This window comes from Glutamicibacter sp. V16R2B1, from assembly GCF_005774635.1.
Classification (GTDB): Bacteria; Actinomycetota; Actinomycetes; order Actinomycetales; family Micrococcaceae; genus Glutamicibacter; species Glutamicibacter creatinolyticus.
Genome location: NZ_VATX01000015.1, coordinates 227,853 through 284,201, shown reverse-complemented (window position 1 = coordinate 284,201; position 56,349 = coordinate 227,853). Strand labels below are relative to the sequence as shown.

Genomic DNA, 56,349 nt, shown 5'->3' with positions numbered 1-56,349 from the left:
GTGGCGGGCGCAGGAAGCCGGTGAACCGGCCGGCCACCTGGCCGGCCTCCGGTGAAACGATGACCTCCTGGGCGGCCGGGTAGCTGCTTTCACCGTCCTGGACCACCAGTTCGGCATCCGGCTGCACATTGCGGCGCAGCGTGGCCAGGGCAATCGGCCCGGCCTCGTAGTGCAATGCCACCGAGGTGACCCGGCCGACAACCCGTTCCCCGTCCTTGACCGGTGAACCGGGCGCAGGCAGGGTGTGCATGGACCCGTCCAGGTGCAGCATCGCCAGGCGACGCGGCGGATGGCCCAGGTTGTGCACCCGGGCAATGGTTTCCTGGCCCTTGTAGCAGCCCTTGTTCAGGTGCACCGCGGTACGCAGCCAGTCCAGTTCGTGCGGGATGCTCTTGTCATCGGTGTCCACGATGAACCGCGGCTCCCAGGCCGCGATGCGAAGCGCCTCCACCGCCATGGTCCCGGCCAGGGACAGGTCCCCGACCAGGGAGGCCAGCTGCTCCAGCGGCACGATGTACTCAAACCAGGGCCGTTCCAGGCCCGGGTGCTCCCCGGTGGAGTACGCATGTCCCCCGCCGATCACATTCGGCCAGGGGTTCTCCCACACCACATCGCCCAGTTCGGGGCGCGGCCTGGTGCTGGCAATGACCCCGTGGGTATTTGAACAATCCACGACTTCAACCCGGGACATGAACCGCATCGAGTTCAGGTACTCGGCCAGCGGGTCACCGCGCCCGGGCTCGGCGATGATCCACAACAGGTCGTCGGCGGCCAGGATTTTCAGCTCATGCTCCACCCGGCCCTGGACGCTCAACAGCAGGCTTTGGGTGCTCTGCCCCGGCTTCAGATCGCTCAAGCGCTGGCTGCTGATGGTGTCCAGCCACGTCAAGCGGTCTTCGCCGCGCAGCTGCAGGATGTCCAGGTGGCTCAGGTCCGCCACCGCGGTCCCGTCGAAGAGGCTGCGGGCCTCACGGGTCGGTGCCCCGTAGTGGGCGGCAACCCCGGCATCCACGCCGGAGGCCTCCACGGCCCCGCCACGCTGCAGCAGAACCGAAGTGTACTTTTTGCTCATTCCTGGTTTCCGTCTTCCCCCGCTTGGCCCGGCTCGGTCTGGCCAACCCGTTTCAGGGCCGCCGACGCGTGGGCCTTCAAATCACTATCGCCCTGTGAGACGTCCCAACGCCAGAACAGGTCCCCGCCCACCAGCCCGTAGATGCGGGTCGAGGAGGCGTAGGGCTTGGAGTTTTCGCTGCGCAGCAGGGCCTCGGTCGCCAGCTGGATGCGCGGGCCGTTGATGACCCCGTAGTACAGTTCGCTGAGACCGCCCGGATGGTTGATGCTGGCCTGGATCTTGAAACCGTCTTCGGTGCGCAGCCTCTCGACATCGTCGGCCGAGCGCAGCACCGGGAACGGGTCGCCGGGAGTCATACCCGGGCCAGGGTCGGCGGCTTCCTGCTTGCGGTCCAGGGACCAGAAGCCGGACTCGACGGCCAGGGGGCGCAGCCGGGTGCCTTCGGCATCGGTGAGCCAGGATTCGCTGCGGTACTCCAGGTAGGGCAGACCGGTGTCCCGGAAGGTCACCTGCTGCCAGAAGTGCTCGTCATCTGCTTCGCCTTCGCCCAGCTTGCCCGAGCCTTCCCAGACACCGATCAGCCAGGACAGCGGAACGAGTTCCGGGGTGAGATCCGTGGGAATTTCAATAGCCATAACGGCGCTCGCTTTCCGTGGATGTAAATGAAAGAGGCGCACACCCTGCGGTGTGCGCCTTTCCTACTTCTGCCCCTTGAAAAGGCGCTTGACAACCAGTCCGGCGAAACCGGCCATGCCCAGACCGGCAACGGTCAGCAGCGCCAGGTAGAAGATCTCTAGTGCAAGGTAATTTTCGTTCATGGCTCCATCCTAGCGCGCCGCGGGCGCAGGTTACTTAATCAACGAGAGGCGAATCACGTGCCCTCCGTCATTTCCGATTCAGACCTGCCCGAGCACCTGCATGGCGTACCAGCTCAGCGACCCGGTCAACAGCAGGATCAGCGTGGATACGGCGAGCATGTCCTCCACCCGCTTCACCGCCCGGCTGGCCAGGGTGATGGCCCGCAGGCAGCCCACCAGCACTCCGGCGAGCGCACCAATCAGCAGGCAGTGGTACCAGGCCAAATCCAGCGGCAGCGCGCTGCTCGCGGCGCCGAGGGCCGCACCGGTGAGCGGGGCCAGGAAGATGACGGCGCGGTCCGGCAGCCGGGTCATGGCGCAGGCCCCGGCACCGAGCAGGGCGATGACGCTGACCAGGATGATGCCAAAGCCGCTGGGTGAGGCCCCCAACGCGGAGAGTCCAGACCCCTGGGACACCACGGCCAGGCCGCTGATTCCGCTGACGGTGTTCGACAGCCGGCCGCTGGCCCCGGTCCCCCTGAACACCTGGGACATGAACACCAGCGGGACTCCGACCGCGATGACCAGCATGCTGGCGCCCATCCCCACCGGGCCGAGCATTCCCACGGCAAAGAAGGTGGCCAGCAGCCCGGCCAACGCCAGGATGATGCGCAGCGGCCAAGGCTGGGTGCTGCGGGTAAGGGTGGGCCAGCTGTAGGCGAAAAGCAGCTGCAGCACGGCGGTGATCGCTCCCACCGAGAGACCCGGAGTGTCCAGGGTCGCCGCCACGAGCAATGCGGCCGCGGCGAGCAGCCCGCTAATCAGTACCTTGACTCTCAAACTGTCCATCCTGGATCGTTGGCAACGCGCACATGGGGCAACTCGCGTTTATGACGTTCGGTGTTCTTTATACTGTGACACGTAAAAGAGATTTTTTCGTCAAACCACCCGGCAGGAGGTTCCAGCACATGGCGCACCTGCTGCTCTTGGGTGAAGAACGCGAAAACGCCTGTGTGCTGCCCGCGTTGGAGCTGCTCAGCCATGATATCCGACAGCTGCCGGCCACCATTGATTCCCTGCGCCACGCCGGGCCCGCACAGGTTGTCATCCTGGATGCCACCGGGGATCTGGCTGCGGCCCGGACCGCCTGTCAGCTCGTGGCCGCGACCCTCAACCTCCCCCTGCTGGTGGTGATCCTTGAAGGCGGGTTGACGGTGATGTCCAGCGAATGGCGCGCCGATGACTTTGTGTTGCCCACCGCCTCACCGGCCGAAATTGAGGCGCGCCTGCGCATGCTGCTCAGCCGCGGGCCGTCCGCCACCGGCCCGGTAGACGCCGAACCGGTGGCGGGGCTGCGCATTGACGAGCTGAGCTACACCGCCAAGATTGATCAGCGGGTCCTGGACCTGACGTACAAGGAATTTGAGCTGCTGAAGTATCTGGCCCAGTTCCCGGGACGGGTGTTCACCCGTGAACAGCTGCTGCATGAGGTGTGGGGTTACGACTACTACGGGGGCACCCGTACGGTGGACGTGCACGTGCGCCGCCTGCGAGCGAAGCTGGGCACCGATCATGAACAGCTGATCGGTACCGTGCGCAACGTCGGCTACCGCTTCCACGCCGAGCAGTAGGACACCGGTTCACCTCCGGCCGGTTCACTGCTGGCACATCCCGGGTGATGTTGCGTTCTGGTGGCGGCACGGGACTAGTGTGGGGTTTATGAGTACCCAGCCCAAGCTCCCCCTCAGCGTTCTGTCCTTGCCCGGCGCCGCCGATGACCGGTTGCGCCGCCAGGTCATGGACTTGGCCCGCACCGCCCAAGGCAGTGACGGCAATCCCCCGTTCAGCGAGCAAACCTTCATTGACCTGGCTGCCCAGCAGGCGGACCGCAGCCTGCTGGGCGTGTACGCGTACGCGGCCGAGGACAGCACCGAGGAACTGCTGCTGGGTGCGGCCATTGCCGTGCGCGGGGCGGAAACCGAGCCGTGGACGGTGGAACTGGTGGTGCATCCCGATTACCGCCAACGCCAGGTGGCCGGCAACCTGCTGCAGCAGCTGGGCGGTTCCCTGGATCTGTCCCAGGCCCAGGGCTGGGCGCACGGCGCACACCCTGCCGCGCAGGTGCTGGCCGAACGCCACGGGCTGCAGCGGCAGCGGGAACTGAACAAGATGCGCCGCACCCAGCAGCAGCCGCTGCCGGTGGCGCAGCTGCCCGAGAACCTGCAGCTTCGCACCTTCGTCCCCGGCCAGGATGAACAGGCCTGGCTGCAGGCCAACGCGGCAGCCTTCGCCGACCACCCGGAGCAGGGCTCGCTGACCCTGGCCGACCTGCAGGCGCGCATGGCCGAGGACTGGTTTGACCCCGAAGGATTCTTCCTGGCCGTGGACCAGGACGAAGCGGTGCTGGGGTTCCATTGGACGAAGCTGCCCCAGCCCGAACCCGGCACCGCCCGGGTGGGTGAGGTGTACGTGGTGGGGGTGACCCCCGGCGCGCAGGGTCTGGGCCTGGGCCGCAGTTTGACCGCCACCGGGGTCAACCATCTGCTGGCCCGCGGGGTGGAGGCGGTCATGCTCTATGTGGATGCGGAGAATACCGCAGCGGTGAAACTCTACGAGTCCTTGGGCTTCACGGTCTGGGATGTCGATGTGATGTACGGGCCTGCGCGGTAGGATTGGCGCTAGGCAATGCGGCGCCTGACAGGGCTTGTCCCCCGGTGGTGTCCGCCATTGCATGACCGGCACCCTGAGCCAGGAAGCGAGATCAGCTGATGACCAAACCCGTGCTCCCACCAACCAGCAAACTCAAGGATGTGCCTTCCTCGGAGGCCACCGTGGACCGGATCGGCTTGCCGGACATTGCCCCGGCCGCCACGCTGCCCATAGGCGGTTTCTCCGCCGAGCGCTTCCTGGACCGGGAGATCAGCTGGTTGGACTTCAACGCCCGGGTGCTGGAACTGGCCGAGGACGAGGATCTGCCGCTGCTGGAGCGGGTGAACTTCCTGTCCATCTTCACCTCGAACCTCGATGAGTTCTTCATGGTGCGGGTGGCCGGGCTCAAGCGCCGCATCGCCACCGGCCTGGCGGTGCCGGCCGCCACCGGGATGAACCCGGTGGACCAGCTGGAACTGATCCTGGCCAACGCGTACAAGCTGCAGCTGCGCCACGCGAAGGTGTTCGCCGATTCGGTGCGTCCAAAGCTGCAGGAAGAGGGCATTGCCCTGGTCGGGTGGAAGGACTTGAGCCCGAAGGAACGCGACGAGCTGTCCCAGTGGTTCATCAAGCAGGTCTTCCCGGTGCTCACCCCGCTGGCGGTGGACCCCGCCCACCCGTTCCCCTACATTTCCGGGCTGTCGCTGAACATGGCCGTGGTGGTGCGCAACCCGCAAACCCAGAAGGACCTGTTCGCCCGCTTGAAGGTGCCGGACACCATCATGCGCCTGATTTCCGTCGACGGGCTGCGCGCGGCCCACTCCTCGCACAGCCAGGCCCGGTTCATTGCCCTGGAAGATGTCATTGCCGAGCACCTGGACCAGCTGTTCCCCGGCATGGACATTGTCGAGCACCACTTCTTCCGCATCACCCGCAATGAGGACCTGGAGGTGGAAGAGGACGACGCGGAGAACCTGCTCCAGGCCCTGGAGAAGGAGCTGCTGCGCCGCCGCTTCGGCCCGCCGGTGCGCCTGGAGGTCGCCGATGACATCAACCCGCAGATCCTGGAACTGCTGGTGCGCGAACTGGGCATCGAGGACGATGAGGTGTTCAAGCTGCCCACGCCGCTGGATTTGCGGGGGCTGGGCGTCATTGCCGGGCTGGACCGCACCGAACTGCACTACCCGAAGCATGTGGGGCACACCTCCAGCCTGCTGAACGTCTCGGAAACCTCCAAGGCGGCCAACGTCTTCGCCGCGGTGCGCCGGCGCGACATCCTGCTGCACCACCCCTATGACTCGTTCTCCACCTCCGTGCAGGCCTTTTTGGAGCAGGCGGCCGCGGACCCGAAGGTCATGGCCATCAAGCAGACGCTGTACCGCACCAGCGGGGACTCGCCGATCGTGGACGCGCTGATCGACGCGGCCGAGGCCGGCAAGCAGGTGCTGGCGCTGGTGGAGATCAAGGCCCGCTTCGATGAGCAGGCCAACATCACCTGGGCGCGGAAGCTGGAGCAGGCCGGGGTGCACGTGGTGTACGGCATCGTGGGGCTCAAGACCCACTCCAAGCTGTCCCTGGTGGTGCGCCGCGAGGGCGACAAGCTGCGGCGCTACTGCCACATCGGCACCGGCAACTACCACCCGCGCACCGCCCGCTACTACGAGGACCTGGGCTTGCTCACCTGCGATGACACCGTGGGCGAGGATGTCTCCAAACTGTTCAACCAGCTCTCGGGCTACGCCCCGCGCTCCACCTACCAGCGTCTGCTGGTCGCCCCGCGCTCGCTGCGCTGGGGGCTGGTGCAGCGCATTGAGCAGGAGATCGCCAACGCGCAGGCCGGCATCGACTCCCGGGTGGTGATCAAGGTCAACTCGATGGTCGACGAGACCATCATCGACGCCCTGTACCGGGCCAGCCAGGCCGGGGTGAAGGTCGATGTGATCGTGCGCGGGATCTGTGCGCTGCGTCCCGGGGTCCCGGGGCTGAGCGAGAACATCCGGGTGCGCTCGATCCTGGGCCGGTTCCTGGAGCACAGCCGCGTGTTCATGTTCGCCAACGACGGGGACCCGGTGGTCTACATCGGTTCGGCGGACATGATGCACCGCAACCTGGACCGCCGGGTGGAGGCGCTGGTGTCACTGGCCGAACCGGAGGACATCGCCAACCTGATCGCCATCCTGGACCGCTACCTGGATGAGCAGACCTCGTCCTGGCACCTGCTGGCGGACGGGGACTGGGAGCGACACCACCGTGACGCGGACGGCCAGCCGTTGCTGGATGTGCAATCATGGCTGATCGAGACCCACTCGCGCCGGCGCAACCCGGGTCGCGGAAACTAGTGGCAGCCAATCAGATCAAAGGATCGACTAACACCGTGCTCATGATTCAACGGTCCTCGGATCCCGAGGAAATCCTGCTGGGAGAATTTGACGTCATCGCCGCCGGGGCCATCCCGTGGCGTGTGCTGAACGACGAACTGCAGGTCCTGATCATTCACCGGCCCCGCTACGACGACTGGTCCTGGCCCAAGGGCAAGCTCGATGACGGGGAATCCATCCCCGAATGCGCGGTGCGCGAGGTCGGGGAGGAAGTGGGCCTGCAGGTGCAGCTGGGCATCCCGCTGGAGGCCACCGCCTACACCGTGAACCAGAAGGCCAAGGTCGTCTACTACTGGGCGGCGGCCCTGGCCAACGGGGATGAGCCCACCGTGGACGGGGACGAGGCGGACGAGGCCCGCTGGGTGGGGGCCAAGCAGGCCAAGTCCATGCTGACCAACCCCAGCGACGCGGCCCCGCTCGATGACCTGATCGAGGCGCACCTGGCCGGACGGCTGGATACCCGGGCCTTCATGCTGGTCCGCCACGCCAAGGCCAAGCCGCGGGCGAACTGGACCCGCGAGGAGGGCCAACGCCCGCTGGCCGCCACCGGACGGCGCCAGGCCCAGGCCCTGGCCCGGCTGCTGAACTGCTGGAAGCCCCAGCACGTGGCCACCAGCCCCTGGGTGCGCTGCGTGCAGTCCATCACCCCCTATGTGACCGAGCACCAGATCAAGCCGAAGCTGGTGAACTCCATGACGGAGCATGCCGCCCAGCGCAAACCGGAAAAGACGGTCAAGTCACTGACCAAGCTGCTGGATAAGGTCCGCTCCCAGGTGCTGTGCACCCACCGCCCGGTCCTGCCGCTGATCCTGCCGCTGCTCTCCGCACGCTCCTCCCAGGCGGTGCGCAAGCTGCTGCCCACGGCCGACCCCTACCTGCAGCCCGGGGGCATGATCGTGCTGCAGCAGCCGGTGGGGGCGCATGAACGCATTGTCTCCATTGAGATCCACGCCCCGTACTCGGATTAGCGGCACACCCTGGCCCGCTTCCCGCCCTGGCCTGCACGCTGGCCCGCTGCGCGGTCTTGGACTGTGTTCGCGGCGCGTACTAGGCTAGGAGAACAGTGGGATAACTCACCATGGGAAAGAGGAGTGCCATGTCATCACAGGATTCCGCGCAACCGCTTGCAAAGATCGTCCACCAGGGATTGCGCCTGGATCACGAGCCGGGCCGGGGACGCTATTCGCTGTGGCACGGTTCGACCTATGTGGGGTTCATCGGCTACCACCGCGACGGGGACGTGGTGACCTTGCAGCACACCATCGTCAATGAGGAATTCGGCCGCCGCGGCTACGCGCGGGCGCTGGTGACCCTGGTGCTGGATCAGCTGCGCCAGGAGGGGGCGAAGATCATCTCCGAGTGCACCTACGTGGATGACTACCTCAAGCGCTACCCGGAATACCAGGACATGCTCATCCGCCAGTAGACCGTTCGTGTGAGGATGTCAGCAAGGTCGCGCCGGCCCGCGCTGTACGTGGCCTTGGCGCTGCGCCTAGACTTGATCGGGTGAGCATCCCAACCCCCTATGAAGATCTGCTGCGCGAAGTGCTGGAAAACGGCACCCACAAGGAAGACCGCACCGGCACCGGCACGCTGTCCGTCTTTGGGCGCCAGATCCGCTTCGACTTGTCCGAATCCTTCCCGCTGATCACCACCAAGCGGGTGCACTTCAAGTCCGTGGCCGCCGAGCTGCTGTGGTTCCTGCGCGGGGACTCGAACATTTCCTGGCTGCAGGAGCAGGGGGTGCGCATCTGGAACGAGTGGGCCGACCAGGACGGTGAACTCGGCCCCGTGTACGGGGTGCAGTGGCGTTCCTGGCCCACCCCGGACGGCGGGCACATCGACCAGATCAGCCAGGTTGTCCAGTCGCTGAGCCAGAACCCGGATTCGCGTCGGCACATCGTCTCGGCCTGGAATGTCGCCGAGATCTCCAACATGGCGCTGCCCCCGTGCCACATGTTCTTCCAGTTCTATGTGGCGGACGGAAAACTGTCCTGCCAGCTCTATCAGCGCAGCGCCGACATGTTCCTGGGGGTGCCGTTCAACATCGCCTCCTACTCGCTGCTGACCCTGATGCTGGCCCAGCAGCTGGGCCTGCAGCCCGGCGAATTCATCTGGACCGGCGGGGATGTGCACATCTACTCAAACCACCTGGACCAGGTGCGTGAGCAGCTGGGCCGGACCCCCTACCCGTACCCGCAGCTGCGCTTCGCACGCACCCCGGACTCGATCTTCGACTACACGCTGGAGGACTTCATCGTGGACAACTACCAGCACCACCCCACCATCAAGGGCAGCGTGGCCGTATGAGCCCGACCCACCGTAGCGGCACCGAACAGCGGATGGTCGGGGCCATCTGGGCGCAAACCACCGACGGGGTCATCGGGGATGCGGGCACCATGCCCTGGCAGGTTCCCGAGGACCTGGCTCACTTCAAGCGCATCACCGAAGGACACCCGGTGATCATGGGCCGGCGGACCTGGGAGTCCTTCCCGGAAAAGTTCCGTCCCCTGCCCGGGCGCACGAACATCGTGCTCACCTCCGATGCGCCAGCCCATGACAGGCTGCGCGCCGCCGGGGCCCAGCCGGCCTCCAGCCTGGAGCAGGCCCTGGAACTGGCCGAGCGCGCGGCAGGCAGTGAGGAAATCTGGATCATCGGCGGCGGCAAGGTGTACGCCGAATCGCTGCACCTGATCGACACCGCCATCATCACCGTGCTGGACCTGAACCTCGACGGGGATACCCGGGCCCCTGAGCTGGGGGCGCAGTTCACGTGCAGCCTCAGCGATCCGGCCGAGGGCTGGCACACCTCCAAGACCAACACCGGGTACCGTTTCGAATCCTGGCAACGAACGAAGGACTTGACCAAGTGAAAGAATCCCTGGCCGCGCTGAAGAAGAGCCCCGAGGGCCTGTTCATCATCGGCTACATGCTTTTCCCGCTGCTGGCCCTGGTGGTGGCCGTGCTCGGCTTCTTCCTGGTGCTGGGCGGGCACCGGATTTTCGGTGTGATCCTGCTGCTGGTGCCCACACAGCTCTTCATTTTCGGGGCCTACTGGGCGATCACCAACCGCAAGCGGCTGATGGCCGAATAACCCGCTGATCCGCCGGCGCACCCCAGGGTGCGCCGGCGTTGTTATATCCGTAACGAATCGCGGCAGGCGAAGACAAAACCCCTACCATGGATTCATGACTTCTTCTGTTGGTTTTGTTGGTTACCGTGGCATGGTCGGCTCCGTGCTGATGCAGCGCATGGTTGAGGAGGGCGACTTCGCCAACCTGGATCCGGTGTTCTTTTCCACCTCGAACCCCGGCGGCAACGCACCGGATTTTGCGTCCGGCGCAGACAAGCTCCAGGACGCCTATGACATCCAGGCCCTGGCCAAGCTGCCGATTATCGTCACCGCCCAGGGCGGGGACTACACCAACATCGTTCATCCGCAACTGCGTGCCGCCGGCTGGGACGGGCTGTGGATCGACGCGGCCAGCGCGCTGCGGATGAACGACGACTCGGTGATCGTGCTGGACCCGGTCAACCGCAATGTCATTGACGCTTCCCTGGCCGCGGGCACCAAGGACTTCGTGGGCGGCAACTGCACCGTCTCCTGCATGCTGATGGGCCTGGGCGGGTTGTTCCGCAACAACCTGGTCGAGTGGGGCACGGCCATGACCTACCAGGCGGCCTCCGGCGGCGGCGCCCGGCACATGCGCGAACTGCTCACCCAGTTCGGGGACATCAACTCCTCGGTTCACGCCGAGCTGGCCGACCCGGCCAGCGCCATCCTGGAAATCGACCGCCAGGTGCTGACCACCCAGCGTGAATCCCTGGATGCGGCACAGTTCGGCGTGCCGCTGGGCGGTTCGCTGATTCCCTGGATTGACGCGGACCTGGGCAACGGTCAGTCGCGCGAGGAGTGGAAGGCCGGGGTGGAGACGAACAAGATCCTGCAGACCTCCGGGGACAGCCACATCATCATGGACGGGTTGTGCGTGCGCATCGGCGCCATGCGCTCGCACTCGCAGGCCTTGACCCTGAAGCTGAAGGAAGACCTGTCCATCAGCGAAATCGAGAACCTGCTTGACGGGGACAACCAGTGGGCCAAGGTGGTTCCCAACCAGAAGGAGGCGACCATGAGCCAGCTGACTCCGGTCGCGGCCTCCGGCACCCTGGATATCCCGGTGGGCCGCATCCGCAAGCTGGAGATGGGCCCGAAGTACATTTCCGCGTTCACCGTGGGCGACCAGCTGCTGTGGGGTGCGGCCGAGCCGCTGCGCCGCATGCTGGCGATCGCGCAGGGCCGGCTGTAGCCACCACCCTGACTAACCGGCGGCGGCCACCGAAGAATAGTCTTCGGCGGCCGCCGCCGCTTTATGCCGCCCGCCCCGATCTCTTGACCCGTGTACCGCTGTACGGATCCGGGCAGGGGCCGCGCGCCGCCGGTCAGCGCAGCCGGCGCTGTTCGCGCAGCTGCTGGACCCAGCGCTCGGTCTGCCGTGGATGCTGCAGGTGCACAACATGCAGCCCCGGGAAACGGGCCTCCAGGGTCGGAATGACCGGTTTGAGCTGGTTGCGGGTGTTCCAGCCCCAGCGGATGATGTGTTCCTTGTCGGTGAAGAAGGTGTGCAGCGCAGGCTCGTAGTTCCCGTTCCACAGCTCCTCACCCCGCCGCCGGCGCCGGACTGTGCGGGCAATCAGCCGGGCCATGGTGATTGGGGTGGGGTAGTCCAGCCAAAGCAGCGTGTCGGCCCGCGCCGCGATCAGCGGGCGAACCTGCCGGTACTGCAGCTCGATGACCCACCGGGGACCGGCGATGAAGTCCTTGACGTCCTGGACGAAGGCGGGCCGTGGGGTCCACTGCGGGCCATGGTGCAGGCTGTCGATTTCCACCCGAGGGTAGTTCAGCAGCCCGGCGAGCTGGTCACACAGCGTGGTTTTCCCGGCACCGCTGACCCCGGCCACGGTGAGGCGCTGCGGGTGCCAGGTAATGGGGTCGTTCACTGTGTGCACGCGACCAGCTCTCCTTAGTCGATGACCGCGTCGGGGCGCGGCCTGTGGTTGCCTGCCGGGAGGCTACAGGGCCACCTGTTCGTCCAGGCTCAGCCCGATCAGCAGCGGCTCGTTGACCAGTGTGATGCCGAACTTCTCCGCGACCCCGCGGCGGATGGTGCGCGCGATGGCCAGCACGTCCTGCGCACTGGCCTCCCCCCGGTTGGTGATGGCCAGCGTGTGCTTGGTGGACAGGGCGGCCCGGCCTCCGGCCACCAGGTAGCCCGAGGTGTGCTCCAGCCCGTAGCCCTTGGAAAAGCCGGCCTGGTCGATCAGCCATGCCGCCGAGAGCTTGACCTTGCCCGGCTCGGCCACCGGGTAGTGCGGGGCGTTCTGCGGCAGGTGCTGCAGCACGTGCTCGTCCACGATGGGGTTGGTGAAGAACGAACCGGTGGAATGGGAATCCAGGTCCGCCGGGTCGTAGACCATTCCCTTGCCGCGGCGCAGTTCCAGCACGGTGCGGCGCACCTCGGCGGCCGAGGCGCGCTCCCCCACCTCCACCTCCAGGCGCCGGGCCAGTTCGGCATAGCGCACCGGGGATGATTCGGCACTGTACGGCAGCAGGAAGCTGACCCGCAGGACCACGTAGCGTGGAGAGCCGTCCACGATGGTGCGCTTGATCAGCGAATCACGGTAGGCGAACTGCAGCTCCGCGTTGCTCAGCGTGATGATCTTGCCCTGTTCACGGTCAAAGACGCGCACGTTTTCCAGCGTCTGGGAGACATCCGCACCGTAGGCGCCCACGTTCTGCACCGGGGTGGCCCCGCTGCTGCCCGGGATCCCGGACAGGGCCTCAAGGCCGCTGAGCCCGGCATGCAGGCTGTGGGCCACCACCGCGTCCCAGTTTTCCCCGGCGGCCACGGTCAGCCGTGCGGTGTCGGTGGAGATTTCCTGGACATTGGTGCCCTTGGTGGCGATCCGGATGACCGTGCCGGCAAAGCCTTCGTCGCTGATCACCAGGTTGGATCCGCCGGCGACCAGCAGCACCGGGATGCCTTGGGCGTCGGCTTCGGCCAGGGCCTGGACCAGGTCGGCTTCGTGGTGGGCCTCCACCAGTTTCCCGGCCGGGCCGCCCACGGCGGTGGTTGTCAGGTGCTTAAGCATTCAGCGTTTCACTTTCCCTGCATCGATTGTTCACTGTCGCCGGTGTCTTTAGGATATCCGGCGGCGTTGGAGGAGAGGACCAGGGCCAGCACAACCAGCAGTGAAATGCTGCTCAAGGCCGGCAATAGCCCGATCTGGTTGGCCAGCAGGCCCAGCAACGGCGGGCCACCGAGGAACGCGCCGTAGCCGATGGTGGAGACCACCGATACCCGGGCCGCGGCATGCAGCGGGTCATCCGAGGCCGCGCTCATGGCCAGCGGGAAGGTCAACGCCACACCGATCCCCCACAATCCCAGGGCGGCGAACGCCACCGGCAGCGACTGGCCGGTGCTGAACAGCAGCAGCCCAATCAGCGCCAGCACCGCGCTGACGCGGATCATCACCACCCGCCCAAAGCGCAGGATCAGGTCCCCGCCCAGCAGCCGCATCGCGGTCATCGCCGTGACGAACACGGCGTAGCCCAGGGCCCCGGTGGATTCGGTGGTGCCGTACCCGTCGGCGAGCGCCAGGGCCACCCAGTCCCCCGCGGCCCCCTCGGCCAGGGCCATGCCCAGCACCAGCACGCCCAGCAGGATGGTCTGCGGTTCGCGCCAGGCCCGGCCCAGCGAACCCTGCCCGCTGCCGTGGGCCGCCCGGCTGTTGTCCGGCCCGAAGTACCGGGAACCGAGAAGCACGATCACTCCGATCAGCACCCCCATCACGGCATAATGCGCCGCAATGGTGATCTGCAGTGCGGCGGCCGCCGCCCCGATGCCGGCGCCGAGCACCGTGCCGATCGAGAAGAAGCCGTGCAGCATGGACATCACCACCCGGCCCAGACTGCGTTCCATGGCCGCGCCCTGCACGTTGGAGGCCACGTTCCAACTGGCAATCCCCAGCCCCTGGGTGAACAGGAAGATCCCGGTCAACCAGGGCAGGTGCCAGAGCACCGCGCTGATGCCCACCAGGGCCAGGGAGGTTCCGGCCAGCACGGCGCACAGTCGCATCACGTTCGCCGCGCCCAGCCGGGAGACCAGATGCCCGGAGAGGCTGACGGACAGGAAGGAGCCGGCGCTCAGGCACAGCAGCAGCAGTCCTACGCTGGCGTGGTCCAGTTGCAGCTCATCACGCAGCGAGGGCAGCCGCGCCACCAGGGTGGCCAGCAGCAGGCCGCTGGCCAGGAACGCGGCCATCAGGGCGTTGCGCCAGGCCACGGCCTGCGGGGCGGGCTGCAAACTCAGAGCTGCACCACGGCCTGGGACTTGACCAGCACCTTGGTGCCGTCCACGCTGACCGTCAGGTCGATGCGGGCGGTGCGGGCCTCGGCGTCCAGCGCCCCGACCTTGCCCTCCACCGTGATGGCGGTGCCGGGGTGCTCGGCCGGGTTCGTGCCGGCCGGGTCCTGCACCACGACCGGCTTGGTGAAGCGGGTTTGGTAGTCAATGACCGCACTGGGGTCCCCCACCCAGGCGCTGACCACGTCCACGGCCGCGCCCATGGTGAACATGCCGTGGGCAATCACGTTGGGAAGCTCCACCTCGGTGGCGAAGCGCTCATTCCAGTGAATCGGGTTGAAGTCGCCCGAGGCGCCGGCGTAGCGCACCAGGTCGGCCCGGTTCACGTGCAGCGTCGTTGCCCCGATCAGCTGTCCCTTTTCCAGGGTGTCAAAATCAATCATGGTCTACTCCTCGCCCCGCACCAGCAGGGATGAAACGGTGGTGGCCACCTTCTGCCCGTCCACGGTGGAGATCTCGGCACGGGAGGTGATCATCGCACCGGCCCCCATGCTGCGCACCTGGTCCACGTGCAGCTCGGCCACCAGCTCATCCCCGGCAATGATCGGCCGGTGGTGGGTGAAACGCTGGTCGGCGTGCACGACACGGGAGAAATCAATACCGGATTCCGGGTCGGTGATCAGGCGCGCGTCGGCCCGCTGCGCGATGATGATGGCGAAGGTCGGTGGGGCCACCAGGTCCCGGTGGCCCAGTTCCTTGGCCGCCTGCAGGTCGTAGTGGGCGCGGTGGCTGGCCTTGGTGGCCGCGGCGAACTCACGGATCTTTTCGCGGCCCACCTGATAGGGCTCATCCGGCGGGTAGACGCGTCCGACCAGGTCGGGGTTGATGCTCATCAAAGCTCCTTGATTGGCGTGGGAGATTTTGGGGTCCGGTTTTCAGAACGGTGCGGACTATTTTTTCTTCTTCGGGCTTTGCAGGCCGTTGGCGATGCGCCAGGCCCGCACGTCGCGTGAGCGGACGACCAGTGAACCGATGTGCAGGCACATGCCCACGGCCATCATCCCGATGGCAAAGAACAGCAGGGGCCGTGAGGGCAGGTTGATGCCGACAATGGCCAGGATGATGCCGCCGCCCATGAGCGCCAACGCGGAGAACACGAATTTCTTGTAGCGCGTTGAGGCCGATTCCCAGGGAGTGTTGGTCATGACTTCCAGTCTAGTTCAGAGCCCTTGGCGGGCCGGGATTGATGTGTGAGTATCGGGCCACGAACTCAGCAAGCCGTTGCCGGTTCAGAACAGGCTGGCTTGTCCCCCGTGGTCAACGAAGTGCGCCTGGCGCAGCACCAGCGCGCGGGTTTTCAGCTCTGCCAGATCCAGCAGCACCAGTTCGGTATGCTCCCCGGTGTCGATCATCAGGGTTTGGCCCAGCACCCCGTGGATGCGCAGCGAGATCCCCTCACCACCCGGGATGGCGGGGTCCTTGCGGTGAATGCTGCGGGCATCCCAGGCGTTTAGAACCTGCTGGGCGTACGTCGGCTGGTGCAAGAGTTCATCGAGCAGCGTGATCCCATAGCGGTCAAGGCCGCGCTGTGATTCCAGCATCCGGTGAACTGCCCGGGCCGCAGCACGGTTCAGTTCCTCGAGACTGGCCAGATTGTGGTCCCAGCTCTCCAGCCCACGGATCTTGGCCTTCTGCCGCACCTGTTGGCGGATTCCGCATTGCTCGGTGACCAGGTCTTCCAGGACCCGCACGGCGGCACCGTCCGGAGCGTGGGCGACATAGCGGGCAGTGACCGCTCCCTGGGTGGCCAGCCGGGACCATTTGCTTTGCTCCGAGGCGGTACCCACCTTGGTGGTTCCGTCCGCGAAGGAGGCGATGTAGAGCAAGTGCGGTTGCTCCAGGTAACGACGCAGACCTTCGGGGGCCTGTCCGGTCTTGTGAAAATGGTGCATGAACTTGGTCTGGTCCAGCCTGCGGCAGGTCGCGCACTGGGTCCCGGAGGCAATGACCCTGCTATGGGTACAGACATTGTGCCGGCGGGTTCCATCCGAGTCCATCAGCACGTGACCCAGGCACCAGCGTTGCACGCCAACCTCCAGGGCCATGGTGCGACCGAGCTCCAGCGGTTCATTGATCCATTCGGTGCCCTTGCGTAGGCGCAGCACGGGCGCCGGATCATGCCGGGAAAAGCTGATCCCGTGGCACAGTCGGAGACTGTCGCGTTCCAGTGCCATTGCTTCCTTCCACACGTTTGGACCCACTCCACGGTAGGCGATGCGCCCGGCCTCCTGCCAGCGGACAACCACCGAGCTGAGCGGAATCAGTGCAACCAGACCATACGGTCCCGGCCCGGTTGGGGGCCGGGAAGCACATTGGATCCCGCCGAGTTTCTAATAGGATTCCAAGACGCGGACTATAGTCTGCCAGACAGGACGTATGCTTCCTACGGGTCCACGAATACCGTGACACCAGCGACCCGCCCTTCTCACTCGTGAGGTGACTACCGATTAAGCCAGGAAAAGATATCGCCACGACGGAAACCTCCCAGGTTCCGTCCGGTTTGAACCCCACCCCGGGCCTGATGCTGGACTTCGCGCAGTCGCTGCGCCAGAAGCTGCCCCGGTTCATGATGGAGTACCGTTTCGGCGTCGATGAGATGTTGACCAAGGTGTCGATTCTGCGTGAGGAATTCATCCACCTGCACCAGTACAACCCGATTGAGCACGTGACGTCCCGGGTCAAAAGCCCTGAGGGGATCTTGGAGAAGGTGGTCCGCCGCGGTTGCGCGCCGACCCTGGAGGAGATTCGCCGCAACATCACCGATATTGCGGGCATCAGGATCACCTGCAGTTTCCTGAAGGACACCTATCACGTGCTGGATATGATCACCTCGCAGCACGATGTGCGGGTCTTGGCGATCAAGGACTACATCAAGAACCCGAAGCCGAATGGCTACAAGAGCCTGCACGCGATTGTTGAGCTGCCGGTCTACCTCTCCGAGGGGCCGGTTCCGGTCATCGTTGAGGTGCAGATCCGCACCATTGCCCAGGATTTCTGGGCCAGCCTTGAACACAAGATCTTCTACAAGTACGAGGGAGAGGTTCCCGAGCACCTGCTCGATAACCTGACCGCCGCCGCCAACGCGGCCGAACACCTCGACCGCCACATGGAACACCTCTATGACGAGGTGCACGGAGAGGCAGCCGGTCCGGCGGCCGGCACCCCCGACCCCTCGGCAGACCAGCGGTTGTGGGAGCAACTGTGGCAGCTCGCCCAGCAAAATGACCTGATCCAGGGAACCACCCGGGATCTGCGCACGGATGCTGGAGACGCCGCGGGCTAACCGGCGAACACCTTGATGACGGGCCGGGCAAAGAATATTGGCGCGGCCCGTCACCGATGTAGATCCAAAAGCCCCGGATACGCAAAATGCCCCGGCAATCCGGGGCATTTTCCTTGGGGTAGCGGTGGCGGGACTCGATCCCGCGACCTCACGATTATGAGTCGTGCGCTCTAACCAGCTGAGCTACACCGCCACAAGTGAGAAGTCATCCAGTAGAAGCCAAGAAGACTTCCCACTCAGAGCCCCCTGCCGGAATCGATCCGGCGACCTCGTTCTTACCAAGAACGCGCTCTACCACTGAGCTAAGGGGGCAACGAGTAAATACTCTACACGGATTCGGCCGCAAATAAAAATTCACGGCCGGCACCCAGACAAGTCCGGATCCATCCACAAAAGGCCAAGTCAAAGCCGGGTCAGGAAGCAGCTATTCAAGGCCGGAAAGTGCAGATGACACAACAACCAGTACAGTGACGCTACTCACGACGCGGCTGAGGTCGGCGGTGGAAACGCCGCAGCCCCCACTCGTGGCCTAGCGAAACTCTCCGCGCATTCACCCTGCCCCTTTTGGGAAGAAAAAGCCCCACCGGATCTCACCAGCGCGGCTCGCGTCGCGAAAGGGCTCTACTCCGGGACGGGCCCGCACCTTGTCATCTACGGCCCTGAATCGGCCGCGACCACAGACCCTGCTTCCATCACCGAGGGGCCGCTGGAAGCGCCCCTAAATCCCGACAATGAGTAGGGGAATCGTGATCCATCGCACTTCGGGCGACGAATTTTGAAATGTATCGCAGAATGTGTAAAGTATTTACCTGTTGCCCCCTTAGCTCAGTGGTAGAGCGCGTTCTTGGTAAGAACGAGGTCGCCGGATCGATTCCGGCAGGGGGCTCCAGTCAAGAGGATGGTTCGTATTCACGAACCATCCTCTTTTGCATTTCCCCACGGACCTGCAGTCCCGCAATTTCCCAACCGTGTTCGCCCCACCGATGCCGCGGACGGCACTGCCCCGCTTCCAGGTCGCCGCACCGGGCCCCTGCATGCCCTGCAGCATCCCGACCAATCATCCGCATTGCCGTTGCTCCGGCACCCCGTCAAAAGCCCTGCAAAGACCCGTGGAAGGCCTTTCAGGAGTGGGCAGCTGGCAGGATCCACGCCTTCCGCGGCTGGCGGTTCACGCGCGTGGCAGGACACAGCCCGCCGGTGCTCGGTTCGCTGGGATCCGGCGGCTCCGGTTAAAAGCGAAGGCCGGTTCCGCACCCCCGACAGAGGTGTGGAACCGGCCTACTTGCAGCCTCAGTGAGTATTAGTACTCGCGGCGACCACCACGGGCGGCACTGTCATTGAAACGGCCCTTGCTGCGTCCGCCGAAGCGCTTCTCGCCACCGCGACGCTCGTCGCGGCCGCCGTCACGGAAACCACCATTGCGCTTGCGGTCCTTGAAGCTGCCGCGGTCCGAACGGAAACCACCACGACGGTCGTCATCGCGGTCGCGACGGCCACGCGGGCCCCGATCCAGTTCCAGGTTGATCGGCTCGCCGCCGATGCGGGTCTTGGACAGGGCACGCCACTGGTCCTTGGACAGTTCGGCCGGCAGCTCAACCAGGGTGTGGTCCGCGCGGATGTCAATGCCACCAATCTGCGAGGAGTTGAATCCACCCTCGTTGGCCAGGGCACCGACAATGGACCCGGGCTGCACGCGGTTGCGGCGTCCCACTGCCAGGCGGTACATGGCGTTGCCCTCGGCAGCACCCTTGCGCTGCGGACGCTGCCCCGACTCACGGCCTTCCCGGTTCATGCGGGCCTGCTTGGACGGCGGGATCACCGGTTCCTCCATCAGCAGCGGGCGTCCACCCTGGGCCATCAGCGCCAGCGCGGCGGCGATTTCCAGGTGATCCAGCTCTTCATGCTCGGTGGCGAACTTCTCCACGATCTCGCGGAAGGCGCTCAGGTCCTGACCAACGATGGTCTGGTCGATCCGGTCGGTGAACTTCTGGATGCGGCGGTTGTTCACCGATTCCACGGTGGGCAGCTGCATCATGGACACCGGCTGGCGGGTGGCCTTCTCGATGGCGCGCAGCAGGTACTTCTCGCGTGGGGTCATGAACAGGATCGCGTCCCCCGAGCGGCCGGCACGGCCGGTGCGGCCAATGCGGTGCACGTAGGACTCGGTGTCATGCGGGATGTCGTAGTTGATCACGTGGCTGATGCGCTCCACGTCCAGGCCGCGGGCGGCCACGTCGGTGGCCACCAGGATGTCAATCTTGCCCGCGCGCAGGTTCTCCACGGTGCGCTCACGCTGCTGCTGCGGGATGTCACCGTTGATGGCGGCGGCGGTGAAGCCGCGGGCCTTGAGCTTGTCGGCCAGGTCCTCGGTGGCCATCTTGGTGCGCACGAAGGTGATAACTCCGTCGAAGTCCTCGGATTCCAGGATCCGGGTCATCGCGTCCAGCTTGTGCGCCCCCATCACCTGCAGGTAGCGCTGGGTGATGTTGGTGCCGGTGCTCTGCTTGGACTTGACCGACACTTCCTCGGGGTTGCGCAGGTACTCGGAGGCGATCCGGCGGATGGCACGCGGCATGGTGGCGGAGAACAGGGCCACCTGCTTGTCTTCCGGGGTGGCTTCCAGGATCTTGTCGACCTCTTCTGCGAAGCCCATGCGCAGCATTTCGTCGGCCTCGTCCAGCACCATGTACTGCAGGTTCGACAGGTCCAGCGAACCCTTGTTGATGTGGTCGATGACGCGGCCCGGGGTGCCGACCACGACCTGGGCGCCACGGCGCAGGCCAGCCAGCTGCGGGCCGTAGGGGGCACCGCCGTACACGGGCAGCACGGTGAAGTCATCCAGGTGCTTGGCGTAGGAGGTGAAGGCCTCGGCAACCTGCAGGGCCAGTTCACGGGTCGGTGCCAGCACCAGGATCTGCGGGGTGCGGGACGGCCCGTTCAGGTCAGCGACCTCGGCCATGCGCGAAAGCGCGGGCAGCGCGAACGCGGCGGTCTTGCCGGTGCCGGTCTGGGCCAGGCCCACGACATCGCGGCCCTCAAGCAGCAGCGGGATGGTGGCGGCCTGAATCGGAGAGGGCTTTTCGTAGCCCAGGTCGACCACGGAAGCCAGCACGCGGGCGTCCAGGCCCAGCTCGCTGAACAGCACGGTCGGCTCGTCGCTGCCGTTTTCGTTGGTGGAGTTCTCGGTGGAATTGACGGACATGTCAGTAGACACGAACAGATACCTCATTCGTTAGGGGAAGGCCTACGCGTCCCCAAAAAACGACGAATAGGCTACACAGTCAAAAACAACTCACGCTCATCAAGCGTTCCCCTATGACATAAATATCCGCACACACTTTGCGGATTCACAACACGAGAAAGGCTCCGGCCTCAAAAATTGGGCAAGATGCGAGGGATGCCCGATGTTCGCGAACAATCCATTCTATCGGCATCGGCCGCGCAAAGACAGGGTCGAGGTGGTGTGAGATCAGGCACCGCGCCCCCTGCACTAAGCTGGCTGGTGTGAAAAGCAACGGTTCCAAGCCTGCGTCCGCCGCGGCGCAGATGCCTTCCGCCCTGCGCATTGCCCGGCTGTGCTGGGTGTTGGCCGCCGCGCTGTTCCTGGGTTTTGCCGCGAGCCTGTTCGTCACCGCCGCGCGCTCGACCGAACCGTCCACCGGTCCTTGGCTGCTGGCCAGCATCCTGGGCGCCGCCGGGGTGCTGGTGCTGTGGTTGGCCCTGCGGCTGTGGCGTTCGGACCGGGTGGCCCGCACCCAGCTGACCTGGCTGGGGCTGATTGCCGCGCTGCCGATGCTGCTGCGCTTTGGACGCTATTCCCTGCTCGCGGCAATGGTGCTGCTGGCGGTGGCCCTAATGTGGACCCCGGCCGGGATCAGGTACTTCCGCGCCCTCTCCCGCCGAACATGACGGCGCTAAGCATCCGCCCGTCATTCCCCGCTTAAACCGCCCGTCCCCGCACAGCCTGACGCTGCGCGGGGACGGGTGTGTCATTCGGGCGCTGCCCGCCGTGGCCGGTTACAGCTTGGCGAAGGCCTGCTCCAGGTCGTTGATCAAGTCCTCGGCGTCCTCGATGCCCACCGACAGGCGGACCAGATTCTCCGGGACCTCCAGCTCGGTGCCCTTCACCGAGGCGTGGGTCATCTCCGAGGGGTAGTTCATCAGCGACTCGATCCCGCCCAGGGATTCGGCCAGCTGGAACAGCCGGGTGCTCTCGGCCACCGTGCGGGCGGCCTGAGCGCCCCCGGCGAACTGCACCGAGACCATGCCACCGAAGTCGCGCATCTGCTTCTTGGCAATGTCATGTCCCGGATGGTCCTCGAAGCCCGGGTAGAGCACGCGCTCGACTTCCCTGCGTCCGCGCAGCCAGGCCGCAACCTGGGCGGCGTTCTCCGAGTGCGCGCGCATGCGCACGCCCAGGGTCTTCAACCCGCGGGTGGTCAGGTAGGCGTCCAGCGGTCCGGAGACCGCGCCCACGGCGAACTGGATGAACCCGATCTTCTCGGCCAGTTCATCGTCGTTGACGATCACCGCACCGCCAACCACATCCGAGTGCCCACCGATGTACTTGGTGGTCGAGTGCACCACGATGTCCGCGCCCAGCGCCAACGGCTGCTGCAGGAATGGGCTGGCGAAGGTGTTGTCCACCACCAGCAGTGCGCCGTGGGCGTGGGTGACCTCGGCGACCGCCTGAATGTCCACGATCTTCATCATCGGGTTCGATGGGGTTTCCAGCCACACCATCTTGGCCTGGTGCTGGTCGATGGCGGCCGCCAGGGCCTGGGGGTCGCTCATGTCCAGGGCGGTGTTGGACACGCCCCAGGGGCCCAGCACCCGGTCGATCAGCCGGTAGGAGCCGCCGTACGCGTCGTTGCCCAGCACAATGTGGTCCCCCGGGCGCAGCAGCGCACGAATCAGAGAATCCTCGCCGGCCAGCCCGGAGCTGAACGAAAACGCGTGCCGGCCTCCCTCGGCGGCGGCCAGCTGCTCCTGCAGGGCGTCGCGGGTGGGGTTGGTGCCGCGCCCGTAGTCGTAGCCGCCGCGCAGCTTGCCGATGGCTTCGGGGGCGTAGGTGGTGGAGAAGTGGATCGGCGGGACCACTGCACCGGTGCGCGGCTCAAACTCTTGGCCGGCGTGGACAAAGCGGGTGTTGAAACCCTGGGCATTCTGGCTCATCGATACCATCCTTTGCGTCGGGAAGTTTAGTTGATCAGGTGGTCAAGCAGTTCGTCATGGGTCAGCGGACACAACACCTCGCCGTCGCGGGTGACCAGCACCGCGCGATGCTGCTGCAGCAGCGCCTGGGCATGCTCCAGGCTCTGCCCGGCGCCCAGCAGGGGCAGAGCTTCGGTCTGCAGGTCGCCTACCGGGGTGCGTGCCGGGGTTCCGGCCAACAGGGCTTCGGCCACCAGTTCGGCACTCAGCACCCCGCGCACCTCGCCAATGCGGGCCGGCAGGGTGCCTGTGGCGACCACCAGGGCCGAGGCGGGGCTGGCCTTCAGCGCGGCCGCGGCCTGGGCCAGCGTGGTCTGCGGGGACAACACCTGCAGACCGGTGGGGTCAATGTCCTTGATTACCTGCTCCACCAGGGCGGGTTCGCCCGATTCGGAGCTGAATCCCTGGGCCTGCATCCAGGTGTCGTTGAAAATCTTGGCCAGGTAGCCGCGTCCGCCATCCGGGGCGATCACCACGACCACGTCGTCCTCGCCCAAGTCCTGGGCCACGCGCAGCGCCGCGGCCACGGCCATCCCGGAGGAGCCGCCCAGCAGCAGGCCTTCCTCACGGGCCAGGCGCCGGGTCATCTCGAAGGCCTGGGCGTCGGTGACCGCCTCGACGCGGTCGGGCACCTGCGGGTCGTAGTTGCCCGGCCACATGTCCTCCCCCACGCCTTCCACGAAGTAGGGCCGTCCGGTGCCGCCGGAGTAGACCGATCCGTCGGGGTCCGCGGCGATGACCTGTACCGGCCCGCTGGCCCGGTCGGCGGAAACCTGTTTCAGGTAGCGTCCGGTGCCGGTGATGGTTCCACCGGTGCCGGCACCGATCACCACGTGGGTGAGCTTGCCGTCGGTGTCATTCCAGATTTCCGGTCCAGTGGTCTCAAAGTGGCTCTCCGGGGCGCCGGGGTTGCAAAACTGGTCGGGCTTGTAGGCGCCGTCAATTTCGCGCACCAGCCGGTCCGAGACCCCGTAATAGGAATCGGGCGAATCGGGGGCGACCGCGGTGGCGGTCACCACGACCTCGGCACCGTAGGCACGCAACACGTCCCGTTTTTCCTCGCCCACCTTGTCCGGTGTGACGAAAATGGTGTCATAGCCCTTCAGCTGCCCCACCATCGCCAGCCCCACACCGGTGTTGCCGCTGGTCGGCTCCACAATGGTGCCTCCGGGATGCAGGGCCCCGCTCTGCTCGGCACGCTCCACCATCTTCAGGGCGATGCGGTCCTTGATGGACCCGCCGGGGTTAAGATATTCGAGCTTGACCAATACAGTGGCCTTGATGCCGTCAGTCACCCGGTTGAGTTTGACCAGGGGCGTGTTTCCGATCAGATCCAAGACTGTGGACGCATACTTCATGTCAAGCACTTTACCGCCGCAGGTCATCTAAGTCGCCGCGCTGCGTAGCTTTGCGTCATTGAATTGACAGGCATCCTCCACCCGGGGGACGCAAGGGGTGAGCATTGCAGAATTCAGGGAGGGAACCGAAAGCTTGTCGCAGCAACCATTACCGAAAGTGGCGCAGCAGCACTGGCTGAGCCCCGAGCCGGTTGACCTGCGCTCCACCCTGTCCATCCTGCGCCGGGGCATTGGGGATCCAACGATCCGCTTGGAGCAATCCCAGGCCTGGCTGGTGTTCGCCACCATCGACGGGGATGCGACGCTGCGCATTGAGCTGGAGGCCGACCGGCGTTCGGCGAGCTTCAGCGCCTGGGGCCCGGGCGCGCAATGGGCGCTCGCCCAAGGGCCGGCGCTGCTGGGGGCCGAGGATGATTGGAGCGGGTTTGACGGGACGGCGTTCGCCGTATCGCTACCCGACGTGGTGCGCCGCAGCCGCAGCGAACACCCGGCGGTGCGCCTGCCGCGCACCGGAAGGATTTTTGATCATGCCGCCGGCGCAATCCTGGAACAGCGGGTAACCGGGATCGAGGCGAACTACGCCTGGCGGTGGCTGATCAGGCACTATGGGCGCCCGGCCCCCGGGCCCGCACCGTCGGGGATGCGGCTGTTTCCGCTGCCCGAGGCCGTGGCCGGGATCCCGCGCTGGCATTGGCAGCAGGCACGGGTGGAACACAGCCGTGCCGCCACGATGATCCGCCTGGCCCACGTGGCCCGGCGCCTGGAGCGCTGGGCGGCACTGGGACTGAATGACTCGATGCCGGGCACCACCGGGTCCGGCACGCTGGAGGCGGCGCTGCTCTCCATCAGCGGGATCGGGCCCTGGACGGTGGCCGAGACCCTGCAGCGCTCGCACGGCTCACCGGACCACATTTCGGTTGGCGACTACCACCTGGCGGATTTCGTGGGCCAGGTGCTGGTCGGCCACAGGGTGGATGACCAGCGGATGCTGCAGCTGCTCGAACCGTACACCGGACACCGGCAACGAGTTGTCCGGTTACTGCAGCTCTCCGGGCAGCGCAAACAGGGCTTTGGGCCACGCTACGCGCCGTTGGATCACCGCAACCGCTAGCAGCAGCTAGTTGGTTTCTTCCTGCTGGGCGGCTTCCTCGGCGATCTGGGCGTGCACCTCGGACATGTCGATGCCCTTCACCGCGGTCACCAGGTCCTCAAGCTGGGCACCGTTCAGGGCGCCGGGCTGGGAGAAGACCAGAACCTTTTCGCGGAAGGCCATCAAGGTCGGAATCGAGGAAATGTTTGCGGCCCGGGCCAGTCCCTGCTCGGCTTCGGTGTCCACCTTGGCGAACACCACTTCCGGGAACTTCTCGGAAATCTGTTCATACACCGGGCCGAACTGCTTACACGGTCCGCACCACTCTGCCCAGAAATCCACCAGGACGATGTCATTGCCTTCGATCAGCTGCGCGAACTCTGTTTCAGTTACATCTACTGTTGCCATGGTTCAACGGTAACCGACTTCGGGCGTTGGCGCTTAGTTTGGCGGGGAAAACAGCCCGCCTCCCCTGCCCGGAAACCAAAAAATCCTCCAGATCTTGTGGATCTGGAGGATCATTTGTGGCAGATACTGGATTCGAACCAGTGAAGGCATAGCCAGCTGATTTACAGTCAGCCCCCTTTGGCCGCTCGGGTAATCTGCCCGGCTGTTCTGGTGGGAACGAGAAATAACTCTACCGGAACTTTTTGCAGATGAAAAATCGAAAGCCGCCCATTTGCTGTAATGCTCATCACCTCCGGTAAACGCCTGAGCAAACCGGTAGGCTATGAGTCAGATTTGAGCCAAACACTCACCAGTCCAACAAACCACAAGGAGAAGATTCGTGGCCAGCGATTCATCATTTGATGTTGTCAGCAAGGTGGACAGCCAGGAAGTGTCCAACGCACTGAACCAGGCAAGCAAGGAAATCTCCCAGCGCTACGACTTCAAGGGCGTCGGCGCGGAAATCGACTTCAGCGGCGAAAAGATCCTGATGAAGGCGAACTCCGAGGAGCGGGTCAAGGCAGTGCTGGACGTGTTCCAGTCCAAGCTGGTCAAGCGCAACATCTCGCTGAAGTCCCTGGATGCCGGGGAGCCTTTCGCCTCGGGCAAGGAATACCGGATCGAGGCCAGCATCAAGGAGGGCATCGCCCAGGATGTGGCGAAGAAGATCAACAAGCTGATCCGTGACGAAGCACCCAAGGGCGTGAAGTCCATCATCCAGGGCGATGAGCTGCGCGTGTCCTCCAAGTCCCGCGATGACCTGCAGGCCACCATGGCACTGCTGCGCGACTTCGAGGATGTTGACCTGCAGTTCGTCAACCTGCGCTAGCCCCGCGTGCCGGCGGCAGCATGAAAGCCGGTGTCCCATGACGTTTAACGCGCCATGGGACACCGGCTTTTGCGTGTGCTGCCTAAAAATTAGTTGCCGCGGGCCATGGCCTCCAGGCGTGCCACGCGCTCATCCATTGACGGGTGGGTGGAGAACATGCGCTTGAGCCGGGAGCCGAACGGGTTGGCGATCATCAGGTGGGAGCTGTTGACGACCTTCTGGTCTTCCTGCGCCAGCGGGGCCTGGTCGATGCCCTGCTCCAGCCGGCGCAGCGCACTGGCCAGCGCCAGTGGGTCGTTGGTCAGTCGGGCGCCATCTTCGTCAGCATCGAATTCTCGGGTGCGCGAGACGGCCATCTGGATCACCGAGGCGGCCAGCGGCGCCAGCAGCGACAGGGCCAGGATGGCCAAGGGGTTCACGTTGCGGTTCTCGTTGTTCCCGCCCCCGGCGCCGAAGAACATCAGGAACTGGGCGATCGAGGTGATCACCCCGGCGATTGCCGCCGCCACCGAGGAGGTGAGGATGTCCCGGTTGTACACGTGCATCAGCTCGTGCCCCAGCACACCGCGCAGCTCGCGTTCGTTCAGGATGCGCAGGATCCCCTCGGTGCAGCACACCGCCGCGTTTTCCGGGTTGCGTCCGGTGGCGAAAGCGTTGGGTGACTGGGTGGGTGAGACGTACAGCCGCGGCATGGGCTGCTGGGCCGCCATGGACAGCTCGCGCACAATCCGGTACATCTCCGGCTGCTCCTGTTCACTGACCGGGTAGGCGTGCATGGAACGCAGCGCGATCTTGTCACTGTTCCAGTAGCCGTAGGCGGTGGTGCCCAGGCCAATGAGCGCGAAAATCCAGATGAAGGAGCTGTTCCGGGTTCCTGAGGCGATCAGGGAGCCCAGGGCCAGCAGCAGGGCAAACATACCGCCGAGCAGCAGGGCGGTTTTCAGGCCATTGTTATGTTGATGCACGGTGGGTTATCGCTCCCGTATCGTACTGAGCCGAACTTCTTGGCAGTGTGCGTGGTCAAAAGGTGTGGGCAAAATGTGTGGGCCAGGACCTCCGCCTTGGAGGACCGTGCCCCTGATCTTGCTCATCATCCTTTAGTTTATGCAACGATTGCCCCGCCCCATAGGTTCCATCTCGAGCCTATCGTCCAGCTCACAGCGTGCTGCGCGAGTCACGGCCGGTCTCGGCCGCCCACCGAGCTAGGGTTCGGGGTGGCGGGAATCGTAGCGCAGGAAGCCGCGGCGCCAGCGCACCAGCAGCACGGCCACCAGCACACAGCACAACCCCCCAAGCACCAGGGTCAGCCCCTCACCCAGGAAGCCCGCGGCGCCTCCGGAGAGCATCTCCCCGACCCGCGGCCCACCGGCGACCACCACGATGAACACTCCCTGCAGCCGGCCCCGCATCTGATCCGGGGCCGCGACCTGCAAGATGGTGGTGCGGAAGACCGAGGAAATGGAATCCGCGATCCCGGCCAGCAGCATGAAGAACATCGCCGGAAGCAGCCACCCGCTGGCCGCCTCGGGCCCGGAGGGCTGCCCGGCGGCCAGCACCACGATCACGCCCAGCCCGCTGATCGCCACACCCCAGATGCACACGCTGATGAACACGGCCACACCCTGGCGGTTGATCCGGCTGTAGGTGCCGGAGAACAGCCCGGCCAGCAGGGCACCACAGGCCGCGGAGGCCAGGAGGATGCCCACCGTGGTCTCTCCCCCGCCGATCATCACCGCGCCGATGGCCGGCAGCAGCGCCCTGGGCGCCGCCAGGATCATGGCCGCCATGTCGATCAGGAAGGTCATGCTGATGTTCGGCTGGGTCTTCAGGTAGCGCAGCCCGTCGATGACCGAGGAAAGACCCCGTCTGACGACCTGCTCGGCCGCCGGCAGGGCCGGCAGGCGGAAGACCGACCACACGGCCGCGGTGAACGTGATGGCGTCAAGGGAATACGTCCACTGGTACCCGAACTGGGCCACCAGCAGCCCGCCCAGCAGCGGGCCGACCATCTGCGCCACCCCGAAGGTGACCATGTTCAGCGAATTCGCCGCTGGCAGCAGGTCGCGGCGGACAATGGAGGGAATGATGGCCCCACGGGTGGGCTGGTTGATGCCCGCGGCCGCCGAATGCAGGGCCATCAACCCGTAGAGGACCCACACGTTGCCCACCTGCAGCCACGCCTGCAGCGCCAGCGCGCCGGTGATGACCCACAACGCCAGGGCCGAGTACAGCGCCACCTTGCGCCGGTCGTGCGTGTCGGCGATGGCCCCGCCGTAGAGCCCGGTGATGATCAGCGGCACCAGGGTGAACGCGCCCAGCAAGCCAACATGGAAGCTGGACTGGGTCAGCGCATAGACTTCCAGGCTGACCGCGATCAGGGTCATTTGGGTTCCCACGGCGGAGAGCGAGTTGCCGATCCACAACCGGCGGTAGGCCGGGCTTTGCCGCAGCGGGGCGACATCCATCAAGAAACTGGGCACCCCAAGATCCTACGCATCCTTGCCCCCTCACCGGCTCCCGGGATGGTGGCCCGCCGTCATGTGACGAGATCACCGGTTGACAGATCCCAAGCACCTGCGTGCAATGGTGGGTATGGATTACGCCAAGCTGCTGCACGATAACGACCTGAAGGCCACCGGTGCACGTTTGGCGTTGCTTAGGCAGCTGGCCACCGAACCGCACCAGAGCGCCGAGGCCCTGGCCCGCGCCCTGTCCGAGGGTCAGGTCGCACTCAGCTCGCAGGCGGTCTACAACGCGGTCAACGACCTGACCGATCACGGGATCCTGCGCCGGTTCACGGTGCCCGGCACGGCGGCCCGTTATGAGATTGACCCGCACGACAACCACCACCATGCCGTGTGCGTTACGTGCGGGCGGGTGGAGAATGTTCCCTGCGCCCACGGCTCCGCCCCCTGCTTCCACCCCGGTGGGGCCACCAGCTTCAGCATCGACATCGCCGACGTGCTGTTCTACGGGCAGTGCAAGGAAGGCTGTGCGCTGGGCGATCAAGTGGTGGCAGGTTAGGCGCCATCCGGTCCACGGGCGGATGAACCACGGTTTGTGTATGGCGCATGACCGAACCGATGACGAAACCGGGGCGGTGGAGCAGTAACCTTTAATGGCGCCCGTTGCCCCTTGGCAGCTTCCAATGTGGCGTCGCACCCCTTTTCCGGTCCACCACAGATTGGCAACCACAGACTATGACTGACACCGCTGGTGCCTCCCCGCGCTCCCCACGCAGCATTGGCATTTTGCAAGGCACCAGCGCATACCTGGTCTGGGGACTGCTGCCGCTGTACTTCCTGTTGCTGCCCGAGATCTCCGCGTTTGAATTCGTGGCGCTGCGGGTGGTGTTTTCCCTGGTCTTCTGTTTCCTGCTGCTGGCGGTGACCCGGCAGCTGCGGGACCTGGGGACCTTGCTGCGCGACCGGAAGACCACGGCCCGCCTGGTCCTTGCCAGCGTGCTCATCGCGGTGAACTGGACGCTTTACGCCTTCGCGGTGCTTTCCGGGCACGTGCTGGAGGCCTCGCTGGGCTACTTCATCAACCCCTTGGTCGCCATCGCGCTGGGCGTCTTTGTCCTGAAGGAACGCCTCTCGACCCTGCAGTGGGTGGCCATCGGGTTCGCCGTGGCGGCAGTGGTGGTGCTCACCGCCGGCCTGGGCCGGGTCCCGTGGATCTCCCTGGGCCTGGCCTTCTCCTTCGGACTTTACGGGCTGGTCAAGAACCAGGTGGGCAAGAAGGGCACGGCCCTGGCCACGCTCAGTGTGGAAACCATCGCCCTGACCCCGGTGGCGCTGGTCTTCATTGGGGTGCTGACCTATCAAGGCACCTCCGCGCTGTTCGCCGACGGCGTCCCCGGGTTCTGGCTGCTGGCCACCAGCGGGATCATTACCGCGGTGCCGCTGATCCTGTTCGGCGGTGCGGCCCGCCGGCTGCCGCTGAGCACCCTGGGTTCCCTGCAGTTCCTGGCTCCCATCGGCCAGTTCATCCTGGGCCTGCTGGTGTTCCATGAGGTCATGCCCGTGGAGCGCTGGGTGGGCTTCATCCTGGTGTGGATTGCGGTGATCCTGATCGTGGTTGACATGTTCCGTGCCCCGCGCACCGGTTCCCTGCCCGAGCCCAAGACCGTGAGCTGAGCGCGCCGGCCCGTGCTGCGTTCCCCGCCTCTGGCCGGGCAGGGGGCTTGCCCTGCCCGTGGTGTTCGCTAGGGTGATTTCATGTCCACCCTTCAACAACTGAGCCTGTGCCCGCCCCAACGGCAGGATGTGCCGGAACTGCACCGCATCTTTGCCGACCCCCGGGTGTGGAGCCATGCGCCGGCCAAACGCCATGCCAACGTGGAGAAGACCGTGGCCATGGTGGAGGCCTGGCGGTGTTGCTGGCGGCGTGAGGGGTTGGGCCCCTGGGTGATTCGGGCCGCCGGTTCCCGGCAGATCATTGGCTATGGCGGCTGTTCGCTTACCCGCAAGTCCTTCTGGAACCTGGGGTACCGGTTCGCGGTGTCCGCCCAGGGGCAGGGCTTCGCCACGCAGGTGGCGCGCCAGGCCGTGGGCCAGGCGAACCGGCACCGCCCCGAGGCCCCGGTGGTCGCCTCCCTGCTGGAACACAATGCGGCCTCGGCACGGGTTGCCCAGAAACTGGGATTCACCCTGGCCTACCGCGGTCCCGACCGGGGCAACCCGGATGCACAGGCCATCCGGCTCATTTATGCGGACCGGGCACTGGAGGGCCACCAGCTCGAGCTGATGGTGGGCTGAGCTCCCGCCCCGCCCCAGCCGGCTGGCTGCAGGGGGGCAAAAACGACGCCGGGGTGCCAGAACCAATGGTCCTGGCACTCCGGCGTCGTGCTCACCGGAGCCCCGAGCTTGAAAACAGGGTCCCGGTGAAGAACTAGGCGTGCTGGCGGATGGCCGCTTCCAGCACGTCGAAGCCGTCGGTGAGCAGTTCGTCGCTGATCACCAGCGGCGGCAGCAGGCGGATGACGTTGCCGTAGGTGCCGCAGGTCAGGATCAGCACACCGTCCTCCAGGCACTGGGCGGCGACCTTCTTGGTCAGCTCCGCGTCCGGCTCCTTGCCGCCGGGCTTGACGAATTCGATGGCCACCATGGCCCCGCGGCCGCGCACGTCACCCACGGCCGGGACATCCTTCTGCAGCGCGGTGAAGCGCTCGAAGAACTGGGATTCGATTTCGCGGGCACGGCCGGGCAGGTCCTGCTCGTCCATGAACTTGATGCTCTCCAGGGCCGCGGCCACGGCGACCGGGTTGCCGCCGTAGGTGCCGCCCAGTCCACCGCCGTGCACGGAGTCCAGCAGTTCGGCGCGGCCCACCACACCGGACAGCGGCATGCCCCCGGCGATGCCCTTGGCCACGGTCACCAGGTCTGGTTCGATGCCCTCGATGTCGGAGGCGAACCAGGCGCCGGAGCGGGCGAAGCCGGCCTGGACTTCGTCGGCGATGAACACGATGCCGTTTTCCTTGGCCCATTCGGCGACCCGCGGCAGGAAGCCGGTGGCCGGAACGATGAAGCCGCCCTCACCCTGGATCGGTTCAATGATGATCGCGGCGATCTGGTCCCCGCCGATCTGCTTTTCCATGGCCAGGATGGCGCGCTCGGCCGCTTCCTTGCCGGAGATGTTCGGGTTTTCCTCACGGTACGGGTAGCTCATCGGCATCCGGTAGATTTCCGGGGCCAGCGGGCCGAAGCCGCGCTTGTAGGGGGCGGCCTTGGCGGTGAGGCCCATGGTGAGGTTGGTGCGTCCATGGTAGGCGTGGTCGAAGGCCACCACGGCCTGGCGCCCGGTGGCCACACGGGCCACCTTGATGGCGTTCTCCACGGCCTCGGCGCCGGAGTTGAAGAACACGGCCCGCTTTTCGAACTCCCCCGGGGTGATGGCCACCAGCTTTTCGGCCAGTTCAATGTAGTTCTCGTACGGGGCCACCATGAAGCAGGTGTGGGTGAAGCGCGCGGCCTGCTCGGCCACCGCCTTGGCCACCGCCTGGTTGGAGGCACCCACGGTGGTCACTGCGATGCCCGACCCGAGGTCGATGAGCTGGTTGCCATCAACGTCAACGATGATGCCGCCGTCAACATCGGCGGCGTAGACCGGAAGAGTGGAGGCAACACCGGCGGCCACGGACTTCTGGCGGCGGGCGGTCAGCTCCTGGGACTTCGGACCTGGGAATGCACCGTTTACCTTGCGCTTCTGTTCGATACGGTATGAGACGTCCACAGCAAGCTCCTTTCCTCAAATGGGGGCCGGGCCTGGATCCTGCCGGCCCTAAGTCTGTCGTACTCATAGCAGGATATGACGCGGTTTCGGCGCGGCCAACCGCCGTGGCACAGGCGCGCGAACCAGTATTTGTGCAGCTGCACAGACAAGGGCGCGGCAGTGGAGAATCGCTTCCCCACCGCCGCGCCCCGAGGTGTTCTGGCAGCCCCGGCTACAGCTGGGTCGGTGCCTCGATCAGGTCATCTTCCGGATCATCGGGTACATCCGGGTGACGTGACAGGTTGATCAGTGCCAGCACCAGCCCTCCCCAGATGGTGAGCATGGCGATGATCATGAAGACAATGGCAATTCCAGTCATGGCTAGTACCTCTTCACAGTGGTGTCGGGCAGTTCCTCATCGAGGACCTTGGCCTTGTGCTGTTCGAATTCCGGGTCGTTGAGCTTCGAGCCACGACTCCAGGGAATCAGCGAGAGCAGCACCGCGAAGACGATCAGCGCTCCGGCCATGCCCCAGCCAAAGATCCCGTTGAACCACGCCGGGTAGCCGGAGTACTGTTCGCCGATCTTGCTCTGCAGCTCGTTGAGCAGCATGTAACCCAGCGCTGCCGGGCCAACGCCGCCGACCAGGACCATCCACCCGGTGCCCAGCTTGATGGAGCTGTGGCGGTTCAGGTGCTTGGCCAGCTTCGGCAGGGCCCCCAGTCCGGCGCCGACCACGATCACGGTGACCAGGGCGCAGGCCAGGATGCCGAACTGGTTGACGAAGGCATCGAGCGTATCCAGCAGGTACAGCGAGGTGGTGGTGGAGAACAGGGCCAGGGAGATCAGCCCGATCGGCACGGTGACGATCAGGGTCGCCGCCTTGCGGTTCCATCCCAGCTTGTCCTGGAACGCCGCGACAATTACCTCAAGGATTGAGATCAATGAGGTCAGGCCAGCGAAGACCAGCGAGCCGAAGAACAGCACGCCCAGCAGGGCCCCGAGCGGAGCCTGCGAGACGATGGTCGGGAACGCGATGAACGCCAGCCCGATGCCGCCGCTGACCACGTCGCCGACTGCGGCCCCGGTGTTGTGGGCCATGAAGCCCAGGGCGGCGAACACGCCGATGCCGGCCAGGATCTCAAAGCCCGAGTTGGCGAAGGCCACCACGTAGCCCGAGCCGGTCAGGTCGGTCTTGCGGCGCAGGTAGGAGGAGTAGGTGACCATGATGCCAAAGGCCACCGACAGGGAGAAGAAGATGTGGCCGAACGCCGCCGCCCACACCGCCGGGTTCATCAAGGCCTCCCAGTTCGGGGTGAAGAACGCGTTCAGGCCGTCCATGGCGCCGGGCAGGAAGACCGACTGAACCACCAGCAGCACGAACATCACGATCAGCAGCGGCATGAAGACCACGTTCGCACGGGCAATGCCCTTGTTCACACCGGCCACCATGATGATGATGGTCACCGCCCATACGGCCAGGATCGGGAAGAAGACGCGGGAAACAATGTCGAAGGATACCCCGACGTTATCGGCCACGTTCAGGAACTCGCCCATGAAGAAGCCTTCGGCGTCATCGCCCCACGCCTTGCTCAGCGAGAACCAGGCGTACATGGCCGCCCAGCCGATGATCGCGGCGTAGTAGATGGCAATGATGAAGCAGATCAGCACCTGCCACCAGCCCAGCACTTCGGCCTTGCGGTTCAGGCGGCGGTAGGCCAGCGGGGCGGAGCCGCGGAAGCGGTGACCGACCGAGTAGTCAAGGAACAGCAACGGGATGCCGGCACACAGGATCGCCACCAGGTAGGGGATCAAGAATGCGCCGCCACCGTTTTCGTAGGCAACGTAGGGGAAACGCCAGATGTTTCCCAGACCGACAGCGGAGCCGATGGCGGACAGGATGAACAACTTGCGCGAGGAGAAGACCTCGCGTTGTCCTGTCGCCTTGCGGGCGCCTCGTACTGAAGATGGAGTGTTCATGTGATTAACCTAACCTAGAACAACTAGCATATGTGTGAAATGGCTGTTTTAGTTCCTTGTCAAGGGGTTTTCCCCATCGCGGCTGCGCATAATTCAGAGCCTAAACTTTAAGCATGGCAATCACCCTTGGAGCCCTGCTTGAGCATGACGAGCTTGATTTGCGCCCGCTCAATGACTTTTCGAAAACCCGCGAGACATCCATCACGTGGGCCGCGATCACCGAGCTGCTGGACCCTTCGGAGTTCCTCACCGGCGAGGAGATCGTGCTGACCACCGGGGTGCGCCAGAAGACCACCGCAAGCCAGCGCGAGTTCGTGCGCCTGCTGGCCGAGAACGGGGTGATTGCCCTGGGGTACGGGACGGGGCTGGGGCACAAGAACGTGCCGCACAGCATCCTGAAGGCGGCCGCCGAGGTCAACCTGCCGGTCTTCGAGGTCCCGTACCAGACCCCCTTCGCGGCAATCACCAAGCTGATTGCCGAGGAACTGAACCGCTTCCACCTGCAGCAGCTGCAGCAGCTGCTGAACTCCCACCAGCGGCTGACCCGCACGCTGCTCTCCTCCAGCCTGGACAGCATGCTCGGCGAGCTGGCGAACATGCTGGGCACCGACGTGGCGGTCTCCCTGTACGGCACCCAAATCTACGGTCCGGACTTCCGCACGGGCACCTGGCACCAGCTGCCGATCGCCACCGGAATGCGCGACCAGGGGGCGTTGTACCTGGCCGAACCCTATGAGCACGATGCGCTGGTGGAGTACGCCCAGTCCCTGATTGGCCTGGAGCTGGCCAACAAGGCGCGGCTGCTTGAATCCCACCGGTTGGGCAACGGGCAGATCCTGGCCGATCTGGTGGCCGGCACGCTGGATGGCAGCGAGGCCGCCGACCGGCTGCGGGCGCTGGGCCTGGACCGGCAGCGCAACCACGTGGCCATCCTCATCCAGGCCGTCTCCGCGGCGTCGGTGCTGCCGAGCCTGCCGTTGCCCCCGCTGCTAGAGCAACAGGTCACCTCGATGATCGATGACCGTTTGGCGATGCTGCTCCCCCAGGAGCTGGCCGCGCAGGCGGTAACGCTGATCAGCGAGTACCTGGAGAAGGCCGGGATTCAGGCGTCCATTGGCTACGGCGGCAGCTATCCGGGGGCGCGCGGGGTGCGGTGGAGCTACTTTGAGGCACTGGAGGCGTTGCGCCACGGGGAACGGGTTAATGCCCCGGCCAAGCTGTCGCTGACCTCCCTGCTGCTCACCGCCAAGGACGTGCCCATCCACGATCTGGCTGCCGAGGCGCTGGGGCCGCTGCAGAAATTCGACCGGACCAACCGCGGCGAACTGGTGACCACGCTGCGCGAGTACTTCAAGCTGGACGGTTCGGTCGGCGCCGTGGCCGAGTCGCTGGGATTGCACCGCAACACGGTGCGCTACCGGCTGCAGCAGATCACCGAGCTCTCCGGCTACGACCCGACGGTCACCGGCGACCGGGTGCAGCTGTGGATCGCATTAATCGCCCTGGAACTGGCCTGAGCGAGCGCCGCCCCGGTTCCCTGCCGGGGGCCGTGAGTCGATAGGATATTGACATGGCTGACATGTTCATTGAGAAGTTCCGTTCCCTGGTTCCCAAGTATCTGGATGACGCCTGGAGCCAGAGTGACGGGTTGAGCGCTGCGGAACTGGGTGGGGCACTGGAGGAGTCACGGGTGCAGATCCCCCAGGTGCTGGAGGAGTTCTACCGTTCGCTGGGTAACTGCGAGGACTTCATGGAGGCCTACCACTACTTCTTCGACCCTGAGGAGCTGGAGGTGGAGGACGGCTACCTCTTGTTCCTGGAGGACGAGGAGGAAAAATTCGTCTGGGGCTTCAAGGTCAACCAGCTCGACGTGCCCGATCCGATTGTTTACCGCCGCAACAACGCGCGCGGCAACTGGACCAGTGAGGAAGGAACGTTCAGCGAGTTCACGCTGGACATGTTCACCTGGGTGTTCGAGGAGCTCAGCGCGGAATTGGAGAATTAGTGCTGCACCATTCCCACGCCCCGGCCGGGTACCAGTGCCCGTTTTGCGAGCTGCTCAATGACCTGCCGTTCAGCGAGGGGAACCTATGCGCTCCCACCGACATGATCTACCAGACGCGTCACGCGGCGGCGATCATGGCCTGTGACGGGTTCGGCAAATACGGCGGACACGTGATGATCATCCCCACCGCCCACCTTGAATCCCTCTATGACCTTGATGATGAGGTCGGCGCGGCGATTATGCGTGAGACCCGGCGGATTGCCCTGGCCATGAAACTGGCCTGGGCTCCGGAGGGAACCAGCACCCGGCAGCACAATGAGCCCGCTGGCAACCAGCACGTGTGGCACTATCACCAGCACGTCTTTGCCCGTTATTCAGATGACATGCTCTATCGCCAGCTGCGCCACCGGGTGCCGGTGGCGGACCGGGCCGAAAAGGCCGAGCAGCTGCGTGCCGCGGTGTTCTCCGAGCGCCACCCCTTCGCCCTGACCGAGGCGGAGTTGCGGCGGGTTCCCTAGTCCTGGTCTGCACGTAGGACGAGCACCTGACGACCTTTCGGGCACCTTTTTGGCTCGCGCAGCACACGAGCGGCAGCGAATGGCTGCGTCGCCGGCGTTCGAAGGTGCAATGATCGAGCTGTCGCTCTTGCAGCCTAAACCTTAGTCTCACCCGAACCTTCAGCAGACTCGGAGTTCTTCTGCGAGTGTCAGTTGAAGTAAAGAATCGACTGATACTGCGGCCTGTAACCGATGTACTGCTCCCCCTTGCAATACCGCTGAATACTGACCGTGTAGCCCTTATTTCGCAGGTGCTTCGCCCGAGCATTGGTTTCCGCTTGGCAAACCTGCAAGTTGTTGTACCACCGAGTTTGGGTGTCCGCTTGGGCGGCAGGAGCCAGGGCCACCATCCCGGCGGTCAGGCAGAGCGCCGTCGCGCCAGTGGTTAACATCTTCTTGATTTTCAACACCGCTCGATCTCCTTACGCACATCATTTCGCTTTTAGTACACACTAATTACTTTCTGCACTTCGTCAACCCTTTGCAAGCTTTTAACACACTAGGTATTTAACTGCCTAGGTAGGTTCTGTAACCTGCTTGTATTTAGCCAAGCGTCAAGACCCGCAGAGAACAGCAACAGCAATCCGGGGAAGGGTAGCTGAGGGAAGGGATATATAATCCGAAGGCATCGCGAATCTTTTTGTCCTACTTTGGTCTTCGCGTCATCCGTTGAACGCATTGCACCGATCACGATCCCTGGGTGAGTGAACCAGGGACCGCAACTTGTTTTTCTGCAGCCCCTCGATATCGGTTCTGCAAAGGAACCGAGCTCACAGCAGCTGCATCAGGAAAACCGACATAGACGGCGTTATCACTTACCTATGGCACAACACTGCGGCATGACAAAGGATCGGCCGGCCCCCGCATGGGAGCTGGCCGATCCTTTTTGAAGTCTGTTGGTCTGCACCCTCAAGGGCGCTTCAACGCTCAGGCCTCGCGGGTGACCACGGCGTCAGCGAAGGCGATCAACGCGTGCTTCACGGTGCCTTCGGGCAGCGGCTCCAGAACCTTGATGGCATCATCAGCCCACTGGCGGGCCACTTCCCAGGCCTGGCGGGTTGCCGGGTGTGCTCCGACGGCCGCAACGGCCTGGGCCAGCGCCTCGTCACTGCTCAAATCACCGTCAACAAGCTCCAGGGCCGCGATTGCATCCTGGTCCCCGTGTGCCGCGGCTTCACGCAGCTTCAGCACCGGCAGGGTGGGAACTTCTTCGCGCAGGTCGGTCCCCGGAGTCTTACCCGAGTTGCCGCTGGTGGCGACCAGGTCGATCACGTCGTCGGCCACCTGGAAGGCCACGCCTACCTTTTCGCCGTATTCGCGCAGGATCGCCACATATTCCGGGCGCTGGCCGAAACGGGCACCAAAGGCGCCGGAGGTTGCCAGCAGGGAGGCGGTCTTGTCGCTGATGACCTGCAGGTGGTGGGCGATCGGGTCGTCCCCCTCGCGCGGGCCAATCCATTCGTGCAGCTGTCCCAGGCAGAGGCGCTCAAAGGTGCGTGACTGCCAGGTGACCGCTTCCGGGCCCAGCTCGGCACCGAGCACCGACGCACGGGCAAAGATCAGGTCACCGGCCAGAATGGCAACTGAGTTGCCCCACACCTCGTGGGCGGTCGGGGCGCCGCGGCGCATCGGGGCCGAATCCATGACGTCATCGTGGTAAAGCGTGGCCAGGTGGGTCAGTTCCACCACGGCGGCCGCCTTAATGACATCGTCGTCGATTCCCTCGCCCAGCAGCGCGGTCAGCAGCACCAGCAGCGGGCGCACCCGCTTGCCGCCGGCTTCCACGAGGTGTCGGGAGGAGGCGTCGATCAGCGGATCGGAGTTGGCGATTGCGTCGCGCAGCAGCTTCTCGACCTTGGCCAGCCCGGTGGAGACGGCCGGGCCGAACTCCGGGTCCTCGGCAATCGGGGCGAAACCTGCTGGAAGATTGATGGTCGCGGCCAGTGCCGCGGTTTCCGGATTCAGCTCTATCGAGTTCGGAACCTCATGCCCGGCTGCGGTCCAGTTGCTTTTCGAATCAGTCACTGTTTTACGGCTTACTTATCTTTCAACGGGTTTGGTTATCGTCCCAGGAGGACTCCTCGGCAGCGCACCGCTTCCGAAACTTCTATCACTCTAGCCGATGTGGCCCTCCTCTTTCTCTTTGCGGTGCTGTTATCTTCGCCGTGGGCCAGAGGCCACAAGGCACAGCGGTACACGGCACACCCTTACCGCCCCCACCTAGTGGGCAGGACAACTCCGGCGCACGGGCGCACTGGGCCGGAGCGTGACTGCGGCCACCAGCACAGCCTCACCGCGCGCTTTCGGCGGTAGGCTTAGCCGTATCATGTCTGCCGATTTGCCTGTCGCCTCCCCTGCCTTCGTGCAGCAGGAGCTGCCTGTTCTTGCCAGTGTGACCTTTAGTTTCGACCACACCGATCCGTCCTTTGTGCTCGACGCATTGCGTCACCGAGCCCTGGTGTGGACCCGGCAGGGTGACGGCCTGGTGGGCCTGGGGGCGGTGGCCCGTCTGCATACCCAGGGGGCTGAACGCTTCGCCGACGCACGGCAGTGGTTTACCGACCTCGTGCAGCGCGCCACCGTCATCGATCCAATCAACCAGCCCGGCAGCGGGCCGGTGGCCTTCGGCGCGTTCGCATTCTCGTATACCAGCAACTACCGTTCCCGGCTGGTGATCCCGGAGGTGGTCCTGGGCAAGGACGGAGCGCTTTCGTGGATCACCATCACCAGCGACACCCTGGACACCGAGCAGCTCACCTACGATTACGCCCTGGCCCGGTGCCAGGAGCTGCTGGACGAGGCGGCCTACACCGGCGCCCCGCACGGCACGATCAGCCTGCAGCCCGGAGACCTGACCGCAGGCTCCTACCTGAAGGCGGTCACCCAGGCGCTGAAGGTGTTGGAGGGTGACGAGATTTCCAAGCTCGTGCTTTCCCGGGACGTGATTGCCCACAGCAGCGGCGGCATCGATTTGGCGCAGGTTGTCCGGGAGCTGGTTGGCGGCTATGACAACTGCTGGACCTACTCGGTGGACGGGCTGGTGGGTGCCACCCCGGAAATGCTGGTGCGCGTCACCAACGGCACCGCCGAAGCGCGGGTCCTGGCCGGCACCCTGGACCGGGCCACGGCTCCGGTCGGGGAAGCAGGCTACCCACAGCGAGTCCTGCTGAGTGACCCGAAGCAGCGTGTGGAGCACCAGTTGGCCATCGACTCGCTGACCCTGGCGCTGGATCCGATTTCCCACGGCATGCAGGCCCCCGAGGAACCGTTCATCCTGGAATTGCCCAATGTCTGGCACCTGGCAAGTGATGTCAGCGCCGAGCTGCGCCCCGGCTCTGATGGCCGGTTCCCCACCGCACTTGATATCGCCGAGATTTTCCATCCCACCGCTGCGGTGTGCGGCACCCCCACAAGGCTTGCCGGGAAGGTGCTGCGCGAACTGGAGGGGCTGGACCGCGGCCCCTATGCGGGACCGGTGGGCTGGATCGATTCGCGCGGCGACGGCGAATTTGGCATTGCCCTGCGCGGAGGCGTGCTGGAAGACGAAAGCAATATGCGCTTGTACGCCGGTTGCGGGATCGTCACCGGCTCGGATCCGGAGTCAGAACTGGCCGAATCGTGGGCCAAGATGCGGCCCATGCTGCAGGCCCTGCACGCCGAGCGCCAGTAAAATCCATGCCCCGGCTATCAAGCGGCCGGAGATGGGGCCCGACTGTGGTGGCTGCGCACCACACCCACCTCAGAGGTCGGGGCCGCACTAAAACAGCATTCACAGTCAAACTTTGAATCTTAACCTTTTGGCAGTTTCCCGCTGACAAGTCCTCGTGCCCAACGCTTCACCACGGCTGGGGAGGGATTAGGTGGGCAATGAGCAAGTAATGCTTATTCCCACGTGACACGGTGTGATGCGAATCTCAGGTGGGCCGCGTCATGGTTATGATTATCAGGACGCCTGTAACTCGCATCACCTGAAAGTAGGTCCCGTTCCATGCGCACCTTCAAGAAGAACGTACTATCCACTCTCGCCATCGGATCAGCAGCGCTCATCGCCCTGACCGGCTGTGGCGGCTCCGACAACGGCAGCTCGGACACCGAGGGCAGTGGATTCACTCCCCGCACCGCTGGACAGTTGACGGTCTGCTCCGATGTTCCCTACGAACCGTTCGAATTCAAAAAGGACGGCGAGATCGTTGGCCTGGACATTGATATCGCCAACGAGATTGCTTCGGACATGGATTTGAAACTGAGCGTCATCACCGCAGGTTTCGACTCGATCGAGTCCGGCCTCTTCAAGACTCAGTGCGATATCGCGATGTCGTCGATTTCGATCACCGATGCGCGCAAGGCCAACATGGACTTCTCGGAACCTTACCTGGATGACGACCTGATGCTGGTCGCCCGTAAGGAGTCCGGGATCACCGATGTTGAATCCGCCAAGGGCAAGCGTGTCGCCGTTCAGCAGGCTACCACCGGTGAGAAATACGGCAAGGAACAAGGACTGGAAACCATCGGCTATGAAGACTCCGGTCTTCAGCTCCAGGCCTTGACCTCGAACAAGGCGGATGCGGCGCTGGGAAACCAGTCCGTATTGCGCTATGCGATCGCGGACAAGCCGGACTTTGAAGTCGTTCAAGAGATTCAGACCGGTGAAAAGCTTGGTGTTGCGGTGCCGAAGGACAGCGCCGAGCTGCTGGACAAGGTGAATTCCACTCTGGACCGGCTGAAGAGCTCGGGTGACCTGGACAAGATGACCGACAAGTGGTTGGGGCAGAAGTAGGAATCTTCTAAAGCGGTCTTCGCGAGGAGACCGCTTCCCACACTTCAATGATTTCGCGCGGCGCTTCAATCACAAGTTGGAGCGCCGCGCCCGACAACCATGAGGTTCTTCCATGGCTATGACCACAAGTCAACGGGCTCGTATCAGCAAGATCATTCAAATAGCGGTCTTCGTCGTTGTTCTCGCAGTACTTATCCTTGCTGCCGACTGGCCACAAATCCGAAGCTCGTTCTTCGCTTTCGAGAAGATTGGATCGATGTTCCCCGATCTCATCCTTGTCGGGCTGAAAAACACAATCTTCTACACCATTATTTCTTTTGCTTTCGGTCTAGTGCTGGGTTTGCTGTTGGCGCTCATGAAAATGGCGTCTTTTGCTCCCTACCGCTGGTTCGCCACCGGTTTCATCGAGTTCTTCCGCGGCGTTCCGGCAATCCTCGTGCTTCTCGCATTCGGCTTCGGCGTTCCTGTCGCCTTTCCGGAATCAAACTGGCCGCAACCGGTAAACATCATGGTCGCGTTGGGTTTGGTGTCGGCCGCATACATTGCCGAAACGTTGCGTGCAGGCCTGCAAGCCGTTCCCAAGGGACAAACTGAAGCAGCAAGGTCGTTGGGGATGCCAGCTTGGCGAGCCATGGTGACCATCGTCATTCCCCAGGCTTTTCGAATCGTGCTGCCGCCGCTGACCAATGAAGTCATTCTTCTGACCAAGGACTCCTCTTTGGCGTTTATTTTGGGCATGAGCTTGACTCAATACGAGATTACAAAATTTGGTCGCGAGGGAATTACCGCCTTGGGAGCGGGCATTACTCCGCTAATCGTGGCAGGTGCCTTCTATCTGGTCATCACCATTCCATTGAGCCTGATCGCGCGTCGTTTTGAGGGTTCCTCCGCCCGGCAAAAGCGCTAGGAGAAAGCATCATGAGTACATCTACGACAGAACAAAAGTTTGAAGCAGCGGGCGCGAACATCACCGGTTTGCGCAAGTCTTATGGCAACAATGAAGTGCTCAAAGGGATCGACTTGAACCTCGAACCGGGAGAGGTGGTCTGCCTGATCGGCCCCTCCGGTTCGGGTAAGTCGACTCTCCTGCGCTGCGTCAACCTACTGGAAAAGCCGAACGGCGGCACCATTCATGTCGGCGGTTTCGAGGCTACGGATCCTGATGTGGATCTGGACAGGATGCGCCGACATGTCGGCATGGTTTTCCAGCAGTTCAATCTCTTCCCCCACCTGACCGTGTTGGAGAACTGCACCGTTGCCCAGATCAAGGTCGCAAAACGGCCCAAGAGCGAGGCAAAGAGGATTGCTCAATCCAATCTCGACCGGGTGGGACTAGGTGATTTTGGCAGCCGCTATCCGGATCAGTTGTCAGGCGGGCAACAGCAACGCGTCGCCATTGCCCGCGCGTTGTCCATGGAACCGCGGCTGATGCTCTTCGATGAGCCCACAAGCGCACTGGACCCCGAAACGGTGGGCGAGGTCTTGGCGATTATGAAGTCACTGGCCAAGGGTGGCATGACCATGCTGGTGGTCACCCACGAAATGACGTTTGCCAAGGAAGTGGCCGACCGCGTGGTGTTCATGGACGACGGGGTGGTGGTTGAGGAGGGCAAGGCAGCCGACGTGATCGGCAACCCGCAACAGCCGCGCACCCAGGACTTCCTGCGCCGGGTCCTGGATCCCACCCACGTTGATATCTAGGCCGGAACCCAGCAGCCCAAGCAGAAATAAGACACCGCGCACCCTTGGGTGCGCGGTGTCTTTGTGCCATGGCCTGAGCAGGCTGGGCTACCGTTCGGGCCAGGGCAGCGCACCGACGGCTTCAGCCCACTGCACGGACTGGGCGCGGACCTGCTCGCGCGGGGCGCGTACTTCGATCAGCCGCACCCCGGCCCGTTGGGGTGCCGCCAACAGTTCCTCCAGCTCGCCGGAATTTTGCGGGCAGTAGTACTTCCATCCGTAGGCCTGGGCGAGGGCGTCGAGTCGGGCCGTGTGCGGGGTGGCGAACAGGCGTTCCACCGCTTGCCCGTACCGCCCCGATTCGTGGACCGCCCCGTGTTCCAGCGTGGAGAAGATCGCCCCGCCGGCATCGTTGTACACCACCACGTCCAGGGTGGGTCGCGGTTCATCGGGGGCCAGCAGCAGGGCCGAGGCCTCGTGCAGGAAGGTGATGTCCCCCAGCACGGCACGGGTCGGCTGGCCGCTGGCGATGGCCAGGCCCAAGGCGGTGGAGATGCTCCCGTCAATGCCGGCCAGACCCCGGTTGGCGTACACCCGGGCTCCGGGCCGGTCGTCCCCGGCAGCGGCCAGGTCAAAGTCGCGCACGATGTTGGAGGAGCCGATGAACAACGGCCCCTGCCGGTGGCGCCACAACAGCTGGGCCAGCTGGTAGCCGTTGACATGCTTCGACGGCTGCAGGTCCCTTACTATGCGCTGTGCCTGCGCGTCCAGGTTCCGCCAGGCGTCCAGCCACCCCTTCGGGGCGGTGCCGGCGAACTCGATGAGCTGGGCGGGGTCTGCGACGAGCCGTTCGCGGCGCCGGCCCGGGGCGTACCAGGACACCGCCCGGGGCTGGTACAGGGCGCTGAGAATGTTGTGATTCGCCAGCAGGCGGGCCACCGGGCGGCTGAGCGTGGGGCGGCCAAAGAGCACCACCCGCTCGATCCGTTCCCCGGCCACGGCCAGCAGCAGCCGGTAATGGGTGATCAGCTGGGCCGAGAACCGTGCGTTCGAGGACGGTTCGGCCAACAGCGGCAGCCCCAGGGCCTGGGCGAAGGCCTGGGCTTCGGGGCCGGCGTCATGCCCGGCCAACACCACGGTGCGTCGTGCCGGCAGGGCGCCGGGCACCACCCAGCGCGGCAGGTCGGGCTGCTCCCCTGCCCAGCGCCCGGGCTGAATCTGCTGGGCCCACTGCTGTGCGCCTAAATCACTGTCCCGGGGCGGGGTGAGCGGGTCGCGGAACTGCAGGTTCAGCTGGACCGGGCCCGGCGCGCTCTTGCTTGTCCCGGCGAGCGCCCGCAGGGCTTGGTCTACCGCTGGTGTGGGCGAGGTTCCGGCCGGGACGTTCAGGTTCGCACGCACGTGCACGCCGAACAGTCCACGCTGGTCAGTGGTTTGGCTGGCGCCGGTGCCCTGCAGCTCCTCGGGACGGTCGGCGGAGAGGACCAGCAGCGCGGTGCCGGTGTGGTTGGCTTCCATGATGGCCGGCAGCAGTTGGCCCACGGCCGTGCCGGAGGTCATGGCAATCGCCACCGGGGCCCCGGAGGCCTGGGCCATGCCGAGTGCCAGGAAACCGGCGGAGCGTTCGTCGATGCGTACGTGGATGCGCAGTTTGCCGCTGGTCTCGGCCTCCGCTGCGGCGTAGGCCAGCGGGGCGCTGCGGGAACCCGGTGAGAGCACCAGGTCACGGATTCCCGCGCCGATCAGTGTGCGGAACACGTCCCGGGCGGTATCGATGGCGGTATTCGGCAGGGATTCACGGTGGTGCAGGTCCCTGTGTGACTCGTTGGCGGTGTGCGCCGTGCTTCGTTCAGCTCCCACCTGCCCCAGTCTAGTGGTTGCCCCGCCGGTCCCTGCCGCCTACCGCCTCCCGTTGCCCACTACTTGCCCGGTCCCCGGCCCTGGCCCTTGATGTCCTTGGTGCGCCGGTACACCTGCACGACGGTGGGTCGCGGGCCACGCATCTGGCCCTTCTTGGCCTTGCGACCGTCACTAACGTAGTCCGGGAACAGGGACTGGGGTTCGTTGTAGCTGCCGCCCTCCCCCGGGTGCTGGACCGAAACGAACACCGATTGATCGCTGTCGCGGATCAGCGGGCCGCAGGTCTCGGCGCCGGTCGGTACGGCCAGGAACTGTTCAACCCGCCCGCGTTGTTCACCATCCAGGGTGACCTTGTGCAGGGCATCGGAGTAGCCGATGGTGCTTGGCGCCCCGTCGGTGGAGATCCACAGGTTGCCCTGGGAGTCGAAGGCCAGGTTGTCCGGGCAGGAGATTGGGGAGACCTTGTCGGCCGGGTACCCGGAGAAGTAGGTGGAGGAATTGAACTTGGGATCCCCGGCCACCAGCAGGATGTTCCAGTTGAACTCGTTGGCGGTCGCGTCGGTGGGGTTCTCGGTGATCTCCAGTACGTGCCCGTCCCGGTTGCGCAGGCGCGGGCTGACCTCGGTGGCCCCCTCGGTGCCATGGTTGCCGCGTTCGGAGTTGTTGGTCAGGGCCACGTAGACCTTGCCGGTGACCGGGCTGGGTTCCACGTCCTCCGGGCGGTCCAGCTTGGTGGCGCCGAGCTTGTCAGCGGCCAGCCGGGTGTAGACCAGGACCTCGTCCAGGGCCATGCCCGGTACCTGGGAGGCCCCGTTGAGCACCAGCGGGACCCACGTCCCAGTGCCGTCAAAGGCTCCGTCGGTGGGCAGCGTTCCGGTGCCGTCGATTTCACGGGCCGGGGAATTGCCGTTGAAGGTGGCCACGTACAGATCCCCGTGGGACAGCAGCGTCATGTTGTGGGCGCGGTCCCCCTTGCGGTAGGTGTCGCGCGAGACGAACTTGTACAGGTATTCAAAGCGCGAGTCATCACCCGAGTAGGCGATGACCTTGCCGTTCTGTGCGATCCGCACGTTGGCGCCCTCGTGCTTGAACCGGCCCAGGCTGGTGTGCTTCACCGGGACCGAGTCCGGGTTTTGCGGATCAATTTCCACCACCCACCCGAAGCGGTTGGCCTCGTTCTCATAGCCGGGGTGGTGCAGCCCGAAGCGCGGTTCGCTCTCTTCCCAGCCGCGGCCGGTGGCCTTGGCCTTGATCCCGTACCGGGCTTCCTGCGCGGTGCCCCGGCCCCGGAAGTACTGGTCGAAGTTTTCCTCCCCGCTCAACACGGTTCCCCACGGGGTGGTGCCCCCGGCGCAGTTGTTCAGCGTTCCCAGCACCCGGGTTCCGGTATCGTCCTCACGGGTGCGCAGCAGCGGGCTGCCGGCGGCCGGGCCGGTCATGCGGAACTCGGTGTGCATGGTGATGCGCCGGTTGCGTTCGCCGCCCACGATGTAGTTCCAACGCCGGTCGTTCTTCTTGCGCTGCACTTCCACCACTGACATGCCGTGCGCGGCCAGCGCGACCCGACGGGCCTCGTCCTTGTTCGCCTCAAACCAAGCGGGCGGGAACATCATTTCCTCGTTCGTGTATTCGTGGTTGGCCACCAGCACCCCGCGATGTGATGAGTACTTGTCCACGATGATGTCCAGGTAGTCGCAGTTGTAGCCGAACTGTGCGGCCTGCGCCTTCGCCGAGGGTTTGGCCGGGTCCAGGGCCTGCTTGCGGGAGAACAACGGGTCACCCCAGCGGATGATCGGGTGCCAGTCATAGCCCTCAGGCACGCTCATGCCGTCCACCGAGCGGGACACCGGGGCGATGGCGGTGAAGGGCAGCGACCCGCGGGTTCCCTGGGCCGTCTGGGCGGCGCTGGCGGCCGGGGCGGAGAGCAGGGAGGGGCCCAGCACCACGGCCGCCGCGCCCACGGCGCCGAGCCCGAGCATGCTGCGCCGCGAGAGGGCAGCATCGGCGATGTCCTTGAAGTACTCGTTGTCCGAGGTGTTGGCCTGCGGCGCGGCGCACGCGTCACCGCACTTGTAATGGCAGGTGGCCGCCGAACGGTTGCCGCGGGTGTGACCTTGCATGGGAAGCAGCCGGCGCGAGGTTTGCATCAGGGATCACTTTCTGTGGTGGTGCTGCACGCCGCGAGCCCGGTGCCTGGGCTGGGGTGTGAAGCGGTGGCTCATCGTGCGCTGGGAAGGGCGCAAGAAGAGCGTGCCACCCGTGGGTGATCGCCGGGGAACCGGAAGGTTAACCTCAGGCCAACGGACGCTGTGCCAGGTCCTGCCCGGCCAGGATGGCGTAGCAGCTTTCCAGGCGCTGCATCCAGCGCTGCCGGCCTTCGGGTTCCACGCTGTAGTGCCGCAGCTTCTGCCGGCTGACGCCGGGGCGGCGCACCTGCAGGTAGCCGGCTTCGGCCAGCAGCGGCTGCTCGGTGACGTCATCCTTGTACAGGGTGCCGGTGGACAGCCCGCAGGCGTACTTCAGCTCCGGCAGGCTGGCGGCCAGTGCGGCGCCCTGGCCCAGCCCCACCGAGGTGTCCAGGGCGCTGGAGACGACCGCGTCCAGCCCGGCCTCGGCCACGATCTGCAGGGCCTGGCGGATGCCGCCCAGTGGCTGGGCCTTGATGACCATCAAGTCCGCCGCGCCCTTGCGGGAAACCTCCAACGGGTCGGTGTGCTTGCGCACCGATTCGTCGGCGGCGATCTTCAGGTCAATGTGCCGTGCGGCCAGGTCCTCGCGCAGCCGGGCCAGGTCATCGATGCCCGGTACCGGCTGTTCGGCGTATTCCAGGTCGTATTCGCTTAGCCGGGCCAGGGCGGCGACGGCCTGCTGGGCGGTCCATCCGGCGTTGGCGTCCACGCGCAGCGCCGCCTGCGGGTAGAGGCGCCGGGTTTCGGCGACCCGGGCAATGTCGTCCTGCAGGATTTGACCGCGTTCGGCGACCTTGATCTTGATGGTGTGCGGCGCATCGTACTGTTCCAGCACCCGGCCGACCTGTTCGGTGCTCACCGCCGGAAGGGTGGCGTTGACCGGGATGCGCTGCACCGTGGTCTCCGGGTAGGGCTGGTAGGCGGACTCGATGGCGGCGGCCAGCCAGCGGCTGGCTTCGGCCGGTTCGTACTCCAAGAAGGGGGAGAACTCTCCCCAGCCGGCCGGTCCCTGCAGTAGCAGGGCCTCACGTTCGACCACTGCCCGGAACTTCACGCGCAGCGGCAGGCGCACCACAAACGAGTTGGCTTTGAGTTCATCGAGGCTGGGCAGTTGGTTCTCCATGCCTACCAGCCTAGGACAATGTGTTCGGTATCGCGTATCGGGCGGGCTGTGGGGCGACTTGATGTGTGACAATCTGGAAACATGCGAGATTCCAGGCGAGTGAAAGGGCCGCGCCATCTGAAGTGGTGGTGGGCGCTGCTGCTGCTGGGCGTGGTGGGCTGCGTGGAGTACCTGTTCTTCGTTCGGCTGCGTCCGGGCCAGTGGGCCGATGAGGCCGCGTTCCTGGCCTGGGTGAACTGGTGGCCGCGCACCGGACTGGATTCGCCGGTGCGGGCGTTCTTGGATCTGCTGCCGGCCATGTGCGCGGTGATTGCGGTGCTGTTCCTGATCTATCGGGTGATCCGGGACCGAAGTTTCGTGCGGGCGGCGGTGGCCAGCCTGGCGGCGGTGGCGGCCGTGGGCAGCACCCAGCTGCTCAAGCATTTTGTCCTGGAGCGCCCGGACTTCAATTTCGGCACCGCCATGAACTCCTTCCCGTCCGGGCACACCACCACCGCCGCGGCGGCCATGGGGCTGATGTATGTGATCTCCCCTCCCCGGCTGCGCCCGGTCGTGGGGCCCTTCGCCTGGGGCTTTGCCACGATCACCGGGCTGGCGACCCTGATTTCCGGCTGGCACCGGCCCTCGGACATCGCCGCCGGGTTCGTGATGGCCGGGTGGTGGATGGTCATTGGCTGCGCCATCCTGCAGGCCCGCCAACCGCTGGCGGCAAAGGTGAAGAGCACCGCCTGGTCACGGAGGGCCGGTCTGCTCGCCCTGCTGGCCTGGGCGGCGGTCATCGCCCTGTCCTGGCTGCTGCCCCACCCGCACATCAAGCAGATCCCGGACCCGCTGCTGGTGCTCTATGCGGGGCTGGGGATCGCGCACATCGTGGCCAGTGCCCTGCTGAGCGGGCTGTGCCTGCGTTCGGTGGTGCTCGGCCCGGCCCGCCGGCGCTGAGGGCCTAGCCGGCGCGGCGGGTGCGGGGAATGAAGTAGCCAAAGATTCCGGCCCCCAGCACCGAGATCCCGCCCAGCGCCCACACCCCGGCGCTCAGGGTGCCCACCGCGACCAGGCCCGAGAGCAGCACCGGGCCGGCCATGGCCCCGGCATCGGACATCAGGCGCCACAGGCCCAGGAACTTTGCCCGGCCCACCGGCGGTGAATAATCCGCCCCGAGGGTCATCACGATCCCCGAGCCGATCCCGTTGCCGAACCCCAGCAGCATGGATACCGCCAACATGGCGCTCACGGTGTGGGTCAGCGGCAGCAGGAACAGCGCCAACGCCATGGTGGCCATGCACGGCACCGCCACCCAGGCCCGGCCCCGCTTGTCCATGACCTTGCCCGCCGGGTAGAAGATGAGCATGTCAATCGCCCCGGACAGGCCGTAAATCAGGGAAATGGTGGCCGCGTCCAGGCCAATGTTCTCGCCCCACAACGGCAGCACCACCTGCCGGGTGGCGCGGACCGCGGAAATGCACACCACCCCCAGCCCCAATCCCAGCAGGATCCGCCACTGGGCCTTGGCAATGGACAGCATCGAGGTGCCGTTCGGGGTGTTGCCGGCGGCCGGCTCGGCACGGGTGGCCAGTTCGGGGATCCACAGGCACACGACCATGGCGGTGAGCATGGCCAGCAGGCCCACCCAGTACGCCCCGGTCAGCCCCAGCCACTTCATGGCCAGGGTGGCGGCGAAGGGCCCGATGAACACGCCGATGCGCATCACCCCACCGAGCATGGACATGGCCCGGGCCCTGAATTCCATGGGCACGGCCTCGGCCAGGTAGCTTTGCCGGGCCAGGTTGAACACGGCCCCGGCCATTCCCAGCATGCCCACCCCCAGGGCAAAAAGCCCCAGGTTGCTGGGGACAATGCCCAGCACCATGCCCAGGCTCGCCCAGGCTGCGGCCAGCACCATGGAAATGCGCTCCCCGTAGCGGGTGGTCAACACGGCGGCGGGCACGTTGGCCAGCAGGGAGCCAACCCCAACCAGCGTGACAATCAGTGCGGCGGTGGCGGTATCCGCCCCGCGACCGAGCGCAGCCAGTGAAATGATCGGGGCCACGGCCCCCACCCCCACACCGTAGAGCAGGGAGGGTGAGTAGACCTTCAGCGCAAGGGGACGCAGGCTGAAGGGTTGTTCGCTCATGCTCCAATCCTACGCACCAGCCCCGCCACCACCGGCGGGGGTGGGCGCCTTGACAGGCTAATCGCGCGGTTCGGCCTGGTGCATGCGGGCCAGCAACTGGTCGCGAACGGCCTCGGAGTCCTCCATGGTCACGGCAAAGCGCTTGTCCCCGGTGGTGTGCACCACCAGCCCGTCCATGGCGCGGAACACGATGGCCGAGCCGCCGGGGAAGAACCGCCAGCCCCAGCCGCCCCACTGCCCCGGGGTGATCCATTCACTGTCCACGCTCTGGATCTGCCCCAGCGGGATCCGGCGCATCGTGAAGCCCAGAATCCCGGAGGTCACCAGCAGCCCCTTCTCATCCACCTGCACGGTTATGCGGCACACCCCCAACAGCAGCGCCAGGGCGAACAACAGCAGCACGGGTCCGGTCAGCAGGCCGAGCACCCCACCGTTCTCCGCCGACCCGTCGAGCACAAAGAACATGACTACGGTGAACACCAGCAGACCCGCGCTCAGGACCCACAGCCACACCGGCGCGTTCACGCTGCGCTGCAGGGGCTGCTGCGCCACGGGCAGCGCCTGGGGAAGTTCCCGTCCCTGCCCCTGGGCGATCCGTTCATCGCGTTCCTGCTTCATCCCCCGGTTCGCCTGCTGGTACACGCCGCTGATCCAGGCCGGCACCAGGCCGAGCAGCGAACCGGCGATCAGCACCAGGATCCAGGCGCCCAACTGCGCCTGCGCCGGGTCCCCTGCCAGCACGGTCGGCAGCACGCAGCCGATGAACATGGTTCCGCTCGTCCAGGCCGCCAGGCCGCCCAGGAACAGCATCAGCAGCTGGGCCGTGGGACGCTTGGCCCCCATCCCGGCCAGGCCCAGCAGCGCCCCGGCCGCGGCAATCCCCAGGCACACTCCATAGAACGGGCCAAAGCTGCTGAAGCCATCCGGGTAGTCCAGCCCCGACCAGTGGGTGGCCACCACCTCCGGGGCCTGCGCGCCCAGCAGCATCCGGGTGACCAGCACCGCCACCGCCGGCACGAGCAGCAGCAGTGAACTCACCGCCCGGTGCTTGACGGTAACCGGTCCTGTGGGCTGCTTCATGGCTCTTCCTCGGGCTCGTGGGGTCAGCGCCGCGGCATCCGCTGCCGCCGCTGTTTGCATGGACCAGCACCAAAATAGTTGCAGGTCACATCGTTCTTTGCTTTTGATCCTCTCCCGCGCGGCCCCGGTGGGGCAAATCCCGAGCCGAAAGAGTCCTCCGGGGTTAAAAGCACGGCGCCCGGCTCGAAAGCCGGGCGCCGTGCTCCACGCCGGGTGGCGGTGGCCGCTACAGTGAAATGACCGCGTGCTGCGGGTTGGTCATCGCATCGGCGACGAAGCGCAGGAAGCCTGCCGCGGTGCCGCCATCACACACGCGGTGGTCGAAGCTGAGCGTCAGCTCGCAGATCGAACGTACCTTGACCTTGCCCTTGACCACCCAGGGACGTTCCACGACCCGGCCGATGCCCAGGATCGCGGCCTCCGGGTAGTTGATGATCGCCGCGGAGCCATCCACGTTGAACACCCCGTAGTTGTTGATGGTGAAGGTGCTGCCGGACAGGTCCGACACCCCGGCCTTGCCTTCGCGGGCCAGCGAAGCCAGGCGGGCGAACTCGGCCGAGAGCTGCTGTGCGTTCAGCTGGTGCGCGCCGCGCACGTTGGGGACCACCAGGCCCCGGTCGGTTTGCGCGGCGAAGCCCAGGTTCACCCCGTCGAAGCGGGTCTGGGTCAGCTGCCCGTCGGCCCCCACCTCGATGCGGCTGTTCAGTTCCGGGAACTGCTTCAGGCCCAGCACCGCGAAGCGGGAGATGATGGCCAGCATGCTCGGGGCGCTGCCGGCACTTTCCTTGACCTTGGCGCGCAGCTTCAGCAGCTTGGTGACATCCACATCCACCCAGACGGTGGCCTCGGGAATCTCCCGGCGCGAGGTGCTCATCGCGTTGGCGATGGTGCGCCGCACGCCGGAGAGCACGGTGGATTCGGCCACCGGCAGGCCGGTGCGTGAATCGGTCTGCCCGGCGCCGGCCGGGGCACTGGCCGCCGCAGCCGGGGCCGGGGTGGCTGCCGGGGCCGGGGTGCTGGCCGCCGCCGGGGCGCCGGAGTCGATGCGGGACTGGATGTCGCTGCGCAGCACCATCCCGTTCTGGCCGGTGCCCTGCACGGTGGCGATGTCGATCCCGTGATCGCGCGCCAGCTTGCGCACGATCGGGTTGATCACCAGCGGGGCCTGCTCATTGGCCGGTCCGGGGGTGGTGACCACGCTGCCGGCGCGCGGGCGGCGCCGGCGGCTGCCGGTGGACTTGGCCGCGCCGGTGCCGTAGCCGATCAGCACGTTGCCGCTGCCCTCGTCCTCGGCCTGCGGGACCGTGGTTCCGGCACGCTCCTCCTCACGGTAGGACAGCGCCCCCTCGGCCGGCTCGGAGTCCGCGGGCGAACCGGAGTCCTGGCCGCCGGCTTCCCCGGCCTCGGTGGCCACGGAGATGAACGGCTCGTCAACCAGCATCATCTGCCCGGCTTCCCCGTGCAGCTGGTGCACCACGCCCTCGAACGGGCAGGGGATCTCCACCAGCGACTTGGCGGTCTCCACCTCGGCGATGGGCTGGTCCACGGCCACGGTGTCCCCCGCGGCGACCATCCAGCGCACCAGTTCGGCCTCGGTCAGGCCCTCCCCCAGGTCGGGGAGCAGGAATGTCTTGATCACGTTAGGCCTCCCATTGCAGTTGGTCGACGGCGTCGAGGATGCGCTCGGCGCTGGGCAGGTGGTGCTTTTCCAGGGTCGGGGCCGGGTACGGGATGTCGAACCCGGTCACCCGCAGCACCGGGGCCGCCAGCGAGTGGAAGCAGCGCTCCTGGATCCTGGCGGTGATTTCACTGGCCACGGACACGAAGCCCTGGGCTTCGCCGATCACCACGGCCCGTCCGGTCTTGCGTACCGAGGCGGCCACGGCCTCATCATCGAACGGCACAATGGTGCGCACGTCGATGACTTCCAGGTTCCGGCCCTCCTCGGCGGCGATCTTGGCCGCCTCCAGGGCGGTGGACACGCTCGGGCCGTAGGCCACCAGGGTGGCGTCGGTGCCCGGGCGGGCGATGCGGGCGGTGCCCTCGGTCTTCGCCGCGCGCTGCGCCTCGTACTGCCGGGCCAGGTCCTCCAGGTCCACCTGGTCCTTGGTCCAGTACAGCTTCTTCGGCTCAAAGAACACCACCGGGTCCGGGGAGTCGATGGCCTCGCGCAGCATCAGGTAGGCGTCCTGCACGGTGGAGGGGGTGAAGACCTTCAGCCCCGGGGTGTGGGCGTAGTAGGCCTCGGAGGAGTCGCAGTGGTGCTCCACCCCGCCCACGCCGCCGGCGTAGGGGATGCGGATGACCATCGGCAGCGGCAGGCGGCCCTGGGTGCGGTTGCGCATCTTGGCCACGTGCGAGGCGATCTGTTCGAAGGCCGGGTAGGCGAATGCGTCGAACTGCATCTCAATCACCGGGCGCATCTCATTCATGGCCATGCCCACGGCCATGCCCACGATGCCCGATTCGGCCAGCGGGGTGTCAAAGCAGCGGTGGGAACCGAACCGGGCGGTCAGCCCGTCGGTGATGCGGAAGACCCCGCCAAGCACTCCGACGTCCTCGCCGAAGATGACCACCGACTCATCCGCGCTCAGCGCGTCGGCCAGGGCGGTGTTCAGGGCCTTGCCGAAGGTCACCGGCTGGTTGGCCGCGGCCTTGGCTGCGGCGGCGTGTGCGGTTTCGGCGCTGACGTTGCCGTTCTCGGCTGATGCGGTTGCAGTCACCTTATGCCTCCTCGCGGGCTAGTTCGTCGGCCAGCAGTGCGGACTGTTCCTTCAGCTGGGCGGTGGGGGTCGAATACACGTGGTTGAACAGCTCCAGCGGGTCGGTGTCCGCGTCCTGGTTCATCCCGTCGCGCAGGGTCTTGGCCACGGTTTCGGCGTGGTCGGTGATCCGCTGCGTGGCCTCGGACTCCAGCAGCCCGGAGTCGGCCAGGTAGGCTTCCATGCGCTTGACCGGATCCTTGGCCACCCATTCGGCCACCTCCGCGTCCTCGCGGTAGCGCTTGTCGTCATCGGCGTTGGTGTGCGCCTGCATGCGGTAGGTGTGGGCCTCGATCATCAGCGGGCCGGAGCCCTCGCGGGCCAGGCGCACGGCGCGGCCCATGACGGCCATCAGCGCGATCAGGTCGTTGCCGTCCACGCGTTCGCCGGCCATGCCGTAGCCCACGGCCTTGTGGGCCAGCGACGGGGCAACCGACTGCTGGGAAAGCGGCACGGAGATGGCGTACTTGTTGTTCTGCACGAAGAAGATCACCGGCAGGTTGAACACGGCGGCGAAGTTCAGGGCCTCGTGGAAGTCGCCTTCACTGGTCGCGCCGTCGCCGCACATGGCCACCACCACGGTGTTCTCCCCGCGCAGCTTTGCGGCGTGGGCAACACCCACCGCGTGCAGCAGCTGGGTGGTCAGCGGGGTGGACATCGGGGCCACCTGGTACTGCTTCGGGTCATAGCCGCAGTGCCATTCGCCGCGGAAGCTGGTCATGACCTCCATCGGGGCCACGCCCTTGGTCATCACCGCCACCGAGTCCCGATAGGTCGGGAAAAGCCAGTCGCCATCCTGCAGGCACAGCGCGGCAGCGACCTGGCAGGCCTCCTGCCCGTGGCTGGAGGGGTAGACGGCCATGCGGCCCTGGCGGACCAGGGCCGAGTTCTGGTCGTTGACCCGTCGCCCGACCACCAGCGCCTCGTAGGCGCGCAGCAGTTCGGCGGGGCTGGGCAGCGGGTACTCGTGCCCCGGTTCCGCGCCCTGCTCCTCGGTGGAGCGCAGCGAGCCGTCCGGGTTCAGCAGATTGATCATGTGCCGTGCCGGCAGCATGTAGTCCTCGGGGGAAATGCCGAATTTGCGGCTGACTTCAGTGATGAGGTCTTCGCGGGGTTCGGTGCTCATGGCAACCCACCTTTCCTGACCGGGTGCGTGACCCACGACAGAGGGTCGTGTGAAATCACTCACCAATACATTCTTTGTTCACAATTATGGGTAACGATGACTATTCGTCGCCAGTCCGGCGGCTGATCCCAGAAAGTTGCGGGAATATTCCCTATACTCGTAGACGAATAGTTCATTCATCAGGGCTTTGACGAGAACTCGTCCGCCCGCAGTTTCAGGAGCTTTGGTGAGCAAGGAAACCGAGATCAAACTCGATGACGTGGATCATGCGATCCTGGCCGAATTGACCCGGGACGGACGTCAGTCGGTGACCACCGTGGCACAG

The 56,349-nt window shown here is 65.4% G+C and carries 54 protein-coding genes and 4 tRNA genes (2 of these 58 running past the window's edge); 26 read left to right on the top strand and 32 right to left on the bottom strand.

Translation table 11 applies throughout. The features are described 5' to 3' along the window. From FDN03_RS11385 to FDN03_RS11375, 3 genes are all read right to left on the bottom strand, one after another. On the bottom strand, positions 1 to 1,072 hold the 5' portion of the coding sequence (locus FDN03_RS11385) for a folate-binding protein YgfZ (protein WP_171021227.1). It extends 8 nt beyond the left edge of the window; only the first 1,072 of its 1,080 coding nucleotides appear in the window; the start codon lies at positions 1,070 to 1,072; its stop codon lies beyond the left edge, outside the window. Beyond that, positions 1,069 to 1,707 (bottom strand): FABP family protein, encoded by a 639-nt coding sequence (locus tag FDN03_RS11380; RefSeq protein ID WP_138177125.1) that lies wholly within the window; start codon positions 1,705 to 1,707, stop codon positions 1,069 to 1,071. Before FDN03_RS11380 ends, FDN03_RS11385 begins: the two co-directional genes overlap by 4 nt. Positions 1,708 to 1,968: 261 nt before the next feature. Beyond that, on the bottom strand, positions 1,969 to 2,709 hold the full coding sequence (locus tag FDN03_RS11375) for a hypothetical protein (RefSeq protein ID WP_138177123.1): 741 nt from the start codon (positions 2,707 to 2,709) through the stop codon (positions 1,969 to 1,971). A gap of 128 nt (positions 2,710 to 2,837) precedes the next feature. On the opposite strand from FDN03_RS11375, the gene FDN03_RS11370 reads away from it, so the two are divergent. The 9 genes from FDN03_RS11370 to asd all read left to right on the top strand — a co-directional run bounded on the left by FDN03_RS11370 (position 2,838) and on the right by asd (position 11,203). Then, the gene (locus FDN03_RS11370) at positions 2,838 to 3,500 is read left to right on the top strand and encodes a response regulator transcription factor (protein ID WP_138177120.1); all 663 of its coding nucleotides are present in this window, start codon (positions 2,838 to 2,840) and stop codon (positions 3,498 to 3,500) included. Positions 3,501 to 3,588: 88 nt separating this feature from the next. Beyond that, positions 3,589 to 4,539 (top strand): mycothiol synthase, encoded by a 951-nt coding sequence (gene mshD, locus FDN03_RS11365; RefSeq protein ID WP_138177117.1) that lies wholly within the window; start codon positions 3,589 to 3,591, stop codon positions 4,537 to 4,539. Between the two features lie 98 nt (positions 4,540 to 4,637). Continuing rightward, positions 4,638 to 6,857, top strand: a complete 2,220-nt coding sequence (locus tag FDN03_RS11360; RefSeq protein ID WP_138177114.1) for an RNA degradosome polyphosphate kinase — start codon at positions 4,638 to 4,640, stop codon at positions 6,855 to 6,857. A gap of 41 nt (positions 6,858 to 6,898) precedes the next feature. Then, positions 6,899 to 7,864, top strand: a complete 966-nt coding sequence (locus tag FDN03_RS11355) for an NUDIX domain-containing protein (protein WP_138177111.1) — start codon at positions 6,899 to 6,901, stop codon at positions 7,862 to 7,864. A gap of 128 nt (positions 7,865 to 7,992) precedes the next feature. Beyond that, positions 7,993 to 8,322, top strand: a complete 330-nt coding sequence (locus FDN03_RS11350; RefSeq protein WP_054821456.1) for a GNAT family N-acetyltransferase — start codon at positions 7,993 to 7,995, stop codon at positions 8,320 to 8,322. Between the two features lie 80 nt (positions 8,323 to 8,402). Next, positions 8,403 to 9,206, top strand: coding sequence for a thymidylate synthase (locus FDN03_RS11345; RefSeq protein WP_138177108.1), 804 nt, complete (start codon positions 8,403 to 8,405; stop codon positions 9,204 to 9,206). Further along, entirely contained in the window at positions 9,203 to 9,769 is a 567-nt protein-coding gene (locus FDN03_RS11340; protein WP_138177105.1) for a dihydrofolate reductase, read from the top strand. Before FDN03_RS11345 ends, FDN03_RS11340 begins: the two co-directional genes overlap by 4 nt. Further along, positions 9,766 to 9,990: an NF038396 family protein gene (locus tag FDN03_RS11335; RefSeq protein ID WP_054821454.1), complete on the top strand. Its 225-nt coding sequence runs from the start codon at positions 9,766 to 9,768 to the stop codon at positions 9,988 to 9,990. Before FDN03_RS11340 ends, FDN03_RS11335 begins: the two co-directional genes overlap by 4 nt. A gap of 94 nt (positions 9,991 to 10,084) precedes the next feature. Continuing rightward, positions 10,085 to 11,203 (top strand): aspartate-semialdehyde dehydrogenase, encoded by a 1,119-nt coding sequence (asd, locus tag FDN03_RS11330; protein WP_138177101.1) that lies wholly within the window; start codon positions 10,085 to 10,087, stop codon positions 11,201 to 11,203. A gap of 133 nt (positions 11,204 to 11,336) precedes the next feature. Here the strand turns inward: asd and FDN03_RS11325 are convergent, their stop codons facing one another. The 7 genes from FDN03_RS11325 to FDN03_RS11295 all read right to left on the bottom strand — a co-directional run bounded on the left by FDN03_RS11325 (position 11,337) and on the right by FDN03_RS11295 (position 16,494). Continuing rightward, complete coding sequence (locus FDN03_RS11325) at positions 11,337 to 11,903, bottom strand: AAA family ATPase (protein WP_138177098.1); 567 nt, start codon at positions 11,901 to 11,903, stop codon at positions 11,337 to 11,339. A 63-nt stretch (positions 11,904 to 11,966) separates the two neighbouring features. Then, positions 11,967 to 13,046, bottom strand: coding sequence for a UDP-N-acetylmuramate dehydrogenase (locus FDN03_RS11320; RefSeq protein WP_138177095.1), 1,080 nt, complete (start codon positions 13,044 to 13,046; stop codon positions 11,967 to 11,969). A gap of 8 nt (positions 13,047 to 13,054) precedes the next feature. After that, complete coding sequence (locus FDN03_RS11315) at positions 13,055 to 14,260, bottom strand: MFS transporter (protein ID WP_249354522.1); 1,206 nt, start codon at positions 14,258 to 14,260, stop codon at positions 13,055 to 13,057. Positions 14,261 to 14,262: 2 nt separating this feature from the next. After that, the gene (locus FDN03_RS11310) at positions 14,263 to 14,703 is read right to left on the bottom strand and encodes a MaoC family dehydratase (RefSeq protein ID WP_138177092.1); all 441 of its coding nucleotides are present in this window, start codon (positions 14,701 to 14,703) and stop codon (positions 14,263 to 14,265) included. Positions 14,704 to 14,706: 3 nt separating this feature from the next. Next, positions 14,707 to 15,153, bottom strand: coding sequence for a MaoC family dehydratase N-terminal domain-containing protein (locus FDN03_RS11305; RefSeq protein ID WP_138177089.1), 447 nt, complete (start codon positions 15,151 to 15,153; stop codon positions 14,707 to 14,709). A 57-nt stretch (positions 15,154 to 15,210) separates the two neighbouring features. Then, entirely contained in the window at positions 15,211 to 15,465 is a 255-nt protein-coding gene (locus FDN03_RS11300; protein WP_138177086.1) for a hypothetical protein, read from the bottom strand. A gap of 84 nt (positions 15,466 to 15,549) precedes the next feature. Next, the gene (locus FDN03_RS11295) at positions 15,550 to 16,494 is read right to left on the bottom strand and encodes a DUF2797 domain-containing protein (protein WP_249354520.1); all 945 of its coding nucleotides are present in this window, start codon (positions 16,492 to 16,494) and stop codon (positions 15,550 to 15,552) included. A gap of 347 nt (positions 16,495 to 16,841) precedes the next feature. On the opposite strand from FDN03_RS11295, the gene FDN03_RS11290 reads away from it, so the two are divergent. After that, on the top strand, positions 16,842 to 17,603 hold the full coding sequence (locus FDN03_RS11290) for a GTP pyrophosphokinase family protein (protein ID WP_138177591.1): 762 nt from the start codon (positions 16,842 to 16,844) through the stop codon (positions 17,601 to 17,603). Between the two features lie 119 nt (positions 17,604 to 17,722). Here the strand turns inward: FDN03_RS11290 and FDN03_RS11285 are convergent. Continuing rightward, positions 17,723 to 17,796: transfer RNA gene (locus FDN03_RS11285), tRNA-Met, on the bottom strand. A 47-nt stretch (positions 17,797 to 17,843) separates the two neighbouring features. Further along, positions 17,844 to 17,915, bottom strand: a tRNA-Thr gene (locus FDN03_RS11280). A 502-nt stretch (positions 17,916 to 18,417) separates the two neighbouring features. Here FDN03_RS11280 and FDN03_RS11275 point away from each other — a divergent pair. Then, positions 18,418 to 18,492: transfer RNA gene (locus FDN03_RS11275), tRNA-Thr, on the top strand. Between the two features lie 411 nt (positions 18,493 to 18,903). Here FDN03_RS11275 and FDN03_RS11270 read toward each other — a convergent pair. Further along, entirely contained in the window at positions 18,904 to 20,805 is a 1,902-nt protein-coding gene (locus FDN03_RS11270) for a DEAD/DEAH box helicase (RefSeq protein WP_171021240.1), read from the bottom strand. A gap of 302 nt (positions 20,806 to 21,107) precedes the next feature. On the opposite strand from FDN03_RS11270, the gene FDN03_RS11265 reads away from it, so the two are divergent. Continuing rightward, the gene (locus tag FDN03_RS11265; protein WP_138177081.1) at positions 21,108 to 21,512 is read left to right on the top strand and encodes a hypothetical protein; all 405 of its coding nucleotides are present in this window, start codon (positions 21,108 to 21,110) and stop codon (positions 21,510 to 21,512) included. Positions 21,513 to 21,620: 108 nt separating this feature from the next. Here the strand turns inward: FDN03_RS11265 and FDN03_RS11260 are convergent, their stop codons facing one another. Beyond that, on the bottom strand, positions 21,621 to 22,778 hold the full coding sequence (locus tag FDN03_RS11260) for a cystathionine gamma-synthase (RefSeq protein ID WP_138177076.1): 1,158 nt from the start codon (positions 22,776 to 22,778) through the stop codon (positions 21,621 to 21,623). 26 nt (positions 22,779 to 22,804) lie between these two features. Next, the gene (locus tag FDN03_RS11255; RefSeq protein ID WP_138177073.1) at positions 22,805 to 24,175 is read right to left on the bottom strand and encodes a pyridoxal-phosphate dependent enzyme; all 1,371 of its coding nucleotides are present in this window, start codon (positions 24,173 to 24,175) and stop codon (positions 22,805 to 22,807) included. Positions 24,176 to 24,332: 157 nt separating this feature from the next. Between FDN03_RS11255 and FDN03_RS11250 the strand changes: the two genes are divergently transcribed. Further along, positions 24,333 to 25,286, top strand: a complete 954-nt coding sequence (locus tag FDN03_RS11250) for a hypothetical protein (RefSeq protein WP_171021226.1) — start codon at positions 24,333 to 24,335, stop codon at positions 25,284 to 25,286. A gap of 6 nt (positions 25,287 to 25,292) precedes the next feature. On the opposite strand, the gene FDN03_RS11245 is transcribed toward FDN03_RS11250, so the two are convergent. Continuing rightward, positions 25,293 to 25,673, bottom strand: coding sequence for a thioredoxin family protein (locus FDN03_RS11245; protein ID WP_138177068.1), 381 nt, complete (start codon positions 25,671 to 25,673; stop codon positions 25,293 to 25,295). Positions 25,674 to 25,790: 117 nt separating this feature from the next. Beyond that, positions 25,791 to 25,872 (bottom strand) — tRNA-Tyr (locus FDN03_RS11240). A 180-nt stretch (positions 25,873 to 26,052) separates the two neighbouring features. On the opposite strand from FDN03_RS11240, the gene FDN03_RS11235 reads away from it, so the two are divergent. Then, positions 26,053 to 26,541: a YajQ family cyclic di-GMP-binding protein gene (locus FDN03_RS11235; protein WP_054821547.1), complete on the top strand. Its 489-nt coding sequence runs from the start codon at positions 26,053 to 26,055 to the stop codon at positions 26,539 to 26,541. A gap of 89 nt (positions 26,542 to 26,630) precedes the next feature. Here the strand turns inward: FDN03_RS11235 and htpX are convergent, their stop codons facing one another. Beyond that, the gene (gene htpX / locus FDN03_RS11230; protein ID WP_054821548.1) at positions 26,631 to 27,506 is read right to left on the bottom strand and encodes a zinc metalloprotease HtpX; all 876 of its coding nucleotides are present in this window, start codon (positions 27,504 to 27,506) and stop codon (positions 26,631 to 26,633) included. A 237-nt stretch (positions 27,507 to 27,743) separates the two neighbouring features. Next, complete coding sequence (locus tag FDN03_RS11225) at positions 27,744 to 29,006, bottom strand: MFS transporter (RefSeq protein ID WP_138177589.1); 1,263 nt, start codon at positions 29,004 to 29,006, stop codon at positions 27,744 to 27,746. A 127-nt stretch (positions 29,007 to 29,133) separates the two neighbouring features. Here FDN03_RS11225 and FDN03_RS11220 point away from each other — a divergent pair, with 127 nt between their 5' ends. From FDN03_RS11220 to FDN03_RS11210, 3 genes are all read left to right on the top strand, one after another. Next, the gene (locus FDN03_RS11220) at positions 29,134 to 29,565 is read left to right on the top strand and encodes a Fur family transcriptional regulator (protein ID WP_054821600.1); all 432 of its coding nucleotides are present in this window, start codon (positions 29,134 to 29,136) and stop codon (positions 29,563 to 29,565) included. A 176-nt stretch (positions 29,566 to 29,741) separates the two neighbouring features. Then, positions 29,742 to 30,680 (top strand): EamA family transporter RarD, encoded by a 939-nt coding sequence (gene rarD / locus FDN03_RS11215; RefSeq protein WP_138177062.1) that lies wholly within the window; start codon positions 29,742 to 29,744, stop codon positions 30,678 to 30,680. Between the two features lie 81 nt (positions 30,681 to 30,761). Beyond that, positions 30,762 to 31,301 carry a GNAT family N-acetyltransferase gene (locus FDN03_RS11210; RefSeq protein ID WP_138177059.1) on the top strand — a complete coding sequence of 180 codons (540 nt, stop codon included), beginning with the start codon at positions 30,762 to 30,764 and terminating at the stop codon, positions 31,299 to 31,301. Positions 31,302 to 31,434: 133 nt separating this feature from the next. Here FDN03_RS11210 and gabT read toward each other — a convergent pair whose 3' ends face one another. The 3 genes from gabT to FDN03_RS11195 all read right to left on the bottom strand — a co-directional run bounded on the left by gabT (position 31,435) and on the right by FDN03_RS11195 (position 34,734). Beyond that, positions 31,435 to 32,775 (bottom strand): 4-aminobutyrate--2-oxoglutarate transaminase, encoded by a 1,341-nt coding sequence (gabT, locus tag FDN03_RS11205; RefSeq protein ID WP_138177057.1) that lies wholly within the window; start codon positions 32,773 to 32,775, stop codon positions 31,435 to 31,437. A 211-nt stretch (positions 32,776 to 32,986) separates the two neighbouring features. Next, on the bottom strand, positions 32,987 to 33,133 hold the full coding sequence (locus FDN03_RS11200) for a methionine/alanine import family NSS transporter small subunit (protein ID WP_138177054.1): 147 nt from the start codon (positions 33,131 to 33,133) through the stop codon (positions 32,987 to 32,989). A 2-nt stretch (positions 33,134 to 33,135) separates the two neighbouring features. Beyond that, positions 33,136 to 34,734: a sodium-dependent transporter gene (locus FDN03_RS11195; RefSeq protein ID WP_138177051.1), complete on the bottom strand. Its 1,599-nt coding sequence runs from the start codon at positions 34,732 to 34,734 to the stop codon at positions 33,136 to 33,138. A 113-nt stretch (positions 34,735 to 34,847) separates the two neighbouring features. Between FDN03_RS11195 and FDN03_RS11190 the strand changes: the two genes are divergently transcribed. Genes FDN03_RS11190 through FDN03_RS11180 form a run of 3 tightly spaced genes read left to right on the top strand, consistent with a single transcriptional unit; the run spans position 34,848 to position 37,257 of the window. Further along, positions 34,848 to 36,251, top strand: a complete 1,404-nt coding sequence (locus tag FDN03_RS11190; RefSeq protein WP_138177048.1) for a PucR family transcriptional regulator — start codon at positions 34,848 to 34,850, stop codon at positions 36,249 to 36,251. 53 nt (positions 36,252 to 36,304) lie between these two features. After that, positions 36,305 to 36,739, top strand: a complete 435-nt coding sequence (locus tag FDN03_RS11185; RefSeq protein WP_138177045.1) for a hypothetical protein — start codon at positions 36,305 to 36,307, stop codon at positions 36,737 to 36,739. Next, complete coding sequence (locus FDN03_RS11180) at positions 36,739 to 37,257, top strand: HIT family protein (protein WP_171021225.1); 519 nt, start codon at positions 36,739 to 36,741, stop codon at positions 37,255 to 37,257. The genes FDN03_RS11185 and FDN03_RS11180 overlap by 1 nt, the downstream gene beginning before the upstream one ends. 188 nt (positions 37,258 to 37,445) lie before the next feature. On the opposite strand, the gene FDN03_RS11175 is transcribed toward FDN03_RS11180, so the two are convergent. Both FDN03_RS11175 and FDN03_RS11170 read right to left on the bottom strand, forming a co-directional pair. Beyond that, positions 37,446 to 37,706 (bottom strand): hypothetical protein, encoded by a 261-nt coding sequence (locus tag FDN03_RS11175; protein WP_138177042.1) that lies wholly within the window; start codon positions 37,704 to 37,706, stop codon positions 37,446 to 37,448. A 517-nt stretch (positions 37,707 to 38,223) separates the two neighbouring features. Further along, positions 38,224 to 39,321 (bottom strand): polyprenyl synthetase family protein, encoded by a 1,098-nt coding sequence (locus FDN03_RS11170; protein WP_138177039.1) that lies wholly within the window; start codon positions 39,319 to 39,321, stop codon positions 38,224 to 38,226. 301 nt (positions 39,322 to 39,622) lie between these two features. On the opposite strand from FDN03_RS11170, the gene FDN03_RS11165 reads away from it, so the two are divergent. The 4 genes from FDN03_RS11165 (at position 39,623) to FDN03_RS11150 (ending at position 43,774) form a co-directional block, all read left to right on the top strand. Continuing rightward, positions 39,623 to 40,966 carry an isochorismate synthase gene (locus FDN03_RS11165; RefSeq protein ID WP_138177035.1) on the top strand — a complete coding sequence of 448 codons (1,344 nt, stop codon included), beginning with the start codon at positions 39,623 to 39,625 and terminating at the stop codon, positions 40,964 to 40,966. Positions 40,967 to 41,284: 318 nt separating this feature from the next. Beyond that, complete coding sequence (locus FDN03_RS11160) at positions 41,285 to 42,073, top strand: ABC transporter substrate-binding protein (protein ID WP_138177032.1); 789 nt, start codon at positions 41,285 to 41,287, stop codon at positions 42,071 to 42,073. A gap of 112 nt (positions 42,074 to 42,185) precedes the next feature. Then, complete coding sequence (locus FDN03_RS11155; protein ID WP_054821028.1) at positions 42,186 to 42,980, top strand: amino acid ABC transporter permease; 795 nt, start codon at positions 42,186 to 42,188, stop codon at positions 42,978 to 42,980. Positions 42,981 to 42,991: 11 nt separating this feature from the next. Continuing rightward, positions 42,992 to 43,774 (top strand): amino acid ABC transporter ATP-binding protein, encoded by a 783-nt coding sequence (locus tag FDN03_RS11150; protein WP_054821027.1) that lies wholly within the window; start codon positions 42,992 to 42,994, stop codon positions 43,772 to 43,774. An 87-nt stretch (positions 43,775 to 43,861) separates the two neighbouring features. Here FDN03_RS11150 and menD read toward each other — a convergent pair whose 3' ends face one another. The 3 genes from menD to FDN03_RS11135 form a co-directional block, all read right to left on the bottom strand. Then, positions 43,862 to 45,613 (bottom strand): 2-succinyl-5-enolpyruvyl-6-hydroxy-3-cyclohexene-1-carboxylic-acid synthase, encoded by a 1,752-nt coding sequence (gene menD, locus FDN03_RS11145; RefSeq protein WP_171021224.1) that lies wholly within the window; start codon positions 45,611 to 45,613, stop codon positions 43,862 to 43,864. 59 nt (positions 45,614 to 45,672) lie between these two features. Beyond that, positions 45,673 to 47,733, bottom strand: a complete 2,061-nt coding sequence (locus FDN03_RS11140; RefSeq protein WP_249354517.1) for a PhoX family phosphatase — start codon at positions 47,731 to 47,733, stop codon at positions 45,673 to 45,675. Positions 47,734 to 47,905: 172 nt separating this feature from the next. Continuing rightward, positions 47,906 to 48,925: an o-succinylbenzoate synthase gene (locus FDN03_RS11135; protein WP_138177023.1), complete on the bottom strand. Its 1,020-nt coding sequence runs from the start codon at positions 48,923 to 48,925 to the stop codon at positions 47,906 to 47,908. 99 nt (positions 48,926 to 49,024) lie between these two features. Between FDN03_RS11135 and FDN03_RS11130 the strand changes: the two genes are divergently transcribed. Then, on the top strand, positions 49,025 to 49,864 hold the full coding sequence (locus FDN03_RS11130) for a phosphatase PAP2 family protein (RefSeq protein ID WP_171021223.1): 840 nt from the start codon (positions 49,025 to 49,027) through the stop codon (positions 49,862 to 49,864). A 4-nt stretch (positions 49,865 to 49,868) separates the two neighbouring features. Here FDN03_RS11130 and FDN03_RS11125 read toward each other — a convergent pair whose 3' ends face one another. From FDN03_RS11125 to pdhA, 5 genes are all read right to left on the bottom strand, one after another. Further along, positions 49,869 to 51,056, bottom strand: a complete 1,188-nt coding sequence (locus tag FDN03_RS11125; RefSeq protein ID WP_138177017.1) for an MFS transporter — start codon at positions 51,054 to 51,056, stop codon at positions 49,869 to 49,871. Positions 51,057 to 51,113: 57 nt separating this feature from the next. Further along, entirely contained in the window at positions 51,114 to 52,136 is a 1,023-nt protein-coding gene (locus FDN03_RS11120) for a hypothetical protein (protein WP_138177014.1), read from the bottom strand. Between the two features lie 226 nt (positions 52,137 to 52,362). Further along, positions 52,363 to 53,775, bottom strand: a complete 1,413-nt coding sequence (locus FDN03_RS11115) for a dihydrolipoamide acetyltransferase family protein (protein ID WP_349291715.1) — start codon at positions 53,773 to 53,775, stop codon at positions 52,363 to 52,365. Position 53,776: 1 nt separating this feature from the next. Next, the gene (locus FDN03_RS11110; protein WP_138177011.1) at positions 53,777 to 54,859 is read right to left on the bottom strand and encodes an alpha-ketoacid dehydrogenase subunit beta; all 1,083 of its coding nucleotides are present in this window, start codon (positions 54,857 to 54,859) and stop codon (positions 53,777 to 53,779) included. A gap of 1 nt (position 54,860) precedes the next feature. Next, a complete protein-coding gene (gene pdhA, locus FDN03_RS11105) occupies positions 54,861 to 56,024 on the bottom strand; it encodes a pyruvate dehydrogenase (acetyl-transferring) E1 component subunit alpha (RefSeq protein WP_138177008.1) in 1,164 nt (387 codons plus the stop codon). 226 nt (positions 56,025 to 56,250) lie between these two features. On the opposite strand from pdhA, the gene FDN03_RS11100 reads away from it, so the two are divergent. Continuing rightward, positions 56,251 to 56,349 carry the 5' portion of an Lrp/AsnC family transcriptional regulator gene (locus FDN03_RS11100; RefSeq protein WP_171021222.1) on the top strand. Its footprint extends 354 nt past the window's final position, so only the first 99 of its 453 coding nucleotides appear in the window; it begins with the start codon at positions 56,251 to 56,253; its stop codon lies off the right edge, out of view.

Coding starts and splice junctions, on each gene's coding strand:
- FDN03_RS11260 (WP_138177076.1), bottom strand. CDS start 22,778: ATGAGCCAGAATGCCCAGGGTTTCAACACCCGCTTTGTCCACGCCGGC.
- FDN03_RS11310 (WP_138177092.1), bottom strand. CDS start 14,703: ATGATTGATTTTGACACCCTGGAAAAGGGACAGCTGATCGGGGCAACG.
- FDN03_RS11305 (WP_138177089.1), bottom strand. CDS start 15,153: ATGAGCATCAACCCCGACCTGGTCGGACGCGTCTACCCGCCGGATGAG.
- FDN03_RS11125 (WP_138177017.1), bottom strand. CDS start 51,056: ATGAGCGAACAACCCTTCAGCCTGCGTCCCCTTGCGCTGAAGGTCTAC.
- FDN03_RS11255 (WP_138177073.1), bottom strand. CDS start 24,175: ATGAAGTATGCGTCCACAGTCTTGGATCTGATCGGAAACACGCCCCTG.
- FDN03_RS11320 (WP_138177095.1), bottom strand. CDS start 13,046: ATGCTTAAGCACCTGACAACCACCGCCGTGGGCGGCCCGGCCGGGAAA.
- asd (WP_138177101.1), top strand. CDS start 10,085: ATGACTTCTTCTGTTGGTTTTGTTGGTTACCGTGGCATGGTCGGCTCC.
- pdhA (WP_138177008.1), bottom strand. CDS start 56,024: ATGAGCACCGAACCCCGCGAAGACCTCATCACTGAAGTCAGCCGCAAA.
- FDN03_RS11340 (WP_138177105.1), top strand. CDS start 9,203: ATGAGCCCGACCCACCGTAGCGGCACCGAACAGCGGATGGTCGGGGCC.
- FDN03_RS11295 (WP_249354520.1), bottom strand. CDS start 16,494: ATGGCACTGGAACGCGACAGTCTCCGACTGTGCCACGGGATCAGCTTT.
- mshD (WP_138177117.1), top strand. CDS start 3,589: ATGAGTACCCAGCCCAAGCTCCCCCTCAGCGTTCTGTCCTTGCCCGGC.
- FDN03_RS11245 (WP_138177068.1), bottom strand. CDS start 25,673: ATGGCAACAGTAGATGTAACTGAAACAGAGTTCGCGCAGCTGATCGAA.
- FDN03_RS11195 (WP_138177051.1), bottom strand. CDS start 34,734: ATGAACACTCCATCTTCAGTACGAGGCGCCCGCAAGGCGACAGGACAA.
- FDN03_RS11185 (WP_138177045.1), top strand. CDS start 36,305: ATGGCTGACATGTTCATTGAGAAGTTCCGTTCCCTGGTTCCCAAGTAT.
- rarD (WP_138177062.1), top strand. CDS start 29,742: ATGACTGACACCGCTGGTGCCTCCCCGCGCTCCCCACGCAGCATTGGC.
- FDN03_RS11300 (WP_138177086.1), bottom strand. CDS start 15,465: ATGACCAACACTCCCTGGGAATCGGCCTCAACGCGCTACAAGAAATTC.
- FDN03_RS11355 (WP_138177111.1), top strand. CDS start 6,899: ATGATTCAACGGTCCTCGGATCCCGAGGAAATCCTGCTGGGAGAATTT.
- FDN03_RS11210 (WP_138177059.1), top strand. CDS start 30,762: ATGTCCACCCTTCAACAACTGAGCCTGTGCCCGCCCCAACGGCAGGAT.
- FDN03_RS11270 (WP_171021240.1), bottom strand. CDS start 20,805: ATGTCCGTCAATTCCACCGAGAACTCCACCAACGAAAACGGCAGCGAC.
- FDN03_RS11135 (WP_138177023.1), bottom strand. CDS start 48,925: ATGGAGAACCAACTGCCCAGCCTCGATGAACTCAAAGCCAACTCGTTT.
- FDN03_RS11380 (WP_138177125.1), bottom strand. CDS start 1,707: ATGGCTATTGAAATTCCCACGGATCTCACCCCGGAACTCGTTCCGCTG.
- FDN03_RS11370 (WP_138177120.1), top strand. CDS start 2,838: ATGGCGCACCTGCTGCTCTTGGGTGAAGAACGCGAAAACGCCTGTGTG.
- FDN03_RS11225 (WP_138177589.1), bottom strand. CDS start 29,006: ATGGATGTCGCCCCGCTGCGGCAAAGCCCGGCCTACCGCCGGTTGTGG.
- FDN03_RS11155 (WP_054821028.1), top strand. CDS start 42,186: ATGGCTATGACCACAAGTCAACGGGCTCGTATCAGCAAGATCATTCAA.
- FDN03_RS11350 (WP_054821456.1), top strand. CDS start 7,993: ATGTCATCACAGGATTCCGCGCAACCGCTTGCAAAGATCGTCCACCAG.
- FDN03_RS11360 (WP_138177114.1), top strand. CDS start 4,638: ATGACCAAACCCGTGCTCCCACCAACCAGCAAACTCAAGGATGTGCCT.
- FDN03_RS11165 (WP_138177035.1), top strand. CDS start 39,623: ATGTCTGCCGATTTGCCTGTCGCCTCCCCTGCCTTCGTGCAGCAGGAG.
- FDN03_RS11220 (WP_054821600.1), top strand. CDS start 29,134: ATGGATTACGCCAAGCTGCTGCACGATAACGACCTGAAGGCCACCGGT.
- FDN03_RS11160 (WP_138177032.1), top strand. CDS start 41,285: ATGCGCACCTTCAAGAAGAACGTACTATCCACTCTCGCCATCGGATCA.
- FDN03_RS11190 (WP_138177048.1), top strand. CDS start 34,848: ATGGCAATCACCCTTGGAGCCCTGCTTGAGCATGACGAGCTTGATTTG.
- FDN03_RS11140 (WP_249354517.1), bottom strand. CDS start 47,733: ATGCAAGGTCACACCCGCGGCAACCGTTCGGCGGCCACCTGCCATTAC.
- FDN03_RS11120 (WP_138177014.1), bottom strand. CDS start 52,136: ATGAAGCAGCCCACAGGACCGGTTACCGTCAAGCACCGGGCGGTGAGT.
- FDN03_RS11290 (WP_138177591.1), top strand. CDS start 16,842: ATGCTGGACTTCGCGCAGTCGCTGCGCCAGAAGCTGCCCCGGTTCATG.
- FDN03_RS11150 (WP_054821027.1), top strand. CDS start 42,992: ATGAGTACATCTACGACAGAACAAAAGTTTGAAGCAGCGGGCGCGAAC.
- FDN03_RS11200 (WP_138177054.1), bottom strand. CDS start 33,133: ATGACTGGAATTGCCATTGTCTTCATGATCATCGCCATGCTCACCATC.